Origin of the sequence: Sphingomonas sp. UNC305MFCol5.2 (assembly GCF_000712135.1) — a bacterium.
Lineage (GTDB): Bacteria > Pseudomonadota > Alphaproteobacteria > Sphingomonadales > Sphingomonadaceae > Sphingomonas.
Genome location: NZ_JOOE01000003.1, coordinates 777,314 through 832,333, shown reverse-complemented (window position 1 = coordinate 832,333; position 55,020 = coordinate 777,314). Strand labels below are relative to the sequence as shown.

At 66.2% G+C, this 55,020-nt stretch carries 55 protein-coding genes and 1 tRNA gene (2 of these 56 only partly in view); 22 read left to right on the top strand and 34 right to left on the bottom strand.

Going from position 1 to position 55,020, the window contains the following annotated elements:
- From BR78_RS0115870 to BR78_RS0115840, 7 genes are all read right to left on the bottom strand, one after another.
- Positions 1 to 423 carry the 5' portion of an MFS transporter gene (locus BR78_RS0115870; RefSeq protein ID WP_029728525.1) on the bottom strand. It extends 726 nt beyond the left edge of the window, so the window shows 423 of its 1,149 coding nt (coding positions 1-423); the start codon lies at positions 421 to 423; its stop codon lies off the left edge, out of view.
- A 38-nt stretch (positions 424 to 461) separates the two neighbouring features.
- Positions 462 to 1,241 carry a DeoR/GlpR family DNA-binding transcription regulator gene (locus BR78_RS0115865; RefSeq protein ID WP_025587356.1) on the bottom strand — a complete coding sequence of 260 codons (780 nt, stop codon included), beginning with the start codon at positions 1,239 to 1,241 and terminating at the stop codon, positions 462 to 464.
- Between the two features lie 178 nt (positions 1,242 to 1,419).
- Entirely contained in the window at positions 1,420 to 3,507 is a 2,088-nt protein-coding gene (locus BR78_RS0115860; RefSeq protein WP_029727469.1) for a beta-galactosidase, read from the bottom strand.
- A 42-nt stretch (positions 3,508 to 3,549) separates the two neighbouring features.
- The gene (locus tag BR78_RS0115855) at positions 3,550 to 5,103 is read right to left on the bottom strand and encodes an alpha-L-fucosidase (protein ID WP_025587360.1); all 1,554 of its coding nucleotides are present in this window, start codon (positions 5,101 to 5,103) and stop codon (positions 3,550 to 3,552) included.
- Between the two features lie 74 nt (positions 5,104 to 5,177).
- Entirely contained in the window at positions 5,178 to 6,830 is a 1,653-nt protein-coding gene (locus BR78_RS0115850) for an alpha-L-fucosidase (RefSeq protein ID WP_025587362.1), read from the bottom strand.
- A 572-nt stretch (positions 6,831 to 7,402) separates the two neighbouring features.
- Positions 7,403 to 7,990 carry a hypothetical protein gene (locus BR78_RS0115845; RefSeq protein ID WP_029937049.1) on the bottom strand — a complete coding sequence of 196 codons (588 nt, stop codon included), beginning with the start codon at positions 7,988 to 7,990 and terminating at the stop codon, positions 7,403 to 7,405.
- Positions 7,991 to 8,269: 279 nt separating this feature from the next.
- On the bottom strand, positions 8,270 to 8,527 hold the full coding sequence (locus BR78_RS0115840; protein WP_051683358.1) for a hypothetical protein: 258 nt from the start codon (positions 8,525 to 8,527) through the stop codon (positions 8,270 to 8,272).
- Positions 8,528 to 8,533: 6 nt separating this feature from the next.
- On the opposite strand from BR78_RS0115840, the gene BR78_RS21045 reads away from it, so the two are divergent.
- The gene (locus tag BR78_RS21045; protein ID WP_049811788.1) at positions 8,534 to 8,893 is read left to right on the top strand and encodes a hypothetical protein; all 360 of its coding nucleotides are present in this window, start codon (positions 8,534 to 8,536) and stop codon (positions 8,891 to 8,893) included.
- Entirely contained in the window at positions 8,800 to 9,057 is a 258-nt protein-coding gene (locus BR78_RS22355; protein ID WP_331280252.1) for a hypothetical protein, read from the top strand. Before BR78_RS21045 ends, BR78_RS22355 begins: the two co-directional genes overlap by 94 nt.
- Before the next feature lie 53 nt (positions 9,058 to 9,110).
- Here BR78_RS22355 and BR78_RS0115825 read toward each other — a convergent pair whose 3' ends face one another.
- Positions 9,111 to 10,085 (bottom strand): radical SAM protein, encoded by a 975-nt coding sequence (locus tag BR78_RS0115825; RefSeq protein WP_029937048.1) that lies wholly within the window; start codon positions 10,083 to 10,085, stop codon positions 9,111 to 9,113.
- On the bottom strand, positions 10,082 to 10,675 hold the full coding sequence (locus BR78_RS0115820; RefSeq protein ID WP_029728522.1) for a cysteine hydrolase family protein: 594 nt from the start codon (positions 10,673 to 10,675) through the stop codon (positions 10,082 to 10,084). The genes BR78_RS0115825 and BR78_RS0115820 overlap by 4 nt, the downstream gene beginning before the upstream one ends.
- Before the next feature lie 76 nt (positions 10,676 to 10,751).
- On the opposite strand from BR78_RS0115820, the gene BR78_RS0115815 reads away from it, so the two are divergent.
- Genes BR78_RS0115815 through pncB form a run of 4 tightly spaced genes read left to right on the top strand, consistent with a single transcriptional unit; the run spans position 10,752 to position 14,683 of the window.
- Positions 10,752 to 11,486 carry an NUDIX hydrolase gene (locus tag BR78_RS0115815; RefSeq protein ID WP_029728521.1) on the top strand — a complete coding sequence of 245 codons (735 nt, stop codon included), beginning with the start codon at positions 10,752 to 10,754 and terminating at the stop codon, positions 11,484 to 11,486.
- On the top strand, positions 11,486 to 12,469 hold the full coding sequence (locus BR78_RS0115810) for an SPFH domain-containing protein (protein ID WP_029724385.1): 984 nt from the start codon (positions 11,486 to 11,488) through the stop codon (positions 12,467 to 12,469). The genes BR78_RS0115815 and BR78_RS0115810 overlap by 1 nt, the downstream gene beginning before the upstream one ends.
- A 7-nt stretch (positions 12,470 to 12,476) precedes the next feature.
- Positions 12,477 to 13,370: an NAD(+)/NADH kinase gene (locus BR78_RS0115805; RefSeq protein WP_029728520.1), complete on the top strand. Its 894-nt coding sequence runs from the start codon at positions 12,477 to 12,479 to the stop codon at positions 13,368 to 13,370.
- An 8-nt stretch (positions 13,371 to 13,378) separates the two neighbouring features.
- The gene (gene pncB, locus BR78_RS0115800; RefSeq protein WP_029728519.1) at positions 13,379 to 14,683 is read left to right on the top strand and encodes a nicotinate phosphoribosyltransferase; all 1,305 of its coding nucleotides are present in this window, start codon (positions 13,379 to 13,381) and stop codon (positions 14,681 to 14,683) included.
- Between the two features lie 15 nt (positions 14,684 to 14,698).
- On the opposite strand, the gene BR78_RS0115795 is transcribed toward pncB, so the two are convergent.
- Positions 14,699 to 15,547, bottom strand: a complete 849-nt coding sequence (locus BR78_RS0115795) for a tyrosine-type recombinase/integrase (RefSeq protein WP_081855809.1) — start codon at positions 15,545 to 15,547, stop codon at positions 14,699 to 14,701.
- Positions 15,548 to 15,656: 109 nt separating this feature from the next.
- Positions 15,657 to 15,747, bottom strand: a tRNA-Ser gene (locus BR78_RS0115790).
- Positions 15,748 to 15,823: 76 nt separating this feature from the next.
- Between BR78_RS0115790 and BR78_RS0115785 the strand changes: the two genes are divergently transcribed.
- Positions 15,824 to 16,690 (top strand): peptidylprolyl isomerase, encoded by an 867-nt coding sequence (locus BR78_RS0115785; protein WP_029728517.1) that lies wholly within the window; start codon positions 15,824 to 15,826, stop codon positions 16,688 to 16,690.
- Between the two features lies 1 nt (position 16,691).
- Here BR78_RS0115785 and BR78_RS0115780 read toward each other — a convergent pair whose 3' ends face one another.
- Genes BR78_RS0115780 through BR78_RS0115765 form a run of 4 tightly spaced genes read right to left on the bottom strand, consistent with a single transcriptional unit; the run spans position 16,692 to position 20,185 of the window.
- Complete coding sequence (locus BR78_RS0115780) at positions 16,692 to 17,285, bottom strand: ABC-type transport auxiliary lipoprotein family protein (protein ID WP_029724370.1); 594 nt, start codon at positions 17,283 to 17,285, stop codon at positions 16,692 to 16,694.
- Positions 17,286 to 17,293: 8 nt separating this feature from the next.
- Positions 17,294 to 18,256, bottom strand: a complete 963-nt coding sequence (locus BR78_RS0115775; RefSeq protein WP_029724369.1) for an MlaD family protein — start codon at positions 18,254 to 18,256, stop codon at positions 17,294 to 17,296.
- A 7-nt stretch (positions 18,257 to 18,263) separates the two neighbouring features.
- Positions 18,264 to 19,076 (bottom strand): ABC transporter ATP-binding protein, encoded by an 813-nt coding sequence (locus tag BR78_RS0115770; protein ID WP_029724368.1) that lies wholly within the window; start codon positions 19,074 to 19,076, stop codon positions 18,264 to 18,266.
- Entirely contained in the window at positions 19,076 to 20,185 is a 1,110-nt protein-coding gene (locus tag BR78_RS0115765) for an ABC transporter permease (protein ID WP_029937047.1), read from the bottom strand. Before BR78_RS0115765 ends, BR78_RS0115770 begins: the two co-directional genes overlap by 1 nt.
- 76 nt (positions 20,186 to 20,261) lie before the next feature.
- On the opposite strand from BR78_RS0115765, the gene BR78_RS0115760 reads away from it, so the two are divergent.
- Positions 20,262 to 20,933 (top strand): HAD family hydrolase, encoded by a 672-nt coding sequence (locus BR78_RS0115760; RefSeq protein WP_029724366.1) that lies wholly within the window; start codon positions 20,262 to 20,264, stop codon positions 20,931 to 20,933.
- A 51-nt stretch (positions 20,934 to 20,984) separates the two neighbouring features.
- On the opposite strand, the gene BR78_RS0115755 is transcribed toward BR78_RS0115760, so the two are convergent.
- From BR78_RS0115755 to BR78_RS0115740, 4 genes are all read right to left on the bottom strand, one after another.
- The gene (locus BR78_RS0115755) at positions 20,985 to 21,395 is read right to left on the bottom strand and encodes a nuclear transport factor 2 family protein (protein ID WP_029937046.1); all 411 of its coding nucleotides are present in this window, start codon (positions 21,393 to 21,395) and stop codon (positions 20,985 to 20,987) included.
- Between the two features lie 85 nt (positions 21,396 to 21,480).
- The gene (locus tag BR78_RS0115750) at positions 21,481 to 22,689 is read right to left on the bottom strand and encodes a DUF445 domain-containing protein (protein ID WP_051683357.1); all 1,209 of its coding nucleotides are present in this window, start codon (positions 22,687 to 22,689) and stop codon (positions 21,481 to 21,483) included.
- Positions 22,690 to 22,777: 88 nt separating this feature from the next.
- Complete coding sequence (locus BR78_RS0115745) at positions 22,778 to 25,933, bottom strand: efflux RND transporter permease subunit (protein WP_029937044.1); 3,156 nt, start codon at positions 25,931 to 25,933, stop codon at positions 22,778 to 22,780.
- A 15-nt stretch (positions 25,934 to 25,948) separates the two neighbouring features.
- Complete coding sequence (locus BR78_RS0115740; protein ID WP_029937043.1) at positions 25,949 to 27,148, bottom strand: efflux RND transporter periplasmic adaptor subunit; 1,200 nt, start codon at positions 27,146 to 27,148, stop codon at positions 25,949 to 25,951.
- A gap of 230 nt (positions 27,149 to 27,378) precedes the next feature.
- Here BR78_RS0115740 and BR78_RS0115735 point away from each other — a divergent pair, with 230 nt between their 5' ends.
- Both BR78_RS0115735 and BR78_RS0115730 read left to right on the top strand, forming a co-directional pair.
- Entirely contained in the window at positions 27,379 to 27,639 is a 261-nt protein-coding gene (locus BR78_RS0115735) for a GlsB/YeaQ/YmgE family stress response membrane protein (protein ID WP_029937042.1), read from the top strand.
- An 85-nt stretch (positions 27,640 to 27,724) separates the two neighbouring features.
- Entirely contained in the window at positions 27,725 to 28,444 is a 720-nt protein-coding gene (locus BR78_RS0115730; protein ID WP_029937041.1) for an SIMPL domain-containing protein, read from the top strand.
- 59 nt (positions 28,445 to 28,503) lie between these two features.
- Here BR78_RS0115730 and BR78_RS0115725 read toward each other — a convergent pair whose 3' ends face one another.
- The 3 genes from BR78_RS0115725 to BR78_RS0115715 all read right to left on the bottom strand — a co-directional run bounded on the left by BR78_RS0115725 (position 28,504) and on the right by BR78_RS0115715 (position 29,580).
- On the bottom strand, positions 28,504 to 28,758 hold the full coding sequence (locus BR78_RS0115725; RefSeq protein ID WP_029937040.1) for a GlsB/YeaQ/YmgE family stress response membrane protein: 255 nt from the start codon (positions 28,756 to 28,758) through the stop codon (positions 28,504 to 28,506).
- A gap of 195 nt (positions 28,759 to 28,953) precedes the next feature.
- The gene (gene sciP, locus BR78_RS0115720; protein WP_029937039.1) at positions 28,954 to 29,253 is read right to left on the bottom strand and encodes a CtrA inhibitor SciP; all 300 of its coding nucleotides are present in this window, start codon (positions 29,251 to 29,253) and stop codon (positions 28,954 to 28,956) included.
- A gap of 99 nt (positions 29,254 to 29,352) precedes the next feature.
- Positions 29,353 to 29,580, bottom strand: coding sequence for a hypothetical protein (locus tag BR78_RS0115715; RefSeq protein WP_037566776.1), 228 nt, complete (start codon positions 29,578 to 29,580; stop codon positions 29,353 to 29,355).
- 146 nt (positions 29,581 to 29,726) lie between these two features.
- Between BR78_RS0115715 and mnmA the strand changes: the two genes are divergently transcribed.
- Positions 29,727 to 30,860, top strand: coding sequence for a tRNA 2-thiouridine(34) synthase MnmA (gene mnmA / locus BR78_RS0115710; protein ID WP_029937037.1), 1,134 nt, complete (start codon positions 29,727 to 29,729; stop codon positions 30,858 to 30,860).
- Positions 30,861 to 31,075: 215 nt separating this feature from the next.
- On the opposite strand, the gene BR78_RS0115705 is transcribed toward mnmA, so the two are convergent.
- From BR78_RS0115705 to pdxH, 3 genes are read right to left on the bottom strand one after another with little or no spacing between them, the layout of a single operon-like run.
- Positions 31,076 to 31,873 (bottom strand): PhzF family phenazine biosynthesis protein, encoded by a 798-nt coding sequence (locus BR78_RS0115705; protein WP_029937036.1) that lies wholly within the window; start codon positions 31,871 to 31,873, stop codon positions 31,076 to 31,078.
- Positions 31,870 to 32,781: a cation diffusion facilitator family transporter gene (locus BR78_RS0115700; protein WP_029937035.1), complete on the bottom strand. Its 912-nt coding sequence runs from the start codon at positions 32,779 to 32,781 to the stop codon at positions 31,870 to 31,872. Before BR78_RS0115700 ends, BR78_RS0115705 begins: the two co-directional genes overlap by 4 nt.
- Complete coding sequence (gene pdxH, locus BR78_RS0115695) at positions 32,778 to 33,356, bottom strand: pyridoxamine 5'-phosphate oxidase (protein ID WP_029937034.1); 579 nt, start codon at positions 33,354 to 33,356, stop codon at positions 32,778 to 32,780. The genes BR78_RS0115700 and pdxH overlap by 4 nt, the downstream gene beginning before the upstream one ends.
- A gap of 92 nt (positions 33,357 to 33,448) precedes the next feature.
- On the opposite strand from pdxH, the gene ku reads away from it, so the two are divergent.
- Positions 33,449 to 34,318 (top strand): non-homologous end joining protein Ku, encoded by an 870-nt coding sequence (gene ku / locus BR78_RS0115690; protein WP_029937033.1) that lies wholly within the window; start codon positions 33,449 to 33,451, stop codon positions 34,316 to 34,318.
- A 95-nt stretch (positions 34,319 to 34,413) separates the two neighbouring features.
- On the top strand, positions 34,414 to 36,876 hold the full coding sequence (ligD, locus tag BR78_RS0115685; protein WP_029937032.1) for a DNA ligase D: 2,463 nt from the start codon (positions 34,414 to 34,416) through the stop codon (positions 36,874 to 36,876).
- Positions 36,877 to 36,882: 6 nt separating this feature from the next.
- Here ligD and BR78_RS0115680 read toward each other — a convergent pair whose 3' ends face one another.
- Positions 36,883 to 37,563 (bottom strand): c-type cytochrome, encoded by a 681-nt coding sequence (locus BR78_RS0115680; protein WP_029937031.1) that lies wholly within the window; start codon positions 37,561 to 37,563, stop codon positions 36,883 to 36,885.
- 101 nt (positions 37,564 to 37,664) lie between these two features.
- Between BR78_RS0115680 and BR78_RS0115675 the strand changes: the two genes are divergently transcribed.
- The 3 genes from BR78_RS0115675 to BR78_RS0115665 all read left to right on the top strand — a co-directional run bounded on the left by BR78_RS0115675 (position 37,665) and on the right by BR78_RS0115665 (position 39,415).
- Positions 37,665 to 38,555: a prephenate dehydratase gene (locus BR78_RS0115675; protein WP_029937030.1), complete on the top strand. Its 891-nt coding sequence runs from the start codon at positions 37,665 to 37,667 to the stop codon at positions 38,553 to 38,555.
- Between the two features lie 97 nt (positions 38,556 to 38,652).
- Positions 38,653 to 38,895, top strand: a complete 243-nt coding sequence (locus BR78_RS0115670) for a helix-turn-helix transcriptional regulator (RefSeq protein ID WP_029937029.1) — start codon at positions 38,653 to 38,655, stop codon at positions 38,893 to 38,895.
- A gap of 10 nt (positions 38,896 to 38,905) precedes the next feature.
- Positions 38,906 to 39,415 (top strand): hypothetical protein, encoded by a 510-nt coding sequence (locus tag BR78_RS0115665; RefSeq protein ID WP_029937028.1) that lies wholly within the window; start codon positions 38,906 to 38,908, stop codon positions 39,413 to 39,415.
- Here the strand turns inward: BR78_RS0115665 and nudC are convergent.
- From nudC to BR78_RS0115650, 3 genes are read right to left on the bottom strand one after another with little or no spacing between them, the layout of a single operon-like run.
- Positions 39,412 to 40,278: an NAD(+) diphosphatase gene (nudC, locus tag BR78_RS0115660; protein WP_029937027.1), complete on the bottom strand. Its 867-nt coding sequence runs from the start codon at positions 40,276 to 40,278 to the stop codon at positions 39,412 to 39,414. The genes BR78_RS0115665 and nudC overlap by 4 nt on opposite strands.
- Positions 40,275 to 41,561, bottom strand: coding sequence for a serine hydrolase domain-containing protein (locus BR78_RS0115655; protein ID WP_081855808.1), 1,287 nt, complete (start codon positions 41,559 to 41,561; stop codon positions 40,275 to 40,277). Before BR78_RS0115655 ends, nudC begins: the two co-directional genes overlap by 4 nt.
- On the bottom strand, positions 41,554 to 42,600 hold the full coding sequence (locus tag BR78_RS0115650; protein WP_029937025.1) for an A/G-specific adenine glycosylase: 1,047 nt from the start codon (positions 42,598 to 42,600) through the stop codon (positions 41,554 to 41,556). Before BR78_RS0115650 ends, BR78_RS0115655 begins: the two co-directional genes overlap by 8 nt.
- 28 nt (positions 42,601 to 42,628) lie before the next feature.
- Here BR78_RS0115650 and BR78_RS0115645 point away from each other — a divergent pair, with 28 nt between their 5' ends.
- Genes BR78_RS0115645 through BR78_RS0115630 form a run of 4 tightly spaced genes read left to right on the top strand, consistent with a single transcriptional unit; the run spans position 42,629 to position 48,080 of the window.
- Positions 42,629 to 43,174 carry a DUF721 domain-containing protein gene (locus BR78_RS0115645; protein WP_029937024.1) on the top strand — a complete coding sequence of 182 codons (546 nt, stop codon included), beginning with the start codon at positions 42,629 to 42,631 and terminating at the stop codon, positions 43,172 to 43,174.
- Complete coding sequence (locus tag BR78_RS0115640) at positions 43,174 to 43,881, top strand: DsbA family protein (RefSeq protein WP_029937023.1); 708 nt, start codon at positions 43,174 to 43,176, stop codon at positions 43,879 to 43,881. Before BR78_RS0115645 ends, BR78_RS0115640 begins: the two co-directional genes overlap by 1 nt.
- A 25-nt stretch (positions 43,882 to 43,906) precedes the next feature.
- Complete coding sequence (locus BR78_RS0115635) at positions 43,907 to 44,647, top strand: DsbA family protein (RefSeq protein WP_029937022.1); 741 nt, start codon at positions 43,907 to 43,909, stop codon at positions 44,645 to 44,647.
- Positions 44,648 to 44,672: 25 nt separating this feature from the next.
- Positions 44,673 to 48,080: a chromosome segregation SMC family protein gene (locus tag BR78_RS0115630; protein ID WP_029937021.1), complete on the top strand. Its 3,408-nt coding sequence runs from the start codon at positions 44,673 to 44,675 to the stop codon at positions 48,078 to 48,080.
- Positions 48,081 to 48,437: 357 nt separating this feature from the next.
- Here the strand turns inward: BR78_RS0115630 and BR78_RS0115625 are convergent, their stop codons facing one another.
- The 4 genes from BR78_RS0115625 to BR78_RS0115610 form a co-directional block, all read right to left on the bottom strand.
- Entirely contained in the window at positions 48,438 to 49,442 is a 1,005-nt protein-coding gene (locus BR78_RS0115625) for a glycosyltransferase family 4 protein (RefSeq protein WP_029937020.1), read from the bottom strand.
- Positions 49,439 to 51,007 (bottom strand): alpha-amylase family glycosyl hydrolase, encoded by a 1,569-nt coding sequence (locus tag BR78_RS0115620; protein ID WP_029937019.1) that lies wholly within the window; start codon positions 51,005 to 51,007, stop codon positions 49,439 to 49,441. The genes BR78_RS0115625 and BR78_RS0115620 overlap by 4 nt, the downstream gene beginning before the upstream one ends.
- A 130-nt stretch (positions 51,008 to 51,137) precedes the next feature.
- Positions 51,138 to 52,253, bottom strand: a complete 1,116-nt coding sequence (locus BR78_RS0115615; RefSeq protein WP_029937018.1) for a glycosidase — start codon at positions 52,251 to 52,253, stop codon at positions 51,138 to 51,140.
- A 34-nt stretch (positions 52,254 to 52,287) separates the two neighbouring features.
- Positions 52,288 to 52,581, bottom strand: a complete 294-nt coding sequence (locus tag BR78_RS0115610) for a chorismate mutase (RefSeq protein ID WP_029937017.1) — start codon at positions 52,579 to 52,581, stop codon at positions 52,288 to 52,290.
- 73 nt (positions 52,582 to 52,654) lie between these two features.
- Between BR78_RS0115610 and BR78_RS0115605 the strand changes: the two genes are divergently transcribed.
- Entirely contained in the window at positions 52,655 to 53,668 is a 1,014-nt protein-coding gene (locus BR78_RS0115605) for a polyprenyl synthetase family protein (protein ID WP_029937016.1), read from the top strand.
- Positions 53,669 to 53,686: 18 nt separating this feature from the next.
- Here BR78_RS0115605 and BR78_RS0115600 read toward each other — a convergent pair whose 3' ends face one another.
- A complete protein-coding gene (locus BR78_RS0115600; protein ID WP_029937015.1) occupies positions 53,687 to 53,902 on the bottom strand; it encodes a hypothetical protein in 216 nt (71 codons plus the stop codon).
- 60 nt (positions 53,903 to 53,962) lie between these two features.
- Between BR78_RS0115600 and hrpB the strand changes: the two genes are divergently transcribed.
- Positions 53,963 to 55,020, top strand: the 5' end (the start) of a protein-coding gene (gene hrpB, locus BR78_RS0115595) for an ATP-dependent helicase HrpB (RefSeq protein ID WP_029937014.1). 1,465 nt of this gene lie beyond the right edge of the window; 1,058 of the gene's 2,523 nt are visible here — the first part of the coding sequence; its start codon is at positions 53,963 to 53,965; its stop codon lies off the right edge, out of view.

The following is a 55,020-nucleotide window of genomic DNA, read 5'->3' as shown; positions in this document are numbered from 1 at the left end:
GCCGATGCTGAACAGCGCGTGGAAGCCGGACATCAGCGGTGTGCCTGCCGCCCGTTCCACCTCGACCGCATGGATATTCATGGCAACGTCGATCGATCCCAGCGCTGCGCCGAACACCAGCAGCGCCGCAGCGAGGGTTGCCGTATCCGGCGCAAGCGCCAGGATCGGCAAAATGGCGGCAAGGCCAAACCCGCCCGCCAGGATGACGGGCTTGCTGCCGAACCGCGCACTGAGCGGCCCGGTGACGATCATCGCAGACACCGAACCGATACCGATGCACAGCAGCAACAGGCCGAGCGTCGCGTCGGTGACGCCAAGCCGTTCCCTGGCGAAGGGCACGAGCGGCGCCCAGCAGGCGACGCCGAAACCCGCGACCAGAAAGGACAGGCGCGTCGCCAGCCTGGCGGCCCGTTCGGTGGTCATGCTATTCTCTCTCTCTGAAGTGATCGGCCGTGCCCGCTTCATTCAGCGCGCGCAGGGGCGGTTATGATGTCTACTCCGAGCGCTCGGATTGCCTCCAGATCGATATGCTCCGCGGCATCATGCTCGACGACGAGCGTATCGATCGCCTCCAGCGGCGCGACCCGGTGGGATGCGCGCGTCGCGAGCTTCTCGCTGGTGGCCGGGAGCATGGCCCGCCGGCTACGGCCTAGCGCTGTCCGCTTGAAGGCGGCATCGACCGCGTCGAAGGCTGCCAGCCCCTCCTCGACCGACACCGCGCAAGCGCCGAGAATGCAAAGGTCGATGTTCATCTGCTGAAGCGCCAGCACGGCTTCGGCATCGACGCATCCGCCGATTCCCGGACGCACCCGCCCGCCGAGCATGTAGAGCTCAAGGTCGTCCCGGTCGGCGAGGACAGCGGCGATCGAAACCGAGTTGGTGGCAACCGTCAGGCCGATCCGGGGAAGACACTGTGCGAGCGCGAGATTGGTACTGCCATTGTCGAGGAACAGGAACTCACCCGGCCGTAGGAGGGCCACCGCCGTCGCCGCCAGGGCAGCCTTCCGGGCTGGGGCCTCCTGACTGCGGGTCCGCATCGGCGTGGAGGCCGGCGAAAGCGGAAGCGCACCGCCATAGACGCGGCGGCATCGTCCCTCTGCCGCGAGTGCGCGCAGATCCCGCCGGATCGCGTCCGGCGACACGCCAAACTCTTCGGCCAACGCCGTCGCGGAGAGGCTGGACCCTTCAGCCAGTCTGTAAGCGATCGTCTCGCGACGGTCTTCGGGAGGTTCTCGGTGCATATAAACGCGCAATACCGTGCATCATCGTGCATTGCAATCGTGCACAAACTGAAGCGAAGCTGGCGCAGCCCCTGACCTTTCTTGCCCAGACCCGGCCATGCGCGACCTCTCCGACGAAAACCTCTCATCAGCTTGTTGATCTCGCGGATCCGATCCCGCCCTCCGGCGCGCTTGCGCCCTATTGCAATAGCTCGGCATCATAAGGTTTCAGATCGATCTTCTGCGCGTAGCTCTTGCCTGACAGGATTCCGGTCTTGGTGCCTGCGAAGTGCACGGTCGCGGGCGCGTTCCTTGTATTGACGTAGAGCGTGCGGCCATCGACCTGGCGTGCGACCACGCCGTCAGGTGTCTCAGGCCCCCGTTCGATCCCCAGTTCGTCATACAGCGACCGGATCAGCGGCTCGATGAACGGCGCTTGCGCGGCTGTCGCCAGGTAGATCGCGCGCCCCTTGCCGAACCTGTTGATCGTGATCGCGGGGCTTTTGGCGGGGGTATTCTCGAACACCGCCAAGGTCTTCGCCGTGCTGGGTTCCAGCACCTCGTAATAATTGTCGGATCCGGTCAGTTGCCTGCCCTGGAACGAGATGCTGAGCGGATTCCAGGAGCGATAGAATTCGTTGGTCCGCAGCCCGAACACGTCGGTCAGGCCGCCCGGAAGCGGCGTGTCGAACCATTTTCCGGTCGCATCGACCTTGGCCGAATAGCCGGTCATGATCACCGTCCCGCCATTCGCGACATAGCGCCGGACCGCAGCCGCAATGGCTTCGTCCATCAAATATGCGCTCGACAGCACGACCAACTTGTACTTGTCGATCGGATCGTGGCCGATATCGATGACGGCAGCATCGATATTGTCGCGGAAGAAGGGAGCGAACGCCGCTTTCACCTGTTCGCCATAATTGCCCTTGAAATATTCCTTCATGGTGTTCGGTCCGTCCGGCGGACTGGTTAGCCAGTTGGTGTCGAAGGAATAATGGACCGCGACCTCGGGCGCCCGATAGCGCGGGAACCCCAAGGTCTTGAGCTTGCGGAACTCCGTCGCGATCCGTTTGAACTCATCGACCTTCCAGGACGGGCGATCGTCATGGTCGATCAGGCCGAACAAGCTCTGTTCCTCGCCACCCAAATGCGAGTTGAACGTCCAGGCCAGAAAGGTCTGCGAATAATATAGCAGGCCGAAATAGGCCCACATGCGCGAGCGGCCTGGCTCTCCATAGAATCCGCCGCCGCCGGCAGTGAACTCGTTGAACCAGACCGGCGTCGGGTGCGACGCCTTGTTCATCATCACTTCGAAACCCGCACCGAGCGGGTCGCCGGGATAGAAGCCCTGCGCGCCATAGGTCGAGATCTCGTCCCAGGAGCGCAGATAGTCGAACCCCTTGGTCCCGGCGGTGGGCCAGAAATTGGACGCGACCGGCAGGTTGGGTGCGTGCTCCTTGCGGATTGCCTCGAGATCCTTGAGCACGCCGATCGTATCGTCGGACCAATAGCGGCGCAGGTCCAGATAGCGCTCGTTCGGTCCCGGCCCCCGCACATAGGGCAGGTCGACCTCGTCCCAATTGTTGATGCGCCGCGACCAGCGCTGCGTCGCCCAAGCTTTGTTGAGCGCTTCGATCGAGCCGTATTTCTTCTTGAGCCATTCGACGAACCGACCCCGATCGGCCTCCGAATAGGACAGCTGGCCGTTGCCGATCTCGTTATTGTAGCCGAGCGCGATCACGGCCGGATTGCGCGCGTAGCGCTGCATCATCTTCTCGGCGAGCCGGCGCAACAGCCGGCGATAATCCGGGTCGCTGACATTATCCCAATAGCGGGTCGCCGCGTTGAGCCGCACGCCGTCCTGATTGACCAAGTTCACGCCGGGATAATGCTTGTGCATCCAGATCGGCGCGGGCTGGCCCGGGATATCCACGACCACGCGGATGCCGGCCTTGTGCATCTGCGCGATGACGTCGTCGAACCATTCGAATGTGAAACGGCCCTCCTCGGGCTCGAAGGAATCCCAGGACAGGTCACCCATGCGGACCATGTTGAAGCCCGCTGCCTTCATGACCGCGATGTCCTGCCTGATCTGTTCCGGCGAGCGATCGACGGGCTGGTAGCAGGTGCCGACGAAGATATCCCCTTTGCCGGGCCATTCGGGATGTCCCACCGCACTCTGCGCCTGCGCCCGCGGCGCAATTACCGCGGGCGCGAGAGCGGTGGAGACGCTTAGCGTGATGGCCAAGGCCGACAGGCGGGTTGCGCGGTGTGCGATTCGTAGCATGGTGTCCAATCCGGCTCCTGAAATCTGATTTGCCCTGCAGACTTAGGCCAGGCCGCGCCCGCGAATCCGCACCACCGGGATGGAGGCCCCGCTTTGCGGCGGCGGCAGCGTCAACCACAGCGCGTCGGCTTCACGCCGGAACCGCAGCTTCGGCCCGCCAAGCAAGTCGACGCGCTCGATCCGTGCATCGGGCAGCGCCTCGCCGCCAAGCGACCGGATCGCGCTTTCCCCTTGCGGCCAACCGAGCAGGATCGCGTAGAGCGCGCCGCCTTTCGTCGTGAAGCGGATATCCTGCGCGGTATAGTCGCCGGATTCGGTGAAGGCGCCGGCTTTGGCGTTGGTCGGCCCCTCACCGAAGATTTTCCATGGACGGGTCCCGTGGATCGCTTCGGAGTTGACCTTCATCCACGCGGTGAGTCCGGCCAGTAGCTCCTCCGATTGCGGCGGCAGGCTGCCGTCGGGATATTGCACGACGTTCAGCAGGAGGTTGCCGTTCTTGGAGACGATGTCCGCGAGCATACCGATCACTTGCTTCGCCGTCTTGAAGCGATCGTTCTGGTTGAAGAACCAGTCGCCGTTCGACGTGTCGGTCTGCCAGGGCAGCGGGTTGATTCCCTCCAGCGCGCCGCGCTCGACATCCTGCACGCCGGCCTTCGGAAGGAATTCTCCGGGCCCTTGCTTGTGCGCATAAACCGCTTCGAGCTTTCCGGAGCGGGCGATGCTGCTGTTGTAGAGATGCGCGACCATCGTCCGGCCAACGTCGCCGAACGGAATGCCGCCGTCCGAATAGAGCAGGTCAGGCTGATAATTGTCGATCAGGTCGCGGATGCGATCGAACCAGCGGCGATGGAACTTCGGGTTCTTCGTGTACCAGGTATCGGCGTGGCCCCGGTACGGCTCGTCCCGATTGTCGTGGTACAGGTCGGCATAACGCGGATCGGCGCCGTCATAGTCCGCGTCCATCTTTCCCCAGAACTGGTCGAAGAGATGGTTGGGATACCACCAGCAATAGCTGGCACCCAGATGTTCGGACACGCCGAAGCGCAGGCCCTGCCGCGTCGCAGCTGCCTTCCAGGCACCGACGATGTCGCGCTTCGGGCCCATCACCGCCGCGTTCCAGCGATGATGTCTGGAATTCCACAGGTCGAAATTGTCGTGATGAACGCCCATCGACACGAAATATTTGGCGCCGGCGCCCGCATATTTGGCCATCAGCGCTTCCGGGTCGAAGCGCTCTGCCTTCCACAGAGGAATGATATCCTTATACCCGAACTTCGACGGGTGGCCGTAAGTCTTGACGTGATGATCATAATGCGGGTGCCCGGGCGCGTAGAGATAGCGCGCGTACCAGTCGCCCTGCCCGGGCACCGCCTGTGGGCCCCAATGCGACCAGATGCCGAACTTCGCGTCCCGAAACCAGTCGGGCGTCCGATAAGCCTCGAGTGATGCAACGCTCGAATTGAACGGGCCTGGAACGGCATCGAGCCGGATGTCCCCGAAGCCCCCGCCGCTCCCTTTTGCCCGCGCTACCGCCGGCAGTCCCAGGGCCGCCGCCAGTGGCGCAAACAGAACCTCTCGCTTGCTGAAAGCAGCCATTTTCCACCTCTACCGATATTGTCGTTGGATTCCGGACACGGACGCGAGCCCTTCATCATTGCGCGCCGCTGCAGCTACAGAACCCCCTCGATCCTGAGCGCGACGCCGAAGGGATGCATCGCTCCCGCGGGCAAGGTCACGCGGAGGCCCGCGCCGTCCTGGCGGAAAGACAGGGAAGCCTTGTCGCCGACCAGAGTCACCCGCCGCACCGGTCCCTTGGCGTGGTGGCCGCCCTTGGCGAGGGTGGTGACGATGACCTCCCCCCGCTCCGGGCGGCCCAAGGTGATCGCGTAGAGCGCGTCGCCCTTCGTGGTGAAGCGGATGTCCCGCGGCGTGAACGGCTTCTGCTTGCCCTCGCTGAACATGCCGGCGGCCACGACCGTCGGCCCTTCGCCGAAGGTCGTCCAGGGCCGCGTGCCATGGATCGCGTCGGAGAACCGGCCCATCCAGCCGCCGATTTCCTCGACGATCCGCCGCTCCTCGGAGTCGATAGTGCCGTCTCCGCGAACCGGAATGCTGAGCAGCAGATTGCCGTTCTTGGAGACGATGTCGCAGAGCCGATGGATCACCTCGGCGGCGGGCAGGTAGCGCTTTTCCTCGAAGACGCGGCGATTATAGTGCCAGTCACCGATGCAGGTGTCGGTCTGCCATGGCTCGGGGCTGATCTCGCTGCGCAGGCCCCGCTCGACGTCGGCGACGATCCCCGGGCGGCGAGTGTCGTGGGGCTTGATGTTGATCACCGCATCCAGCTTGCCGTGCCACTGCAGCGACGCGTTGTAATAGTGAGCGGCGATGTCCAGGCCCGCCTGTTCGAGCGGCAGATCGAAATTGTCGAAATAGACGAGATCCGGCCGGTAGCTGTCGATCAGGTCCTTGCACCGCAGATACCATTGGCGGGTGAAGGCCGGATTGTTCAGCGGGGCCTTCTCGGTCCACACCCGGTCGTTGGCTTCGTGCCACGCGGCGGCGGCGGCGTTCGTCTCGATGCCCTCCGGCAGGGGCATGACCGAGCCGGCGTAAAGCTGCTGCGGATCCAGGCCCTCCCACCATTTTCCTTTTCCATCCACCGCGAAGCGCTTGAAGGCGTCGTAGCGCTCGCCCTTGCGCGGCCCTTCGGCGTCATAGCCGTAGGCGGTCTGGAACCAATGCCAGGCATGAGCCGAATGATTGGAGACGCCGAAGCGCAGGCCCTGCTTGCGAGCAGCCTTCGCCCATAAGCCGATGATGTCCTTCCTGGGTCCTACACGGACTGAGTTCCAGTCGTGGAACCTCGATTGGTAGGCGTCGAAATTGTCGTGGTGATTGGCCATGGCCACAAAGTATTTCGCGCCGGCCTTGGCGTAGAGATCCAGCAGGTTGTCGGGGTTCCAGTTCTCCGCCCGCCATTGGGGATAGATGTCCATGAAGCCGGTGTCGGCCGGATGGCCATAGGTCCTCAGATGGTGGGCGTAGGCGGGCTGGCCAGGCATGTACATGCTGCGGGCGTACCAGTCGCCCGCCTCCGGCACGCATTGGGCGCCCCAATGAGCCCACAGCCCGAATTTGGCGTCGCGGAACCAGTCGGGCGTCCGATAGCCGGCGTCGAGAGAATCCCAGGTCGGCTCGAACGGCCCTTTGGCGATCTGGTCGAACCCGGCAGGAACCAGATCGGCCGCCGAGATCTTGGAGGCGCCGATCAAGCCCACCGCTGCGGCGGCATTGAAAAGGTTCCGCCTCGTGATCGTCATTGCATCGCTTCCTCTCCCAAGCGCGGATTATTTCCATATATGAAATAGTGTTTGCAAATAATATTTGTCCGACTATTCCCGGACTGTCAAGATGCGCGGCGCTGGCGGAGGCGGTCGAAGGTGCGGATCTTGACGGCCAATGAAAGTGGCGGCCTGACTCAAGCGCACCCTGAGAAGCGATGGCTGTCTGCTGGTCGAAAGCTACTGAGGGCGGAGGAACGTCCGTGCGTCGGAGTTGCTTCGTCCGTGCTAAACGGATGCCCGCTTTCAAGCTTTCACCGGGCCGAACTGAACGGCAACAATTAGGGCGCTTTGCCGCCGTCGCACGTCCGTGTCCGGAATTGGGCCGGGAGCGGCCAGTCTGCCTTTGGGAAGCAGGATTGCGAGACCGGACGTTCCCGCGTCGCTTACTGAGTTGCCTCGGCGTAGCTTGCCCGTGGCAAACACACTGGCGCGGCGGTCGGAATCCGGCTGTGGCTAACCTTCCTTCCATGGAGGGCGCACAGACGTCTTTGCAGTCTCTCGGTGCAGCTTCCCCAGTACATCTCGGCCACTGCGCCAGCCTACCTTTATCACTTTACACCCTTCGTCCTCGCCGCCACTTCCGCCGCCTGCTCGGTCATCTTCTTCAGGATCTCGGCGAATTGCACGCGGAACATGTCTTCATATTTCCCCGCGTCACCCTGGGGGTGTCCGGCGAAGTAGTTCTTCCCGATGAACGGCTCCGCCGCCGCGCGCTTGCAGGCGTCGATCGCCGTCCGGATCGGCCCCATCGCATTGTCGACGAAGCGCTGCCGCGCCGGCTCGAACCCCGCCGGGTCCCTCTGGGCGGCGGATAGCGCCTCCAGCCCGCGGTCGAGCCGGCCCGGATCGTCGGCCCCAATCCGAAGCCGTTTCGCCGCCATCACCACCTCGACCCAGCGATTGAGCTCGTCCACAGGCGCGGCGGAGCCCAGCAGATGCCCGGAGATCCTGTCGCGCATGACAGCGTCCGGCTGCGGCTTCATGCGCGTAAAGCCGAACGAGGCGCACATGTCGCTCGCCGTGGCGAGGCCCGCCTGGATGGCGATCTGCGCCTCCTCCGTTCGCCAGTCCATGTCTTCAGCCCGGGCCCCCGACGAAGCGCCCAGCAATGCAACGGCAAAAACGATCTTGTGCATCCTGCACTCCGCTATGACCCTCGCTTTGTCGCCGAACAGCCTTTCCGCAAGCCTAACGGCCGCAATTTCGGCCGTAAGCAGTCCGGCAGCATTTAGGCTCGTTAGGTCTGATAGCTGCGGTATCGGCACGGGCCGGCGCAACGACCGAAAAACGCCACACAGCCCGCGAGGCTGGTTCGAGCTATGCTCGAAGGCGGACGCTCGTCCGCAATGGGTGCTTCAAGAACTTACGCCAGCCGGGTCGTGCCGAATTGCCTAAGGCGGCTTGGTGGCCAAGGATTAAGCCGATATGGCGTCGACAGGTCGGACTGTTCGCAACAGCAGCGCCTGCAGGCGCTTCACCAGCGCCGACCTTCCCATGGGCTTTTGCCTGGAGGTCTCATAGTCGATGCTTCCGTGAAAACCGCTGAACAGGAACGCCGCCGTAAACGCGCAATCTTCGAGCGCCCAGGCGTTCGCCGCGTTACCCAGCTCGAGCAATTTCGCGAGCTGCCGGGTGGTTTCGCCTAGCGGAATCGCCTTTGGCGAGGCGGACACGGGCTCATGGAATGCGAGGCGAACTGGGTCAACGGCACGACCTGCATCGACACCGGTTGCGTGTTCGGCGGAAAGCTGACTGCGCTGCGCTATCCCGAGCTCGACCTGGCCGAGGTACCTGCGCAGCGCACCTATTACGAGCCGATCCGGCCGTTGGCATCGCCGGCGACGGATACCGGCATGGCGCCGAACCAGCTCAACCTCTCCGACGTGCTCGGCAAGCAGGTCATCGAGACGCGACACTATCATCATGTCACGGTGCGCGAGGAGAACTGCTCCAGCCCGCCATCAAATGCCGCGGCCGGGAGTATCTGCGGATCATCTACGGCCCGCATTATGATCGCCCTGAGAAATTCGAACGGCTGAAGAAGCGCGGCTTGGGGCACAAGCGCTCCATGGCGCTTCGCGAATTCGCGCTGGGGCTGGAAGCGCTGCATCGCTTCGTGGCGCATGCACCGCTGACGCGGGTGCATCAATGCGTGTTCGGCGTGCTGGCGATGGAGAGCGAGCCGGTCGATCCGCGGTTGTAATGGCGCTGGCCCTCCGGAGCCGGGCCAGCGATTGCGGACTATTGCCAGCCAGATCATGCCGCCAGTGGTTCGAACTTGGCAAATTGCTGGGTGCTCGGACAGTCGGCGCAGTCGCGGGCCGGATGCATGCGCTGATGCAACCGCAGTTGCCGCGGCAAGGCTTGGATATCCGCTGGACTATGCAGATCGTCGACTGAAACTCCGAAATGCTCGGGCGCGAAGCTGCACGGGGCGATGCGGCCGGCCTCATCGATAAACAAAAAGGTTTCCGCCACTCGGCAGTCCGTGATGGGCAGTGGTCGCCCCGCGACCGTGTCAGCGAACCGCTCCAGATAGGAGGCCCCGCCGACCAACGTCGTTCCCATCTGGCCGAGTTCGGCGCGCAGCCGTGGCACCTCAGCCGCAAGCTGCGCGACATCGTCGAGGCGCAGGCGATGATCGGGATAGAATTCGGGGCGGTCGCGCCCGCCCAACTGATTGAAGCTGATTTCGTCGACTCCCCAGCCGGCGAGTGTGCGGCACAAGGTGGCGAAACCGTCGATGTTGTCGCGCATCAGCACGATGTTGGCGCGCACCTTGAGCCCCGCGCCCACGGCGTCCCGCTCGCCTGTCAGCGCCGGCACGCTCTGCGCAAGCTTCCCGAACGCGCCGCGCCAGCCGCGCATGGCGTCATGGAAGTTGCCCATGCCGTCGATACTGATCGTGACCTCGCTATAGCGCTGCACAAGCTCCGCTCGCACGCGCGGCGCACCCAGGCGGGTCCCGTTGGTGGTCAGACTAAGTCCAATGCCTTGGCCGGCTGCGCGCTCGTCCAGCTCGGCACGCGGCGCCCACAACAACGGCTCGCCGCCGAGCCAGCTCAACAGCACAGGACGGCCGGTTTCGCTCCGCCACGCGCCGAGCAGGTCGATGAGCCGCGCGACCTGCGTCGGATCCGCCTCTTCCCGCGGCAAGCTCAGGCGCTTGTCATATGCGCAGAAGGGGCACGCCAGATTGCAGTGATTCGAGACGCGCCACAGGACAATCATGCCGCTGCCTCCATCCGGACCGGCGCATCCGCAAACTCATCGGCGATGACTTGCTCGATCGGTCGCGCGATACCGCGGGTAAGTCGCGTCGGCACTTCGACCGCGAATCCACGCGCGACGAGGCCCTCGATGGCCCAGCGTACGCAATAGTCGGCAGCGACGCCGATCACCGTCACTTCGGTGACGCCCCGCGCCTTCAGCTCTGCAAAGAAGGCCTCCCGCGCAACCTGCTCATCTGTGGCGACCGCCGCAACCGCGAGATCGGGCTCGGCCCACATGTCGAACACGCCCTTTTCGAGTCGATAGACCGGGATGGCAGGATCGATCGCATCTGGATCGAGCACATTCTCCCACCCCGGCGTGCCCTTCTCGCAATGTGGTGGAAACTGTTCGGCCTCCGCCGAGGTCGCATAGATCGCAGGCACGTGCGTGTCTGCAGTGAAGAGCACGCCGGCCACGTCTTCGGAGCGCAGGCCCGCGAGCCAAGCTTTCATCGGCGATACGATCGCCTCCGCTTCAGCCACCGGCAGTGCCCCGTCGGCCGCCACGAAATCCCGCTGCATGTCCACCACGATCACGAAACGCTTCATGGGTCATCTCCTTGGCATTTGACATATACGCATATCGCACATAAGTAAAGCGCATAACGCGTATAAGGTCGAGCCGATGGACGAAGCTGCCTTTCTCGAAAACTATGATCCCGCCGCGTACGAACGCCCGTCGGTCGCCGTGGATTTGATCCTGATGAGCGTGGTCGATGGCGCGCCTGCCGTGCTGCTGACGCGACGCGACCAACACCCGTTTGCGGGGGCATGGGCGCTGCCCGGCGGCTTTGTCGGGATCGGCGAAGGCCTCGACGAAGCGGCGCACCGTATCCTTGTCGAGAAGGCGCGGATGTCGGATGCCTATGTCGAGCAGCTCTACACGTTCGGGGCAGTCGATCGTGACCCGCGGACGCGGATCATCAGCGTGGCCTATTTCGCGCTCCTTCCGGCCGACCGCTTTACCGCTGCGCTGAAATCCGCCCCCGAACTCGCCCTCGCGGAACTCACCGTGCCGTGGCCCGGCGAGACAGGAGGCCCTGTCGAAGCGCGCATCGGCGACGGCGATCCGCTGGAGCTTGCGTTCGACCACGGCGCGATGCTCAGCCTCGCGATGCGTCGCCTGCGCGGCAAGCTCGACTATTCCGGAATCGCCTTCGCTCTCCTGCCCCAGCGCTTCACGCTGCGCGCGCTGCAGGACATCTACGAAGCGATCCTCGACACCAAGCTCAACAAGCCCGCCTTCCGCCGCCGCATGCTCGATCGCGGCTGGCTGGAAGCGACAGGCGAGCGCGAGACCGGCGCGTCGTTCCGTCCGGCCGAACTCTATCACTACCGAAAAGCAGAAGGGGAACAATGATGGCACATGTCCGCAATTTCGGCTTCGCCGCCCAGCTTCGCGCCGACGCGAGCAGCCATGTCATTCGCTATCGCAACGGCCGCGCGCGGCAGAGCGGACGCGGCCTCGTCTTCTGGTTCCGCCCGGAGACCGCCAGCATCGCCGAGCTGCCGATGGATGACCGAGAGATGGCGCTGTTCGTCAAGGGCCGCAGCCAGGACTTCCAGACAGTGGCGGTGCAGGGCACGCTGACGTGGCGCGTTGCCGATCCCGAGCTGCTCGCGGCGCGCGTCGACTTCACGATCGGCCTGCGTAGCGGCAGCTGGACCGCTGAGCCGATCCAGCGCATCGAGACGCGCCTTGCCGGCCTGGTCAACCAAGCCGTGTTGCAATATCTCGCGCAGGCACCCGTGCAAGCGCTGCTCGATGCGGGGCCGGATCCCCTACGCGGCGCGTTGCAGGCGGCGCTGGCGCACGATCCCGCGCTAGGCGAGATCGGTCTCGAAGTCGTCGCGATCCGGCTCACCAACCTCGCACCCAGCGCCGAACTGGAACGCGCGCTCCAGACGCCGACCTTCGAGGCGCTCCAGCAAAAGGCGGATCAGGCGACGTTCGAGCGCCGGGCCCTCGCCGTGGAGAAGGAGCGCGCCATCGCCGAGAACGAGCTCGCCAACCGGACCGAGCTCGCCCGCCGCGAGCAGCAGCTGATCGCGGAGGAAGCCGCGAACGCCCGCACGCGCGCAGCGGGCCTCGCCGAAGCGCAGCAGGTCGAGGCAGCGGCCGAGGCGGAGCGCATCCGCACCGTCGAGGGCGCGAGGGCAGAGGCCGAGCAGGCGCACATCGCGATCTACCGCGACCTGCCGCCCGCCGTCCTGCTCGGCCTCGCGGCGCGCGATCTGGCGGGCAAGCTTGATACGATCGAGCATCTGAACGTCACGCCCGATCTGCTGGCCAGTCTCGTCGGCGAGTTCCGCCGCGAAGCGCCCGCGTTGCCGGCGCGGTGAGGGCGCGATGCCGACCAACAGCCCTCGCGCGGTCTTCGTCACTCGGGAAAGCGACTATGAACTGCTGCTCGCGCGCCATGCGACGCGCGAGCAGGCACGGTTCTTCCTCGAGACGCGGGGCCAGCGGATCGAGACGCTCGAGGATCGCGACCGCCAGCTGCACGACGCCTTGAAACAGGCGCGGCTGGCGGTGCCGGACGATTGGCGGCAGGCGCATGTGCGCCGTCCCGATCTCGACCGCTTCCTGTTCGGCCCGGAGGATCTGATCGTGCCCGTCGGCCAGGACGGGCTGGTCGCCAATGTCGCCAAATATCTCGCCGGCCAACCCGTGCTCGGGGTGAATCCATCGCCTGACCTCTATGACGGCATCCTGGTCCGGGTGTCGGTGCGGCACCTCTCAGATCTGCTTCGCGCCAGCACCGCGGGGCGAGCGCCGACCGAGCGCCGCACGATGGTCGAGGCCCGGCTCGACACGGGGGAGCGGCTGCTCGCGCTCAATGAAGTGTTCGTGGGCCATCGCAGCCACCAGTCCGCGCGCTACAGCATCACGGTCGGCGAGGGCCACGAGGACCATAGCTCGAGCGGTCTGATCGTCGCATCGGGAACCGGCGCCACGGGCTGGGCCCGTTCGATCATGGAATCGATTGGGACGCACCTGCCGTTGACGCCCGAGGAGCGCGCCGTCGCCTATTTCGTCCGCGAGCCGTTTCCGAGCATCGCCACCGGCACAAGCCTGCGTTCAGGCAAGCTAGCCGGCGAGCCGATAGAGGTCACGTCACGGATGAACGATGGCGGCGTGATCTTTGCGGACGGGATGGAGCAGGACTTTCTGGTATTCGACTGGGGCCGCCGCGTATCCGTGGCTCCCGCTGCCCACGCCCTTCACCTCGTCACCGGCTGAGGATCGACATGCCCGTCACCGATATCGCGACTCGCGTCTACAATCATGGCTGGCGGCTCGATCCGGTCGTCCGAAGCCTGCTCGACACCGACTTCTACAAGCTGCTGATGCTGCAGATGATCCGGCATCTGCATCCGGACGTGCAGGCGACCTTCTCGCTGATCAATCGCAGCAAGTCGGTACGACTGGCGGACGTGATCGACGAAACCGAGCTGCGCGAGCAGCTCGATCACGCCCGCACCGTGCGTTTCTCGAAGAAGGAGTTGATCTGGCTGGCCGGCAACAGCTTCTACGGCAAACAGCGCATGTTCGCGCCCGACTTCATCGCGTGGCTCGCCGATTTCCGGCTGCCGGACTATGAGCTGCGCAAGGTCGACGGCCAGTTCGAGTTGCACTTCGACGGGCCGTGGACGCACACGACGATGTGGGAAATCCCGGCGCTCGCCATCGTCAACGAGCTACGTTCGCGTGCCGCGCTCAAAGGCAAGGGCCGCTTCGAGCTCGACGTGCTCTATGCCCGCGCCAAGGCCAAGCTCTGGGAAAAGGTCGAACGGCTGCGCCAGCTCCCCGACATCATCATTTCAGACTTCGGCACCCGCCGCCGCCACGGCTTCCTCTGGCAACGCTGGTGTGTCGAGGCGCTCAAGGAGGGGTTGGGCACGCGCTTCATCGGCAGCTCGAACGTACTGCTCGCGATGGACAACGACCTCGAGGCGATCGGCACCAACGCGCATGAGCTGCCGATGGTGCTGGCCGCGCTCGCCGCCGACGATGCCGGAGTCGCGGCCGCGCCCTATCGGGTGCTGGAGGAATGGCAGGCGCATTATGACGGCAACCTGCTGATCGCGCTTCCGGACGCCTTTGGCACCACCGCCTTCCTGCGCCACGCCCCCGACTGGCTCGCCGACTGGACCGGCTTCCGTCCCGACTCCATGCCCCCGATTGAGGGCGGCGAGCAGATCATTGCGTGGTGGGAGGCGCATGGCCGAGATCCTCGCACCAAGCTGCTGATCTTCTCCGACGGGATGGATGTCGACAGCATCGAGGCGACCTATCGTCACTTCCATGGCCGGGTGCGGATGAGCTTCGGCTGGGGCACCAACCTCACCAACGACTTTCGCGGCTGCGATCCCGATGGCGGGCACGAGCTGGAGCCGATCTCGCTCGTTGCCAAGGTGACCAGCGCCAACGGCCGTCCCGCCGTGAAGCTCTCCGACAATCCTTCCAAGGCGACCGGCAATCCTGCCGAAATCGAGCGCTACCTGAGGATCTTCGGGCAAGATGGTCGAGTGCAACAGGCCGTTGCAGTTTGATCGACCGAAAGGGATTCAGATCACAGGCTCGCAGTGGGTGTTCGAACAGTAATCGAACGGCTGCCACCTAATGCGGCGAAAGCGCGACGGAAGGACCTTGAGCAGGGTCATGTCGGAAAGGGGCTTTTTCACGTCCTGGCCGGGAAACACGAGGTCGCTGATTCCGGCTCTATACCTCTGGGCGCGTTCGAACACGGCTACGGCCGGCTGCGACAGTGGCACGACATGGACCTTCCCCATTTTCATGCGGGCAGCCGGGATGGTCCATAGGGCGGCTTTCAGATCAAGCTCCGCCCAGGTCGCGCCGCGAATCTCTCCCGATCGGGTGGCGGTCAAAATGAGCGCTTCCAACGCAAGCCGACCGACGGATTCACGTTCTCCAAGCTTTTCGACGAAAGCCGGAACGTCCGCATAGGGCATAGCGGCAAAATGGCCGTCCTTCTTGGGCTGGCGAGGCAACCCTTTGGAAAGCGACCGCATCGGCGCTTCGGTGGCCCGAAACCCTTTGGCGCAAGCCCAATCGAGAACCGTGCCAATACGTTGTCGTACCCGCCTCGCAGTCTCTGGCTTTGACAGCCAGATCGGGATCAGCACGTCTCGAATCGCTGGCCCCTCGATCTTATCGACGGTCAGATCGCCAATCTTGGGGAAGGCATAGGTCGTTAGGGTCGCAATCCACTGGTTCTGACGCTTGCCGTTCTTCCATGCCCTTTCATGCTCTTCATGAACCAATTTGGCCGCTTCGCGGAACGTCGGGATAGCCTGGCGTTTTTGTTTGCGCTCTGCGACCGGATCGATCCCCTGCGCGATTTTCTGCCGCGTGGCGAAGGCCGCATCGCGCACGTCCTTTTTCCCACACTTCATGTGAGATTGTGTCGGATTGAGTGAAACGCAGCGGAACGAAAAAACCACCGATTTCTGCGGTTTTCTAGCAGATTTTAGGGAGTTTGGCGAGCCCTGCGGAGGGCGCTAGTGGCGGAGCGGGAGGGATTCGAACCCTCGATACGCTTTTGGCGTATACTCACTTTCCAGGCGAGCGCCTTCGACCACTCGGCCACCGCTCCGCATTCCCCGGAAGGCGCGGCCCTAGCCCGTGCAGGCAGGCTAGGCAAGCGCAGCGGCGCGTGTCAGTCTCTCTTCATGCTCAAGTCCTTGCTCGCGCTTTCCGCGCTCGCCGCTGCCATTCCGGCTCTTGCCCAGACCGCTCCTTCCGCCGCCGACGCCGCGGCCACCGACTGGCGGCCGATTCCCGACAACGAGATTCTCGTCATGACGCTGCAGGGTGGGCGTCAGGTCTATATCCGACTCGCGCCGCGTTATGCGCCGGCGCACGTCAGCAATATCCGGAAGCTGGCCGAGGCGCATTGGTGGGACGGCACCAGCGTCTATCGCGTCCAGGACAATTACGTCACGCAATGGGGCGACGCGACCGAGAAGAAACCGCTGCCGCCCAGTGTGATCGCGAACCCGCCGGCGGAATATGAATGGATGCGCTTCGACGGCGTGACCAGCCTGGCGCGGACCGATCCCTATGCGACCAGGACGAGCCACAGTGCCGATGGATGGCCGCTCGCGACCGACGGCAAGGCAAGCTGGCTCACCCATTGCTACGGCATGGTCGGCGTCGCACGCGACCTCGCGCCGAGCACCGGCAGCGGTGCTGAGCTCTACACCGTAATCGGTCACGCGCCGCGTCATCTCGATCGCAACATCGCACTGATCGGCCGCGTCGTCGACGGGATGCAGTGGCTCTCCAGCCTGCCGCGCGGAGGCGGTGGGCTTGGGGTCTATGAGAACGAGGCCGATCGACTGCCGATCCTCTCGGTACGGCTCGCCAGCCAGCTGCCAGAGGACGAGCGCCCGCGCTTCCAGTATCGCGCGACCGACAACCCTCGCTTCGCCGCATGGCTCAATGAGCGCGAGAACCGCAAGCCGCCCTTCTTCACCGTGCCCGCAGGCGGCGCCGACATCTGCAACGCCCAGGCGCCGATCCGCCGCGCGCCCTGAGTTACTTGCCCACCCATTCCGCGACTTGCGCCGCGACCTGGTTGGCCGCGTCGTTGAGCGCGGCACCGGCCCGCGCGGCTTCGATCTCGGTCACGGGCACGCGCGCTTCGAAGCGACGCTTTTCGACAACGCTCTCCGGGCCGCGAATCAGCGCGGCGTCATAGGTGACGACTGCCTCCCTGGCCTCTTCCTCGATGCCGAAGCGACGCAGCTCGCCCATCAGATAGGCGCCGGGATCGAGCATCGACTGGCGCGAGCTGAGCACGAGCCGACCGGTTTTGGCCGTGATCGTGTCGCCAAGCAGCCGTTGGAACAGCTGCGACGGGCGCTCGATCCATTGCGCGTCCTTGACGAAGGCGATCGCCGTCCCGCCCGAATGCACCGGGATCCGCGAGGAGGCGAGCTCCTGCGGCAGCGACGGCACCGCGATCGTGATCGTCGCCGCCACGTTCGACCGTTGCGATTCACCGACCGGCAAGGTGGCGGCGGGCGTCAGCGTCAGCAGCGACTTGGGCGGCTTGCCGCCGAACGAGATGCAGCCGCTCAGCGAGGCCGCGAGCAGCGGCAGGGCGAGGAGCAGAGCGCGCTTGTTCATCATGGGCCTCATTTGGGTTTGTAGTCGGGCAGTTTGGGCGAGCCGACCAGGCTCGACGCGCCGCCCTGATCGAGTTTCTCCGCAACCGACGCGAGGCTGGTCGACATCACCCGCAGATCCTGGACGAGCTGGCCGATCTCAGGGATCGTCTTCTTCGACAGTGCCTGTAGCCCTGGGCGCGCGTCGCCGATCGTGGCGTCGAGCGTCTCCATCGATTTGCGTGCGGAGGCGATGGTGCGGTTGAGGTTGGCGATCGTCGGGCGGACGTCGTCGGCGAGCACGCCATTGGTGGTGGTGGCGAGCTTACCGAGTTCCTCGGTCGCCAGCCCGAACTTCTGGATCGCGAGCCGCGTCTCGGCGAGAGTCGCCGCGATCTCGGGCCCACGATCGGCGAGCGCATCGGTCAGCCGGTTGGTGTTGGCCAGGATGCCCGCGATCGAGTTCTGGTTCTTGTCGCCGAGCAGCTCGGAAAGCCGCTCGGTCAGCGTCGAGATGCGTTCGAGCAGCTGCGGCGCCGAGTTGAGCAGCGCCCCCAGCCCGCCCTGCTTGGTCGGGATCACCGGCACGCCCAGCGGGCAGGCTGCGCGTGGATTCTGTTCCGGGCAGACGATCGGCGGCGCGCCTTTGACCGCACCGTCGAGTTGCACGGTGCTAGGCCCGGTGAAGCTGCCCTGGATCGAGGCCGTGGTACCCTCGAGAATGGGCACGTCGTCGTTCACGCTGATGCGCACACGCACCAGGCTCGGATCGGGCTTCCAGAAGCTGATCTCCTTGACTTGCCCCGAAGGCACGCCCGAGAAGCTGACCGCCGAGCCGGGATTGAGGCCGTCGACAGCCTGCTTGAAGAAGATGTCGTATTGGCGCTCATTGCCGCCGCCCAGTCGCGCCAGCCAGACGATGAACAGTGCCAGCACCGCGAGCAGGATCAGCACCACCGCGCCGACGAGTACATGGTTCGATCGCGTTTCCATCAGAGCCTCATGTCCTCGCTTGCGCCCGTTCGGCGCTGGCAACTGCGGCGCGCCCGCGCGGCCCTTTGAAATATTCCTCGATCCACGGATGATCCAGCGCGAGCAGTTCGTCGATGGTTCCGACTGCGATCACGCGCTTGTCGGCGAGCACTGCGACGCGGTCGCAGATCGCATAGAGCGTATCGAGATCGTGCGTGATCAGGAATACGGTCAGCCCCAGCGTCTTCTGGAGCGACTCGGTCAGCTCGTCGAACGCGGCGGCGCCGATCGGATCGAGCCCTGCGGTAGGCTCGTCGAGGAACAGCAATTCGGGATCGAGCGCCAGCGCGCGGGCGAGACCCGCGCGCTTCTTCATGCCCCCTGAGAGCTCGGCGGGGAATTTGGGGCCTGCGTCGGGCGGGAGGCCAGTCATCACCACCTTGTACGCCGCGATCTCCTCGAGCAGCGCCTGATCAAGCCCGGGGTAGAACTCCTTGATCGGAACCTGGACGTTCTCCGACACGGTCAGCGTCGAGAACAACGCACCGCCCTGGAACAGCACGCCCCAGCGCTTGCGGATATCGACCGCTTCGGTCTCCTCGCGGCCAATCGTGTTCTCGCCAAAGACTTCGATGCTGCCTTCGATCGGCGTCTGCAGCCCGATGATCGAACGCATCAGTACCGATTTGCCAGTCCCCGATCCACCGACCACGCCAAGGATCTCGCCGCGGCGCACCTCGAGATCGAGCCCGTCATGGACGACATGCTCGCCCTGATCGCCAAAGCCGTTCTTGAGGCCCTGGACGCGGATGATCACATCTTCCTGTTCGCGGCGCGCCATCATATCCAGCCCACTTCGCTGAAGAACACCGCGAAGAACGCATCGAGCACGATCACCAGAAAGATCGCCTGCACCACGGCAATGGTAGTCCGGCGACCGACCTGCTCGGCATCGGCCTCGACCTGCATGCCCTGGAAGCAACCGGCGATCGCGATGATCGCGCCGAACACAGGCGCCTTGACGAGGCCGACCCATAGATCGCTGAGCGGCACGACCTCACGGATGCGCTGGATGAAGGTCACCGGCGGAATGTCGAGGCTGACCCAGCAGAGCAGCCCGCCGCCCAGAATCGCGATCAGCGAAGCGTAGAAGCCGAGCAGCGGCATCATAAGCACCACCGCGAGCGTCCGCGGCACCACCAGCGCCTCCATCGGCGAGACGCCGATCGTGCGCATCGCGTCGATTTCTTCGGTGAGCTTCATCGTGCCGATCTGCGCGGCGAAGGCCGATCCCGAGCGGCCCGCGACCATGATCGCCGTCATCAGCACGCCGAGTTCGCGCAGCGTGATGCGGCCGACCAGGTTGATCGTATAAACCTCGGCGCCGAACTGGCGGAGCTGCACTGCGCCCTGCTGCGCGATGACGATCCCGATCAGGAAACTCATCAGCCCGATGATGCCGAGCGCCGAGACGCCGACGACTTCGAAGCGGTGGACGGTGGCGTTGAACCGGAATCGTCGAGGGTGCGTGAAGACGTTCCAGAAGGCGAGCGTCGTCGCGCCCATGAAACCCAGCAACCCATACAAGGTGTGGCCGGCGGTATAGATCGCTTCGCCGACTTCGCCGAGCATCCGCGTGAACGGATCGGCGGGCTTGCGGGGCAGCTCGATTGGATGCTCGGCGGCGGCGACCTGGTCGAACAGATGCTGCTCGTCGGCTTCCAGACCTTCCACCGCCGAGCCATGGTCGCGCGCGAAACGGTGGATCAGCCAGGCGCCGACGGTGTCGATCCGATCGACTTCGCTCAGGTCGAGCCTGGCAACCGCGCCTTCGATCGCATTGAGCCGCTCGGGCAAGTCGCGCAGACATGCCAAGGACAAATTGCCGGTAAAGCGCAGCGTCGTGACGCCGCCCGTATAGACTTGCTCGAAATCCGCGCTTCCCCTCATCACCGCCACCTTTCGGCGATTCGCAGTGGAACGGCAAGGATTTGCTCTGGCGTGCCGGCACGGCCTAGATGCGACAATGCAGCACCTGGCAATCTACGACATGGACAAGACGATCACGGCCGCGCCCACCTGGACGCGCTTCCTGATGCACGCCGCGCGCGTCCGGGCGCCTTGGCGGCTTGCGCTGATGCCGCTCGCGGGCGTCGCGGGGCTGGGCTATCTCCTCAAACTGATCGATCGCACGAAGCTCAAGCAGCTCTCGCAGCGCCTGCTGCTCGGTCGCGCGGTCGTGGCCGCCGATCTGGAGAGCGTCGCCGAGACCTTTGCCGCGGCGGAGATTGCCAACGGCGTGCTCCACGGCGCGCGGGAGCGGATCGAAGCGGACCGCGCCGCGGGTTACCGACTGGTGATGGCGACGGCATCGCACGGCTATTACGCCGCGGCGATCGCGCGGCTTCTGGGTTTCGACGATGTGGTTGCCACGCAGGCAAGGCGCGATGGGCAAGGCCGTATTCTCTCCGTGATCGAGGGGGACAACTGTTACGGGCCCGCAAAGCTCCGCATGATCGAAAGCTGGATGCAACGCGCGGGGATCGCGCGGGGCGATATGCACGTCCGCGCTTATTCGGACCATGTTTCGGATGCGCCGCTGCTCGAATGGGCCGACGAAGGCTTTGCGGTGAATGCCCATGGTCCGCTCCAGGCGCTGGCGGCGGCGCGAGGCTGGCCACTGCTCGACTGGAGATAATCGGCGCGGGCGGTGCACCTGTCTTCGCAATATTCGGAGTCCTCGCGGCCGCTACCGGATGGGCGTCACCTGAATGTGCACCGCGCGCCATTTTCCGCCGACGCGACGGAACGTGTCCGCGAAACGGATGCGACTCGCGAAGCGCTGCCCGCCTGAGGTGCCGGCAAGCGTGGTTTCGGCACTGACGATCGCCGCATCGCTGCCGAGCGGGATCACCTTGCGGTCGATCAGCACCACCGGATCGAACCGATCGCCCTGCGCGGTCCAGCCGGCGATGAAGTCCTTCTTGCCTCGCCGCTTGCCCGACCCGTCGATGAACACCAGCTCGTCGGCGATCATCTCGTTCAGCCCCGCGGCGTCCTGCGTGAGCTGCGCGCGATCGAAAGCATCGGCGAAGGCGAGGATGCCGTCGTCGGCGGATGGCGTGGCGATCGCGAGGGTGAAAAGGGCTGTCAGGATCATCGCGACGGTCTCTCTTCAATTTGCGGCAATTCGATCGAAGGTGACAGGCTTGCCAATCCGCGTCGACTCCGATCGCCCGGCCACGCTAGCGCAGCACTGCATCCACGGCATGGATGGCGACGCCGACCAGCCCGCCGACCAGGGTCCCATTGATCCGGATATATTGGAGATCGCGTCCCACGGCGTTTTCCAGCCGGCCAGTCACGGTGCGCGCGTCCCAGCCGCGGATCGTGTCCGAGACCAGCCGGACGATCCCGTCGCCATAATCCGACGCCGCGCCGACCGCGGTGCGCCGCACGAAGCGGTTGATCGTATCGGCGAGCCGCGCGTCGCCCTGCAGCGTCTCGCCGAGCTGGCGCAGCGCGCCGCCGAGATCGCCCGCCAGCACGCGATCGGGGTCGCGCGCCAGCCGCAGCAGCGCCGCCCGGCCCGATTCCCACACGCCCATCCACCAATCGCCCAGTGCCGGATTGTCGAGCAGCTCGTTCTTGAACGCCTCGACCTGCGCGCGCCTGTCGGCATCGTGCTGGAGATCCTGCGCCAGCTTCGCCAACCCCTCCTCGGCCTTGGCGCGCAGCGGGTGCCCGGGATCCTCGGCCATGTCGTTGATCAGCTTGGCGAGCCCCGCGATGATCTTGTTGGCCAGCGTCTCGTCGAGCCCGGTCCAGCGCATTACCGAGCCCGAGCGCTCGTGCACCATCTGGCGGATCATGTGCTCGTTGGCGTCGAGCACCTTGGCGGCCCAATGGACGATGCCGTCGAGCAGCGGCCGGTGGCGATCCTCCTGCATCGCCGTCGCCAGCGCGCGGCCGAGCAGCGGGGCGACCTCGAGCCCGCGCAGCCGATCGGCCAGCGCACGCCTGGCCATGCCGCCCAGCCGCTCCTGATCCAGCGCCTCGAGCATGTCGGCGGCAAGCCGGCCGATGCCCGCGCGCAATCGTCCGCGCCCCGCGCCCGGATCCGCCAGCCAACGGCCCGCCGCCCGCGCGACATCGACGCGCTGCATCCGCCGAGCGACCACGCTGGGGATCAGGAAATTGTCGCGCAGGAACGCCGCCAGCGTGCCTGCGATGCGATCCTTGTTGCGCGGGATGATCGCAGTGTGCGGGATCGGCAGATGGAGCGGATGGCGGAACAACGCCGTCACTGCGAACCAGTCCGCCAGCCCGCCGACCATCGCCGCTTCGGAAAAGGCGCGGACATAGCCGATCGCGGGATGCAGGTGCTGCAGTTGCCGCGCGGCGAGGAAGACCGCGGCCATCAGCACGAGCAGCCCGGTCGCGACCAGCCGCATGCGGCGCAGCCCCGGCGGCGTTGCCTCGAGCGAAAGGGGAGCGGGCGACCTGGTCACACGCTCCCCAATACCCGAACCGCGCCGAAGTTCACTCCGCAGGTTGCGGCGTATCGTCCCCGGGCTTGTGCTCGATCGTGCCGGCGCCATGCGCCTGGCCGAGCACGCGAGCGCCATCGTCGCCCGGCTTGAAGGTGAGCAGGCGCCGCGAGAGCCGCGGCCCGAGCCATCCTTCGAGCCCGACCGCGAGGCTGAACAGTGCCGGCACCATCACGAGCGTGAGGACGGTCGAAAGGATCAGGCCGCCGATGACGACCATCCCCATCGGCGCACGCCACGACGAGTCGCCGCTCAGCGACATCGCCGTCGGGATCATGCCTGCCACCATCGCGATCGTGGTCATCACGATCGGCTGGGCACGCTTGTGGCCTGCGTCGACGATCGCAGTGAATTTGTCGATGCCCTTCGCCATCTCCTCGAGCGCGAAGTCGACCAGCAGGATCGAGTTCTTCGCGACGATGCCGAACAGCATCAGGATGCCGATGAACACCGGCAGCGACAGCGGCATGCCGAACAGCTTGAGCGCGATCAGGCCGCCGAGGGGCGCATTGAGGAGCGACCCCATGTTGACCAGCGGCGAGACGAAGCGGCGATAGAGCAGCACCAGCACCGCGAAGACGAGGAAGATGCCCGAAGCCAGCGCGATGAAGAAGTTGTTGAGCATCTCCGCCTGCCATTTGGCCTGGCCGACGGTCATCTGGCCGACGCCCTGGGGCAGGCTCTTCATGATCGGGAGCTCGTTGATCTTCTTCATCACTTCGTTGTTGACGAAGGGCTTGCCGGTCGCCGGATCCATTGCGAGATCGGCGCCGACGACGAGGCGGCGCTGGAGGTTGAGCCGCTGGATGCGCGTCGGGCCCGCACCGAAGCCGATATCGGCGACTACCGACAGCGGCACCGATCCGCCCATCTGGGTCTGCACCGGCATGTTCTGGATCGTCGACAGCTTGGCGCGAGCATCCTCGTCGAGCGCCACCCGGATCGGGATCTGACGGTCCGAGAGCGAGAATTTCGCACTGTTCTGATCGATGTCGCCCAAGGTCGCGATGCGGATCGCACTCGACAACGCGGCCGTGGTCACGCCCAGATTGGCAGCGAGATCGAGCCGCGGACGGATGACGATCTCGGGACGGTTGAGATCGCCCGCGACGCGCGGCGCCACGACTTCCTTCATCCCTTCCATCTGCTTGACGAGCTTGTTCGCCGTCTCGTTGAGCAGCGCCGGATCCTCACCGCCCAGCGTGACGGTCAGGTCGCGGCCCGACGAGCCCCAGCCGAACTGCGAACGGAAGTTCACGCGCGCATCGGGGATCGCGATCAGCTTGGGCGCGAGCCGCTTCTCGAACGCCGTACTCGTCTCGTCCCGCTTTTCCTTGAGCTGCGCAGTCACGCGGCCATTGCCGACGAAGCTGCGGCTGTAGATGTCGGTGACGATCCCTTCCTGACGCAGGATGCCGGCGACCTGCGAAACGACGCGCTCGGTATCGGCGAGCGGCGTGCCGGGGACCATCTCGATCGTCGCGGTGACGCTATCCTGGTCCTGTGCCGGCTGGAAGGTCATCGGCGAGGTGGCGAACATGAAAACCGTCGCCGCGAGCGAGAGCACATAGCCGAGCACCGCCGACCAGCGATGCCGCAGCGTCCAGCGCAGCAGCGCGGTATAGGCGTCCATGATCCGGCCCTCGCCATGATTGGCATGGCCCTTGGCCTTGAGGAAATAGGCCGCGATCATCGGCGTCAGCAGGCGTGCAACCGCAAGGCTCATCAGCACCGCCGCGACGACGGTCAGGCCGAAATTCTTGAAGAACTGGCCCGAAATGCCCGGCATCAGGCCGACGGGGAGGAATACCGCGACGATCGCCATCGTCGTGGCGAGCACTGCGACGCCGATCTCGTCGGCCGCGTCGATCGATGCCTGATAGGCCGATTTGCCCATGCGCATGTGCCGGACGATATTCTCGATCTCGACGATCGCGTCGTCCACCAGCACGCCCGCGACCAGCGAGAGCGCCAGCAGGGTCATCTGGTTGAGCGTGAAGCCCAGCATGTCCATGAACCAGAAGCTGGGAATCGCCGAGAGCGGGATCGCCAGCGCCGAGATCGCAGTCGCCCGCAAGTCGCGCAGGAAGATCAACACGACGACCACTGCGAGGGCTGCGCCCTCCAGCATCGCCTCCATTGCGGTCTCATATTGCTGCTCGGCATATTTCGAATTGTTGTTGAGCAGCTGGAACTTGACCTTCGGGTTGTGCTCCTCGAGCTTCTTGAGCGCCTTTTCGGCGTCGTGGAACACTTCGACGTCCGACGCGCCCTTGGCGCGCTTGATGTCGAACGAGATCACTTGCTGGCCGTTATACTTCGCCAGGCTGCGCTGCTCGGCATAGGCGTCTTTGACATCGGCGATGTCGGCGAGCCGCACCGTCCGTCCGCCGCCGGTCGAGATCTGGGTCTGGCCGAGGCGATAGGCATTGTCGGCATTGCCGATCACGCGCACCGACTGCTCGAAACCCGAGATTTCGGCGCGGCCGCCCGCAGCGTTCAAATTGACCTGGCGCAGCTGCTGGTTGACCTGGCTCGCAGTGAGCCCGATCGACTGGAGCTTGGCGGGATCGAGAACCACGCGGATCTCGCGATCGACGCCGCCGTTGCGCTCGACTGCCGACATGCCCGAGACCGCCAGCAGTTCCTTGGCGACGCTGTTGTCGATGTACCAGCTGAGGTCCGCCACGGTCATGTCGGTGGCGACTGCGGTGAAGCTCGCAATGTCGTTGTCGCTTGCCGTGTCGACGCGGCCGATCTGCGGCTCGAGGATGCCGTCGGGCAAGTCGCTGCGGATCTGCTGGATCGCGCTGCGCACGTCTTCGACCGCGCGATCGATCGGCATGCCGATGTCGAGCTGGACGACGGTCTGGCTGTTGCCTTCGGAAACTGTCGAGTTGATCTCGTCGATGCCCTGCAGGCTGCGGACCGCCGATTCGACCTTCTGGGTGATCTGGTTCTCGAGCTCGCTCGGCGCGGCGCCGGGCTGGCTGATCGAGATCCACACGATCGGGAAGTCGATGTCCGGATCGTTGTTGACGTCCATCCGGGCGAAACTGACCAGCCCGGCGATCGTCAGCGCGATGAAGAGGACGATCGGCGGGACCGGATTGCGGATCGCCCAGGCCGAGATGTTCCGGAAGCTCATGGCAGCTCGCCTCGCTTACTTCGACTTCTGAAGGTTGGGGATAACCTTCTGGCCGGGGTTGAGGAAGGCGCCCGCAGTGAGCACCACGCGCTCGGTACCGTTCAGACCGCTGGTGATCGCCACGCCCGCTTCCGTCACATCGCCGGTGGTCACGCCGCGGCGCACCGCCTGGTTCTTGTTGTCGATGATGTAGACGAAATTGCCTTCATTGTCGCTCTGCACCGCCGATTGCGGCAGCATCACTGCGGTGATCCCGCCGGAGACGATGCGCGCGCTGGCGAAGCCGCCGGGGCGGAGCGCCGGATCATAATTGAGCGAGACGCGGGCGATGCCCTGGCGCGTCTGCGGATCGATCACCGGCGAGACCTGCCAGACTTCGCCCCTGAAAACCTGGGTGGTGCCCGTGGGGGTCACTTCGGCGACCGCGCCGGGATGAAGCTTCTGGAGGTCGACTTCGGAAAGCTGGGTACGCAGCTCCACCTGTCCACCCATCGCCATGCGGAACAGCACGCCCGACCCGGCGCTGACGATCTGGCCCGGCTCGACCTGACGCGTCAGCACCAGCCCGGCCTCGGGCGCGCGGATATCGAGCCGGTGATTGCGCGCCTGCGTCTCCGAAAGCTGCGCCTGGGCGACGCGGACGCGCGCCTGCGCCTGGTCGCGCGTCGCGGTCTTGCGGTCGATATCGGCCTTGGAGATGAAGCCGTTCGCGACGAGCCGCTGCGCGCGGTCGAGCTCGGCCTGGGCCAGCCGCGCATCGGCCTGCGCCACGCGCACCGACGCGGCGAGCGATTCAGCGGTCTGCACCTGCACGCTGCGATCGACAGTCGCGAGCACCTGGCCTTTGCCCACCCAACTGCCCGGCTCGACTAGCACGCGCGTCACCACGCCGCCTTCGCCGGCCACGCCGACAGGCATTTCACGCCGTGCGGCGAGGCTGCCGGTGCCCGTGATGATCGTCTGCACGGTCTGGCGTCCGGGCGTCGCGACGGTAACGGTGGGGATCTGCGACTGGCCCGCCTCCGCTGGGCCGCCTTTGCCCGCCGCGCCCTTGGGTGCGGGCTTCGAGCCGCTCATCATGAAGAAGGCGATAGCCCCCACGACGAGAATCGCCACACCGACGATCCACATCCATCGCCTGCTTTTGCGCGTGACTTCCTCGCCGGTGAACTCCAGCCGCTCCTGCCGTCCGAACATCCCTGCCTCATAGTTCATGTGCGACATCCGATCCGGCCGGTTGGCCGATGCCCCTCTTGATCGCACTGTATTAGATGAATAAAGCACTGGCTACAAGAGCCGTTTCGCTTCGTGCGGCGCGCAATGCCCGTTTTGCACCTTTCTAGCAAGATCGGGATCGTTTGTTCCAAGAAACGGTTGCATTGACTGTGGCTTGGCGCGACGCTGACTGTCAGCGCCCAGGATCGGGCGGCAACAGGAGGGATCGCATGCCCCACGGTATCCTCGGATGGCTTCTCATCGGCCTCGTGGCAGGGGCGCTCGGCAAGCTGATCATGCCCGGCCGTGACCCCGGCGGCATCATTGTCACGATCGTCATCGGTATCGCCGGCGCACTGCTCGCTTTCTATCTCACGCCGGTGCTTGGACTGGAGGTGCGCGACAGTACCTGGCAGGCTTATGCAGCGGCCACCGCCGGCGCCGTTATCCTGCTCGCGCTCTATCGGATGGTGATCGCCCGGCGGATCTGAACGCAGGCCTTCGTCTTCGTTCAGCTTGGGTGCGCCTTGCTTGCGGCAAGGCGTGGCGCAACACGCTCATTTCGGGAGAGTATCGATGATTCGTCTGGCTCTGTATGCAACCGCCGCCGGTCTCACGCTGGCCACCATTTCCGCCTCCGCCCAGGAAGCGCGGCCGATGATGGCGCCGATCGACGGCACCGTTCTCGAGATTTCCGCCGACGGCACGAGCGCACGCACGCCCGATCTCGCAATGATACAGGCGGGCGTGGTCACGCAGGCGGCGACCGCAGGCGATGCGATGCGGCAGAACAGCACGCGCATGGCGGCCGTGCTCGCAGCGCTCAAGCGCGCGGGCGTCGCCGAACGCGACATCCAGACCTCGAGCATCGCGCTCAGCCCGCAATATCGCTATGCGCAGAACGAGCCGCCGGTGATCACCGGCTATCAGGCGTCGAACCAGGTCACGGTGCGCTTCCGGGATATCGCCAAGAGCGGCGCGATCCTCGATGCACTGGTCAAGGAGGGCGCAAACAACATCTCGGGGCCCAATCTGACGATCGACAAGCCCGAGGCCGCGCTCGACGAGGCCCGGACCGCCGCCGTGGCCACGGCGCGCGTGCGCGCCGAGCTATATGCCAAGGCGGCAGGACTGCGCGTCGATCGTATCCTGTCGATTTCGGAAAGCGGTGCGATGCCGGCACCGCCACGGCCGATGATGATGATGCGTGCCGAAGCCGCAGCCGACGCGACTCAGGTCGTCGCCGGGGAAAGCGAGCTGCGCGTGTCGCTTTCGGTGCGTTTCCTGCTCAAATAACGGGGCATGAAAAAGGGGCCGCCCCTGCGGACGGCCCCTTTTTGTTACTTGCCTCTGTCCTAGCGGACGGCGCCGCGACGGACGAGGTTGACGATCGCCAACAGGATGATCGCACCCAGCAGCGATACCAGGAACGTCATCGGCGTGATGGCGCCGTTATTGATCGATCCGCCGAAAAGCAGACCGCCGATAAACGCGCCGACGATGCCGACGATGACGTTGAGGAAGATGCCCTGCTGGGCATCCGTACGCATTACGATGCTCGCCAGCCAGCCGACGACGCCGCCGATGACGAGCCAAACCAGAAGACCCACCATTGATAGTCCCTCCGTTGTTAAGCCCGGCGGGCCGGGCGACAAAGAGAAAATCCGCAAGCACTCATGTTGGTTCCGTATCGATTTTTCGGTGCACGGCTGGAACTTTCCAGCTTTCGGACAGTGCGGGAAAAGAAAACGGCCCGCTCCCGGCATCCCGGGAGCGAGCCGCCTTGGCCCGATGGGAGGGCTGACTCAGTATTTCTGCTGGCGTTCGTATAGCGAGCGATAATGCTGGATGCGTGTGACGCGCAGGCCCGGCATGCCCGAACGATCGATCGCCCGCTGCCAGCCGGCGAATTCCTCGACGGTAAGGCCGTAGCGCTCGCAAACCTCGTCGACGCTCAGCAGCCCGCCATTGACCGCGGCGACGACCTCGGCCTTGCGGCGCACGACCCAGCGCGTGGTGCTCGGTGGCGGCAGCGTATCGAGCGTCAGCGGCTCGCCGAGCGGCCCGATCACTTTCGCAGGACGGATCTTCTGGTTTTCAATCATCTACTAGCCTCATCGGGGCGGGGCCCCCGTTACTCAACTTCAACCACCTTTATGCCCGGCGCTTGAACAACGACTAAAACGCCACGGTAAACGCCGGCTTCATTCCTCTTGCCACCGCGTTAGCGCCAGCGCCGCAGCGCGGTGGAAGGCGCCGTGGGAGGGTGCGAGCAGAGCATCGGCGGGTGCCGCCAGCGCCAATCGCGTTTGGACGCATGCCGTGGGACTTGCCGCCTGGCGGGCTGCGACGCCCACCAGCAAAACCGCCAGTTCGGTCGGCATGGCGGTGACCGCCACGTCGCGATCCAGTCTGGCAAAGCTCAAGTCCACGATTACAATCCAGCCTCAACTCTCTTGGTCGGCCAGCTTTAGCCAATCAGGATGAAGGGGCCGTAAAGCCGATGGGAACCCCTGCTTAACCTGCGTTGCTGATCCGTTTCCGGACCCCGGACTGGATCGAGGCGACACATGCGCCTATGTGCGCCCTCGTGATTCCCGTGGATTTCCAGCTCTCAGGGCCGCTTTCGAAGCGGCGGATCGTCGTCGCCATGTCAGGCGGGGTCGATTCCTCGGTCGTGGCCGCGCTCGCGGCGCGCAGCGGCGCCGAGACGATCGGCGTGACGCTCCAGCTCTACGATCACGGCGAAGCGGTGGGACGCGCAGGGAGCTGCTGCGCCGGCCGCGACATCCGCGACGCGCGGGCCGTCTGCGACAAACTCGGCATCGCGCATTATGTCTTCGATCACGCCTCTAGCTTCCGCGAGACGGTGATCGACGATTTCGCCGACGAATATCTCGCCGGCCGCACGCCGATCCCGTGCGTGAAGTGCAACATGGGTCCCAAATTCACCGATCTTTTCGCACTCGCGCGCGATCTCGGCGCCGATTGCCTCGCCACCGGCCATTATGTTCGCCGCGTCGAAGGCGCTGAGGGCGCCGAGCTTCACCGTGCCGCCGATCCCGCGCGCGACCAGAGCTATTTCCTGTTCGCCACCACGCAGGCGCAGCTCGACTATCTCCGCTTCCCGCTGGGCGGCATGCCCAAGCCGCAGGTCCGCGAACTCGCCGCCGAACTGGGTCTCGGCGTCGCCGGCAAGCCCGACAGCCAGGACATCTGCTTCGTCCCCGACGGCGATTACGCCTCGCTGGTCAAGAAACTGCGCCCCGAAGCCGATACGAGCGGCGACATCGTCGATGAGAGCGGCCGCAAGCTCGGCACCCACAAGGGCCTCATTCACTTCACCGTCGGCCAGCGCCGCGGGCTCGAGATCGGCGGCGCGCCCGAACCCTATTATGTCCTTCGCCTCGACCCGGCGACGCGCGAGGTGGTGGTCGGCCCCAAGAGCGCCCTCGCGGTGCGCGCCGCGCGGATCGAGAACGTCAACTGGCTGGGCGGCGACCATGCCGGCCCCATGACGGTCAAGGTCCGCTCGCTGGCGAAGCCGGTCCCCGCGCATCGGGAGGGCGATCGCGTGGTGTTCGAAACCCCCGAATATGGCGTCGCCCCCGGCCAGGCCGCCGTCCTCTATGCCGGCGACCGCGTGCTCGGCGGCGGCTGGATCGCCGAGACCGAGCGGGCGGAACTGCTGCCGGCCCGAATCAGCGCATAAAGTCACAAAAGTCGGGACATCCGCGTGTGTGAAGCTTGCGCTGCCCCTGGCGCGCAGCGCGCATAGGCGCGCGCGGGGGGGATGGCGATATCGGAGGAGGCATGCGGGCCTTGCATCCGACAGTATAGATCAGATGAGATCCTACATTGCTGCCCCGAGCTTGTGACCGGCCTGAAGGCAGCCGGATTCCGACTCAAGGCCGGGATGACGGAGAATCAACCCCGGAGCGTGAATTCTCCCGCGATCACCGTCACGCACTTTCCGGCCAATATCACCCGATCACCATCGAGCTCGCAGCCGATGTGTCCGCCACGACGGCTCGCCTGAAATGCCGTGAAGTGATTGCGCCCCAGCCGTGCGGCCCACCAGGGCACCAGCACCGAATGCGCCGATCCGGTCACCGGGTCCTCGTCGATCCCGGCGGCCGGAGCGAAGACGCGGCTGATCACGTCGGTGTCGATGCCGGGCGCGGTGACGATGTTGAGCGTGTCGCCGATCGCGGCAAGTGCGCGGAAATCGGGGGTAAGCGCCAGCACCGCTTCGGCGGTGTCCAGCACGATCAAATCATAGCCACGCGGATGGCGCAACGTTTCGGCCTGCGCGACGCCGAGCGCCTCCAGCAAGCCCGGCACTTCCTGCGTCACGGGCGGATAAGCAGGTAGCGCCATCAGATAGCTGTCGCCGTGCCGTGCGACTTCCAGCACGCCGGACTTGCGCGTGCGAAAGCGGACGAGGTCGCGGTCCTGCTCGCAGGTCAGCACATGATGCCCGCTCGCCAGCGTCGCGTGGCCACACAAGGCGACCTCGACCGCGGGCGTGAACCAGCGCAGTTCGTAATCCGCTTCGTCAGTCGCATCGGGAACGATGAACGCGGTCTCGGAGAGGTTGTTCTCTTCGGCGATCGCCTGCAGCACGCCGTCGTCGAGCCATGCGTCGAGCGGGATTACCGCCGCGGGATTGCCGGTGAACGGCCGGTCGGCGAACGCGTCGATCTGGGCGAAGGGCAGTTTCATCTGGTGTCCTTGAGCAAATCGGTTTCGGCCAGCGGATTGCCGGGTTCATCGACCTGACCTTCTGGATCGACATGGATCAGGATCTCGGTGCCGGGGAATTCCGCGCCCAGCTCCGTCTCGAGTTTCTCGACCACATCGTGCGATTCGAGCACGGTCATGTGCGGATCCATCCAGATATGGAACTGGACGAAATCCTTCACGCCGCTGGTCCGGGTGCGCAGATCGTGCAGCCCGATCAGCTCGGGATGCCGCGCGGCGACTTCGACGAAGCGCTGGCGCTTCTCCTCGGGCCATTCCTTGTCCATCAATTGGTCGATCGCGTCGACCGAGGCGCGCCATGCGCCGAACAACAGCCATAGCCCGATCGCGATGCCGAACACCGCGTCGGCGCCGGCGATCCCGGCATAATTCTCCAGCGCCAGCGCGACGATCACTGCGCTGTTGAGGAACAGGTCGGATTCGTAGTGGATCCGGTCGGTCCCGATCGCGATCGAGCCGGTGCGCCGCACCACCGAGCGCTGGTAGCGCGTCAGCCCCAGAGTCACGACGATCGCGACGAGCGAGACCGCGATGCCATATTCGGCCTCGACGCTGGTCCGGCTTTCCATCAGCCGCTGCGACGCGCGCAGCAGGATCGCGAAGGCGGAGACGGCAATCACGCCGACTTGGAACAATGCGGCCAGCGCCTCGGCCTTGCCATGGCCGAAACGGTGGTCATGGTCCGCGGGCTGCGACGCCCAATGGACTCCGGCCAAAGTCACCAGCGAGGCGACGAGATCGAGCACGCTGTCGGCGAGGCTGGCGAGCACCGCCACCGAACCGGTCCGCCATGCCGCCCACGCCTTGAGCGCGCCGAGCAGCACCGCGCACGCGACGCTCGCCAGCGCGGCCCGCCGTGCGAGATTCATGGGTAGAGCAGCCCTTCGTCCCAGCCGTGGGACGTGCGCGAGAACAGGCGGCGTTCGTGCAACCGGTGCGCGCGGTCTTGCCAGAACTCGATCCGCGCCGGAGTCACGCGATATCCGCCCCAGTGTGGCGGCCGCGGCACGTCGCCGCCCTCGAAGCGCGCGCGCATTTCCTCGTAGCGCACTTCGAAGGTCGCCCGCGCATCGAGCGGCCGTGACTGGTCCGAGGCCCAGGCGCCGAGCTGCGAATCGCGGCTGCGGCTAGCGAAGTAGGCGTCACTCTCGGCGTCGCTCGCCCAGGACACTGTGCCTTCGATCCGGATCTGCCGCCGCAGCGACTTCCAGTGGAACAGCAAGGCCGCTTTCGGTACCGCCGCGAGATCGCCCGCCTTGCGGCTCTCGCGGTTGGTGTAGAACACGAAACCGTCGGGCCCGTGCCCCTTGAGCAGCACCATCCGCACCGAAGGTTGCCCCGTCGCGTCGACGGTCGCCAATGCCATTGCATTGGAATCGTTGGGCTCGCTCGCCCGTGCTTCGGCGAACCATGCGTCGAAGAGCTGGAAAGGGTCGGTGGTCATCGTGTCTGCCCTCTACGCCGACACCATTTTGGTGTCGAGGAACGGACTCCGGTCTGGCGAATTGAATCGGTTTCGCAACGAGGGAGTTCGACATGGCCGCGCGCGCCTATTGGCAGGGACAGATACGGCTCGCGCTGGTCTCGATCCCCGTCGAAATCTACTCCGCGACCAAATCGGGCGCGCAGATCAGCTTTCACCAGATCCACGAACCCTCGGGCAAGCGGATCAAATACGAGAAGGTCGCCCCAGGCGTCGGCCCGGTCGATGTCGACGAGATCGTCAAGGGCTTCGAGTATGAGAAGGGCGAGTATGTCCTGCTCGAACAGGACGAGATCGACGCAGTGAAGCTCGAATCGAAGAAGACGCTCGAGCTCACTCAGTTCGTCGATGCCGACGAGATCGATGTGCTCTATTATGAGAAGCCCTATTTCGTCGTCCCGGCCGACGACCTGGCGGAAGAAGCGTTCATCGTGCTGCGCGAGGCGTTGAAGCGCACGCGCAAGGTCGGTCTCGGCCAGCTCGCGCTACGCGGCCGTGAATATGTCGTGAGCCTGAAGCCCTGCGGACGCGGCATGGTGCTCGAGACGTTGCGCTATGCTGACGAAGTCAACAAGGCGCAGGGCTATTTCCGCGACATCCCCGACAGCGCGCCCGATCCCGAGCTGCTCGGCCTCGCCGAGACCCTGATCGACAAGAAGGTCGCCAAGTTCGATCCCAGGGAGTTCCACGACCGGTACGTCGATGCGCTAAAGGACCTGATCGAGCGCAAGAAGAAGGCCAAGGGCAGGAAGATCATCGAGGAGAAGGACGAAGGCGCCCCCAGCCGGGGATCGAACGTCGTCGATCTGATGGCCGCGCTCAAGAAGTCGCTCGAAAAGCCGGAGGCCAAGTCCAGCACCGCTGTGAAGACCAAGCCTGCCAAGGCTCCCGCCAGGAAGGGGCCGGCGAGGAAGCGAGCATGATTCCCTATCCGTTCGTTTCGAGCGTAGTCGAGAAACGGCTTGCGTCAGGATTCCAACTGCTTCTCGACTACGCTCGAAGCGAACGGTGAGGGGCAATGGCCAAGTCCGACCCCCTCGCCAAGTACAACGCCAAGCGCGATTTCACCCGGACCGCCGAACCCGCGGGCAAGATCGCGCGCACCGGCGGCAATCGCTTCATGGTCCAGAAGCACGACGCGACACGCCTCCATTGGGACTTCCGCCTCGAAGTCGACGGGGTGCTCAAGAGCTGGGCGGTCACGCGCGGCCCCAGCCTGGACCCGAACGAGAAGCGCCTTGCCGTCCGCACCGAGGATCACCCGCTCTCTTATGCCGATTTCGAGGGCACGATTCCCAAGGGCCAATATGGCGGCGGCACGGTGATGCTGTGGGATGACGGCGTCTGGGAGCCGATCGAAGGCAAGAGCGCAAAGGACCTGGAGAAGGGCCATCTCCACTTCCGCCTCGAAGGCGAGCGGATGAAGGGCGAGTGGCTGCTCATCCGCCTCAAGCCGCGCGGCAAGGAGAAGAACGAGAACTGGCTGCTCCGGAAAATCGACGACGCCTATGCCGGCGCGACCGACACTCTGGTCGAAACGGGCCTCACCAGCATCAAGACCGGCCGCACGATGCAGGAGATCGCGGAGGGGAGGAAGCCGGACAAGCGCCCGGCCAAGGCCTTACAAGCTACCGCGCGCGTCGCCAAACATGCGCCGGCACCGAGGAACACCAGGGTCCCGGCCTTCCAGTCTCCCCAGCTCGCGACGCTGGTCGATGCCGTGCCCACCGGCAATCAATGGCTCCACGAGGTCAAATATGACGGCTATCGCGCACTCATCGCCACCGGGACCGGGGGCCCGAAGATCTACACCCGCACGGGGCTCGACTGGACCGGGAAGTTCCCCGGCATCGCCGAGGCCGCGAAGAGCCTCCCCGCGCCCGCGCTGATCGATGGCGAGATCGTCGCCTACAAGAACGGCAAGCCCGATTTCTCGACGTTGCAGGAGGCGATATCCGCCGGAGGCGAAAGCCTGACCTTCTTCGCCTTCGACCTGCTGGCGGACCGCGAGGACACCACCGGGCTTCCGCAGCTGGCCCGCAAGGAGCGGCTGCGCGACCTTCTTGAAGGCGCCGATGAACGCATCCTCTTCTCCGAGCATATCATCGGCGCGGGCGAGAAGCTGTTCGAGACGATGTGTCGCGAAGGCTATGAAGGCATCGTCTCGAAGCGGGCCGACGCGCCGTATCGCGGCACGCGCACCAAGGCCTGGCTCAAGGTCAAATGCATCCACCGCCAGGAGTTCGTCATCATCGGCTGGACCCCGAGCAGCGCCAAGGGCCGCGGCTTCCGTTCGCTGCTGCTCGCGGTCAACGGCCCCGACGGTCTCGTTTATGCCGGCAAGGTGGGCACCGGCTTCAACCAGACGACACTCCACGATCTGCGCGAACGTTTCGACAAGATCGCCGCCAAGGAAGCACCGGTGAAGGTCCCCCGCGCCGAAGCGCGCGGCGCGCAGTGGCTACGCCCGAAGCTCGTCGCCGAAGTCGCGTTCACCGAATTCACCGCTGAGAATGTCGTGCGCCACGGCAGCTTCCTCGGCCTGCGCGAGGACAAGAAGGCGAAGGACGTCGTCGTGGAGAAGCCCGTCGCGCTTCCTGAAACGCCGGCCGCGGCGGAGTCGAACATCAAGATCAGCAGCCGGGACCGGGTGATCTACCCGGAGGTGGGGCTCACCAAGGGCCAGCTCGCCGATTATTACGCCGCGATCGCCCCGGTGGCGCTGCGTTGGCTGGCGAACCGTCCGATCAGCCTCGTCCGCTGTCCGCAGGGGCGCGCGAAGCACTGTTTCTTCCAGAAGCACGATGCCGGCAGCTTCGGCGAACATGTCCATCATGTCGACGTCCGCGAGAAAGACGGCTCGATCGAGCCCTATCTCTATGTCGAGGATCTCGACGGGATCATGGCCTGCGTCCAGATGGGCACGATCGAATTCCACGGCTGGGGCAGCCTCGTCGCCGATATCGAGAAGCCCGATCGCCTCGTCTTCGATCTCGATCCCGACGAGGGGCTCGATTTTGGGAATGTCCGCAAGGCGGCCGAGGATCTCAAAGGCCGTCTCGCCGATATCGGCCTGACCAGCTGGCCCCTGCTATCCGGCGGCAAGGGCGTGCACGTCGTCGTGCCGCTGATCCCTGAAGCCGATTGGCCCGAAGTGCGCAGCTTCGCCGAACGCTTCGCCCGTGCGCTCGCGCAGGCCGAGCCGGAACGCTTCACCGCCAACCTCAAGAAGGTCACCCGCAAGGGCAAGATCTTCATCGACTATCTGCGTAACCAGCGCGGCGCGACGGCCGTCCTGCCCTATATCGCCCGCGCCCGCGAGAATGCGCCGGTCGCGGCGCCGATCAGCTGGAGCGAGCTGCGCGATCTCGAATCGGCCAAGCTCTACACGATCCGGGATGCCGCAACGTTACTCGAACGCGCCACCAGCCGCGCGCTGCAGGGCTGGGGCGAGGCCGAACAGGCGTTGCCCGACCTCTAGCCCGGCTCAGTGGCCCTTCTTCTCGGCCTGGATCGCAGCCTGCGGGTCCTTGGCCGGCGTGCCTTCGGCCGGGGTCGCCTCGTTGGAGATGTCGGCAGTGCCGGCACCTTCGGTCACGTTGGCCTCGGCGGCGTTGCCCGCTGCCGGTTCCTCGCCAGCGGCCGGAGCGGCCGGGAGCGGCAGGTTCGAGCCCTGCGAATTCAGATAGGCGATCACGTTCGCGCGGTCCTGCGGGTTCGAAAGACCCGCGAAGGTCATCTTGGTGCCCGGCGCGTATTTGCGCGGGGAGGTCAGCCACGAATCGAGCGCTTCGAAAGTCCAGGTGCCGGGAACCGCCTTGAGCGCGTCCGAATAAGCGAAGCCCGGGACATGGCCGTGCGGCTTGCCGACCGCGGCATAGAGGTTGGGGCCGATGCCCGATGCGCCGCCCTGGTTGATCGTGTGGCAGGCAGTGCACTGCTTGAAGATGTCGGCGCCCTTGGCGACATCGGCGGCGGCGAGACGGGTCGCGATCGGCGCGACGGCGGCACCGCCGCCCTCGCCCGTATCCTCGACGCCTTCGATCGCGTAGCCCATCTTCTCGGGGCGCTCGGAGTGGAAGACCATGCCGCTCACGATCGAAAGGCCGAGCGCCGCAATGCCGCCCGCCAACGCCCAGCCCGCAATCGTATTGAACCGATCGTCCATCACATGCCCCTAAAGGAAAGTCGTCCGCCCTTTAGGCTGCGGTTTTTGCTATCGCAAGCCGGGCTTGCCGCGGGAAACGCGCACCGCTAGCGCGCGATCCCATGGAGAATTTCGCAGCGCCTGCGCGACCGATCGTCGCCGACATGATCGCCAGGGCCTCGGCCGAGCCGGGCCGCACCGTGGCGTTCCAGGGGGCGCCGGGCGCCAATTCGCACATCGCCGTGCACGAGGCCTTTCCCGACGGGCTGCCCTTGCCCTGCTTTTCGTTCGAGGACGCGATCGATGCCGTGAAGGAAGGCCGCGCCGACCGCGCGATGATCCCGATCGAGAATTCGCTCCACGGCCGCGTCGCCGACATCCACTTCCTGCTGCCCGAATCCGGCCTCGCGATCACCGGCGAGCATTTTCTGCCGATCCGCTACGGCCTGATGGGCACGGGCAGCCTCGACCAGGTCCGCCAGGCGATGAGCCATCCGCAGGCGCTCGGCCAGTGCCGCCACTGGCTCAAGGCGCGCGGGATCGCGCCCGTCGCCTATCCCGATACCGCCGGCGCAGCCGCGGTGATCGCCGAAATGGCCGACCCCGCGATCGCCGCGCTCGCACCGCCCGGGGCGGCCGAGCTTTACGGGCTCAATCTGCTCGAATCGGACCTGGCGGATGCCGAGCACAACATGACGCGCTTCGTCGTGCTTGCGCGCGAGCCCTTGGCGCTGCCGATCGCGGGCCCGATGATGACGACCTTCATCTTCGAAGTGAAGAACGTCTCGGCGGCGCTCTACAAGGCGCTGGGGGGCTTCGCGACCAACGGCGTCAACATGACCAAGCTGGAAAGCTATCAGCGCGGCGGCAGCTTCGCGGCGACTGAATTCTATGCCGATATCGTCGGCGGCCCGGGCGATCCCGCGGTCGACCGCGCGCTCGAGGAGCTCAAATTCCATTCGAAGTGGATGCGCGTGCTCGGCACCTATCCGCAGGCGCGCGAGCGACCCTGAAATTAGCGATGGTTATGCAGAGCGGCTGACCCCGCTCACTTGACTCATGAGACGATTTGTTGCCTATACACAACAAATCGTCTCATGAGTCCTTGCAATGTCGCAAATTCACAATCGCATTGCCCTGTTCCGCGCCGAGCGCGGGATGAGCCGGCGCGCACTGGCGGATGCGGCGGGCGTCAACCCGCAGACGATCGGCTATCTCGAGCGCGGCGACTACAGCCCCAGCCTGGAGCTGGCGATGAAGATCGCGCGGGTGTTCGACGTGCCGGTCGAATTGCTCTTCTCCTTCGATCCCTTCGAATCCGTGGCGACGGCGCTGCGGCGCGCCGCCGAATAGGAGCCGGTCCATGGCCAAGTTCAATCAACGCTTTTTCGCCAGGCTCGACGCCGCCGCCGAGCGTACCGGCGTTCCCGCCATCGCCAGAGGCCAGGCGCGCCGCCGGCATCTGCGCTGGGTACCGATCATTGCGCTGGCAATGGCATCGGCAGGCATGCTGACGGGGCTGATCCGCATCGATCTGGTCAATGCCGGCTATGCGCTGATCATGCTGGGCTTCGCGATCGCCGTGATGCTGCCGATCTTCGGGCCGCTGAAGCCCTGGGGGGCGCCCGAACGGGTCGACGAGTTCGATCGCGCATTGCGGAGCCGCGCCATGCTCGCCGGGTTCGCCGCTGTCAGCATGGCGGCATTCGCCGGCATCTGGCTGGTCGTCGGGCTGGCGCTGATCGGCGAGTGGCCGCGCTTCGCCATCCTCGATCAGCTGCGCTCGCTCGGCTTCTACCTGATCACGCTCCATTCGGCGGTGCCGACGCTGCATGCGAGCTGGGCGACCCGGCCGGTCGCCGACGACGACTAGCCCTCGAACCAGGCGGTCAGCAGCGTATGGGCGATCGCATAAGGCGGCGGGGCGCCGAACGGAGCGCCGGGATCGCGGGCCAGCGCGCGGCGGACATCGTCACGGCTGAACCAGCGGGCGTCCTCGAGTTCGTGGACATCGATGGTGATCGCGTCGTCCTCGGCCTCGCCGATACAGGCGATCATCAGCGACGAGGGGAAAGGCCAGGGCTGGCTGGCGACATAGCGCACCGCACCGACGCGGACGCCCGCTTCCTCGAATATCTCGCGGCGGACCGCTTCCTCGATCGATTCGCCGACTTCGAGGAAGCCGGCCAGCGCCGAGTATCGCCCCTGCGGCCATGGTGGTTGCCGGCCGAGCAGCACCTTGTCGCCCAGCTCGGCGAGCATGATGACCACCGGATCGACCCGCGGAAAATGCTCGGCATGGCAATTGGGGCAGGACCGCGCCCAGCCGGCGCGGAAGATCGCAGTGGGGGTGGCGCAGACCGCGCAATAGCCGTGGCGGCCGTGCCAGTCGACGAGGCTCCGCGCGGCGGCATAGAGCGCGGCATCCTGCGCATGGAAACGATCGAGCATCGCGAACAAGGCGGGCGAGCGACCCCCGGGCAGCCGCTGCCCGTGTGGCGGCGCGGCGGCGAAGAGCGGAACGCCTTCGTCGAAGCCGAGGAACAGGCGCTCGCCCGGCGCCGCGTCGAGCGGGGCCCAGACGAGGCGATCGGCATCGTCGAGCTCGGGGTCCAGCCCGTGGAGCACGAGCAGGCGCGCGAGCGGATCGGCTTCGGCCGCCGCGAGCAGCGCCGGTTCGTGGCGAACCCGGTCGGCACGGTCGAGCGTGCCGCCGGTAAAGCCGGGCGCCGTCACCGGGCGAGATCGGCGTAGATCGCCTTCGATGTTTCGCGCTTGAGCGTCTGTTCGCTGAACGAATTGATCATCATCGTCGCGCGGAGCCGGTGCGCCGGATCGACCCAGCCGATCGATCCCGCCGCACCCGCCCAGCCAAAGGTGCCCTTGCCCGCGCCGCCGGGCGCATCGGCGAGATAGACCGAGCCGCCCGCGCCGAAGCCCATCGGCGCACCGGTATCGGCGGTCATCTGTGCGAGCGTCGAGCGATCGACGGTGGGCGGGAGCAGGTCCGACATCGCCAGTTTCACGGTCTCCGGCTTGAGGATGCGGGCGCCTTCGAGTTCGCCGCCGTTCAGCAGCATGTGGAGAAACCGGTCATAATCGCGCGCCGACATGACGAGGCCGGCGCCGCCATAAGGGAAGCTGGGCGACTGGAGCCATACCGACGTGGCGCCCTGATCGATCGCGACTCCCGGCGCCATGTAATTGGTGGAAAGGATCCCGGCCTTTGCCTGCGGCACGGTCCAGAAGCTCGACTGCATCTTGAGCGGCGCGAAGATGCGCGTGTTGACGAACTGATCGAACGGCATGCCGCCGGCGACTTCGATCACGCGGCCGAGCACGTCGAGCCCGATCGAATAGCTCCATTTGGCGCCCGGATCGGCGATCAGCGGCAATGTCGCGACGCGATTGGCGAATTCCTCGAGGCTCGCCGGCCGTGCGCCGCGCATACCCGGCTCGAGCAGCGCGTTGACCTGCGCCGGATTGATCCCGCGCCGGTTATATTCGTCGAGCAGCGGCCCCTTGGTGATGATGGTATAGCCGAGACCCGCAGTATGGGTGAGCAGGTTGCGTACCGTGATCGGACGCACGGCGGGGCGGCTGGTCAGGTCCTTGGCCGGATCGACGAGGACCTTCATGTCCTTGAACGCGGGGATGAAGTCGCTGATCGGCTGGTCGAGCCCGAGCTTGCCTTCCTCTATCAGGATCATCGCGGCGATGCCGGTGATCGGCTTGGTCATCGAATAGACGCGCCACAGGCTGTCGGCATTCGCGGCCGGCGCATCCGGCTCGACCGCGATCCGCCCCTCGGCGACGAGATGCGGCACGCCGTTGCCCACCGCGGTGAGGATGACGATGCCCGGCACCTTGCCGTCGGCGACGACACGCCGGGCCAGTTCGCCCTGTGTGGTGAGGCTGCGCGAATCGGGAGAGGGCAAAGGTGCGGTAGCGGTTTGGGGCCAGGCCGGGCCGGCCATGGCCAGCGCCGCGATCGATCCGAATATCCGCCAACTACGCATGCATCCTCCCGAACATCCTTGCCGCTTTGGCGAAAACAGTCGGCAGCCCCGCCGTTTCGATCTCGGCGATCGGCCACCATTCGCCCTCCGGCGCGTCTGTGTGCGCCGGGATTGTTGCAGCCGCAAGCGCCACGTCGAGGTTGAAATGCGTGAAGCCGTGACGGACTTGCGCATCGAACAATTGCCATTCCGCGGCAATGGGCGCTTCCGTCAGTCCGGGCGGTGAATCGGCCCAGGGCCCGGTGGGGAGCGCGCGCATGCCGCCGAGCAGCCCCTTGGCCGGACGCCGGACGAGCAGCACCCGATCGTCGCGCTCGAGCCAGAACATCGTACCGTAGCGCTGCGGCTTGGGCACCTTGGCGGCCTTGACCGGGAAAAGCTCGGGCGCGCCGGTGGCGAAGCCGTCGCATTGCGCGCGCAACGGGCAGAGGAGGCAGCGCGGCGCGCGGGCGGTGCAGATGCCCGAGCCGAGATCCATCATCGCCTGCGCGAAATCGCCGGCGCGGGCGTCCGGCGTGATCCTATCGGTGAGCGCGCGGATGCGGGGTCGGGCGCCGGGGAGCGGATCGGCCAGCGCGAACAGCCGAGTCACCACCCGTTCGACATTGGCGTCGACCACCACCGCGCGCCGGCCGAACGCGATCGCTGCGATCGCGGCGGCGGTGTAGCCGCCGATCCCGGGCAGGCCGAGCAATTCGGCTTCGGTTTCGGGAAGCGCGCCACGACGTGCGACTTCGCGAGCACAGGCGAGCAGGTTGCGCGCCCGGGCATAATAACCGAGCCCCGCCCACGCGGCCATCAACTCGGCATCCTCCGCCGCCGCCAGTGCCTCGAAGCTCGGCCAGCGCGCAGTGAATTTCTCGAAATAGGGGATGACGCTGGCGACCTGGGTTTGCTGGAGCATGACCTCGCTCAGCCACACTCGGTACGGATCGGGGGCGTTGGCGCCGGGCCGCGCGCGCCATGGCAGGTCGCGGGCATAAGCGTCGTACCAGGTGAGCAGCGGAGCGGCGATTGCGCGAGGGACGTTGTCGGGCACGCCTCGCCTATGGCATGGGTAGGCCGAAATGACGAAGGCCCCCGATAAACCGAAGCGCGCCACCACGCGACAACCCAGGCTCGAACCGCAGCGATCGAACCGTGCGCGGCCCGTTTCGGAGCTGCTGCCCGATGTCGGCCGCGCCGCGTTCCGCAAGTTCGGCTTCGTCCAGCACGCCATCGTCAGCCGATGGGGCGAGATCGTCGGCGAGCGCTATGCGCGGGTCTCGGCGCCCGAATCGATCCGCTTCCCGCAGGGCAAGCGCGCCGAGGGCGTGTTGAGCCTCGTCGTCGCGGGAGCGCATGCCCCGATGATGCAGCACATCGCGCCGGAGATCGTCGACCGGGTCAATCGCTTCTTCGGCTATCCCGCGGTCGTCCGCGTCGCGATCCGCCAGGGCGAGATCAAACGCGTGGCCAAGACCGCGCCGCCGCCCAGCCTCAAGCCGTTGTCCGAAGCGATGGGAGACAGTTTGCGGGGCATCGCCGATCCCGAATTGAAGGCAGTGCTCGAATCGCTTGCGGCCGGAGTCGCGGCGGCGGACGAAACGCTCAAGCTCGGCAGGATCGACTGATGCCTTTGCGCTTGCTTGCCGCCACGCTGCTGCTGACGCTCGGTGCCGCCACCGCCCCCGCGCAGCAGGCGCGCCGCGCGCCCGCGGCGAACTGGGTGAACGTGGTTGCGAAGACTCCCGAAGGCGGCTTTCGCCAGGGCAACCCAAATGCGCCGATCAAGCTGGTAGAATATGGGTCGCGCACCTGCCCGACGTGCGGCCATTTCGCCGCCGAAGGAGTCGAGCCGCTCCGCCGCGAGTGGATCGCCAGCGGAAAGCTCAGCTACGAGTTCCGCGACTATCTGATCCACGGCGTGCCCGATTTGTCGCTGGCCTTGCTCAACCAGTGCGTGCCTGCCCCGGCTTTCTTCCGGACGCTCGACGCGATGTTCGCCAACCAGCGGGGCTTCGATGCGCCGCTGCACAAATTGATCGACAGCCAGCCCAAGCAGATCGAGGCATGGCAGGCACTTCCGCCGCCGCAAGCGGCGACCAAGTTCGCCGAAGCGCTGGGCATGATCGCTTTCATGAAGGCGCGCGGGCTGCCCGAGGCGCAGGCGCGGCGCTGCCTGTCCAACCCCGCGCTGATCAAGGGCATCGCCGATACCTTTGCCGCCGGCGCCAAGGCCGGCGTCCAGGGCACCCCGAGCTTCTTCGTCAACGGGCGCCGCGTGGGCGCCTTTACCTGGGATCAACTTCAGCCCGAGCTCCGCGCCGCGGACAGCTGACCGACATTTCTTCGGAGACACGAATATGCGTTTTGCCTTCGCCTTGCTCCCCCTTCTCGCGCTCGCGGCCTGCGGCGGCGGTACCGAGAACGCGTCCACCCCGGTGACGTCGAGCACCCCGGTCGCGCAGGCCGCCCCGCCCGCCGGCAAGCAATGGGTCGATATCGTCAGCAAGACGCCCGAGGGCGGCTTCCGCCAGGGCAATCCCAATGCGCCGATCCAGCTCGTCGAATATGGCTCGCGCCCCTGCCCGACCTGCGGCCGCTTCGCCGCCGAGGGCGTCGAGCCGCTCCGCCAGAAATACGTCTCGACCGGCAAGGTGAGCTACGAGTTCCGCGATTTCCCGCTCCACGGCCCGCCCGATCTCGCGCTCGCCTTGCTCAACCAGTGCGTCGGCACCGAAGCCTTCTTCCCGATGCTCGACCAGATGTTCGCCAACCAGGCGAATTTCGGCGAGAAGATGACTGCGCTGCCCGAAACGTTCATGCAGCAGTTCCAGACGATGGCGCCGCCCCAGGCTGCTGCGGCGATGGCCGAAGGAATGGGCGCGATCGAGTTCGTCAAGCAGCGCGGCATTCCCGAAGCCAAAGCGCGCCAGTGCCTCGCCGACCAGGCAGTGATCAAGAGCATCGCCGACGTGATGGCCGATGCTTCGAACAACCGTGGCGTGCAGGGCACGCCGAGCTTCTTCATCAACGGCAAGGCTGTCGACGCGGCGATGTGGTCGCAGGTCGAGACCGCGCTGCAGGCGGCCGGGGCCCGCTGACGACAAACCGCGGGGGGCGGCGCCGATGCAGATCAAAAGGCTGCGACTGACGGGCTTCAAGAGCTTCGTCGATCCGGCCGATCTGCGCATCGAGCCCGGCCTCACGGGGATCGTCGGCCCCAACGGGTGCGGCAAGTCCAACCTGCTCGAAGCCTTGCGCTGGGCGATGGGCGAGAACAGCGCCAAATCGATGCGCGGCGCGGGCATGGAAGACGTGATCTTCGCCGGCACTGCCACCCGGCCCGCGCGCGACTTCGCCGAAGTCTCGATCCTCGCCGAGCAGGTCGGCGAAGATGACGAGCTCGAAGTTGTCCGCCGGATCGAGCGGGGCGCGGGATCGGCCTACCGGATCAACGGCCGCGACGTCCGCGCCAAGGATGTCGCCTTGGTCTTCGCCGATTCGGCGACCGGCGCACATTCGCCGGCGCTGGTGAGCCAGGGGCGGATCGGGGCGATCATCTCGGCCAAGCCGGGCGAGCGCCGGGCGATGCTGGAAGAGGCGGCGGGGATCGCGGGTCTCCACGTCCGCCGCCGCGATGCCGAGCAGAAGCTCCGCGCGACCGAAGCCAACCTGACCCGGCTCGACGAGGTGATCGGCGATCAGGAGACTCGGGCTGCCGCGCTCAAGCGGCAGGCGCGGCAGGCCGAGCGCTATCGCGAGCTGTCCGACCGCATCCGCGTCGCCGAGGCGCGGATGATCTTCGCGCGCTGGCGCGACGCTGCCGAGGCTGCCGATGCCGCCAAGAAGGAAGCGGTCGCGGCCGAGGCTCTCGTCGCCGAACGGGCGAAGGCACATGATGCCGCAGCGGCTCGGCAACAGGCGGCGGCGGAGACGCTCGCCGGAGTCCGCGCCGATGCGCTCACCGTTCGCGACCGCGCGACCGAGGCGATGCACCGGCTGGCGACGCTCCGCAGCGAGCGCGCGGGGGTCGAGCGCCGGATCGTGGAGCTGCGCGACGCCACGATCCGACTAGCCGAGGACCGCAGCCGCGAAGGCGCGCTCGCGCACGACGCCGCCGAGGCACTGGCACGACTGGCCGAAGAGGCGCGCACGCTGGAAGCGCGGATCGACGAGGCCGGCGCGCGGATGCCGACGCTCGACTCGGCATTGGCCGAGGCTGAGCGCGCCGCGCGCGATGTCGAGGTGGCACTTGCCCAGGCGCTCGCGGCGCAAGCGAGCGAGGCGGCAGACGCGCGCGTCGCGGAAGCCGCATTGATCGCCGCGCGTACCCGCGCCGAGCGCTCGGCACGCGACCAGGCACGTATCGATGCCGAGATACGCGCGCTCGGCGATGCCGAACCGCTCAAGGCGGAGAAAGCGCGCGCCGCCGAAGCGCGCGCGCAGGCGCTGCGTCAGGCGGAGACGGCGCGTGGGGGCCTGACCCGCGCGGATGCCAGCGAGCGCAGCGCGATCGATTCGCGCGACCGGGCCCAATCCGCGCGCGCCGCCGCGCATGCCGAGCTGGCGCAGCTCGACAGCGAATCCACCGCGCTCGCCAAAGCGACGCGACCTTCTGGCAAGGACCGGCTGCTCGACAGGCTCAAGGTCGACGCGGGATATGAACGCGCGCTCGCCGCGGCGCTGGGGGACGATCTCGAGGCGGGGCTCGATGCCGGAGCCGAGCGCTATTGGGCGGGCGCGGAACCGCGACCGGGCGATCCGAGCGCGCCCAATGATACCGCACCGCTCTCGCGCCATGTCGAGGCGCCGCCTGCGCTCGCCCGGCGGCTTGCGCAGGTGCTGGTGGCGGAGACCGACGCCGGGCAGCCGCTCGCGGTGGGGCAGCGGCTGGTGACGCTGGCCGGCGTGCTGCGCCGTTGGGACGGCTATGTCGCGAAATCGGGCGGAGCGGCCGCAGCCGAACGGCTCGAGCGCGTCAACCGGCTCGCGGCGCTGGAGAAAGCGCGCCCCGCTGCGGTGCGCGCGGTCGACGCCGCCGATATCGAGCTCGCGCGGATCGACGAGACGATCGCCGAAGCGCGCCGCGCCGCCATGGATTGCCGCCGCGTGCTCGACCATGCCGAGAATGCCGGGCGCGAGGCGGGCCGTGCCGAGGATCGCGCCACAGCGCAGCTGGAGCGACTCGAATCGCAGCGTGCCGACCTCGAATCGCGGCGTGCCCGCATTGCCGCCGAGCAGGACGAGGCAGCGGGCGAACTCGCCCGCGCCGAGGCCGCCAAGGCTGCGCTTCCCGACGGATCGGACACACGCGCGCGGGTCGCGGCGCTGTCATCCGAAGCCGAGATACGCCGCGCCGGCGCCGCCAATGCCCGCAGCGAGCGGGGGACGCTGGATCGCGAGATCGGTCAGGCGCGCGAGCGGCTCGCCGCCGCGGGAGCCGAGAGCCGCAGCTGGAAATCGCGTGCGGGCGAGGCGGCGCGGCGCTCGACCGAGATGGACAAGCGCGCCGCCGAACTGGCCGAGGAAAGCGAAGCGATCGCGGCTCGCCCCGCCGCGCTCGACGCCGCGGTTACCGAAGCCGAGGCGGCGACCGAGACCGCGCGCGCCGAATCGGCCACGGCGCAAGCTGCCGAGCGCGAGGCCGAAGCCGCGCTGCGCGCCACCGAAGGCGACGTCCGCACGGCCAATGAGGCACTCGCCGAGGCACGCGAGGCGCGCGCCGGGGCGACTGCGCGGGCGGAGAACCAGGAAGCGCGGCGGATCGAGATGGGGCGGCTCTCGGGTGAGCGCTTCGAATGCCCGCCGCCCTTGCTGCCGCAAAAGGCGGGGTTCGAGGCGGAGAGCGTGCGCAGTCCGCAGGACGAATCCACGGCGCACGAGAAATTGAGCGCCGAGCGCGAGCGGATCGGACCGGTCAACCTCGTCGCCGAGACCGAGCTGGCCGAGCTGGAAGCGGCTTTCATCAGCAACGCCGCCGAGCGCGACGAGCTGGCGCAAGCGGTCAATCGCCTGCGCGGATCGATCGGGACGCTCAACCGCGAGGGACGGCAGCGGCTGCTCGCTGCATTCGAGGCAGTCGATGTGCATTTCCGGCGGCTGTTCAGCACCTTGTTCAACGGCGGGCAGGCGCATCTCGAGCTGGTCGATTCGGACGATCCGCTCGAGGCGGGGCTCGAGATCATGGCGCAGCCGCCGGGCAAGAAGCTCCAGTCGCTCACTCTGCTCTCGGGCGGCGAGCAGGCACTGACCGCGGTGGCGCTGATCTTTGCGCTGTTCCTGACCAATCCGGCGCCGATCTGCGTGCTCGACGAAGTCGATGCGCCGCTGGACGACGCCAATATCGAGCGCTTCTGCGACCTGCTCGAAGCGATGACGCGCGAGACCGCGACGCGCTATCTGATCGTCACGCACAACGCCGCGACGATGAGCCGGATGCACCGGCTGTTCGGCGTGACGATGGTCGAGCGCGGGGTGAGCCGGCTGGTGTCGGTGGATCTGGGCGGGGCGGAGACTTTGCTGGCGGCGGAATAGGATTTCGCCGGCTTAACTTCGCACTTTTCCCGCGAATCGTGAAAGAAAATTTCCGCGCGAAGAAAGATCGTTACGCGGAGGCGGTGCCTATCAACGGGTTCAAAGAGCGAGGCCGCGATGCGTCACCGCATCTTGGCGGCGCGATTGCAGCAGGCGAAATCCTACATTGCAAGTAAGGCCATGTTTCTTCCCTTCGTCACCCCGGACTTGTTGCGGGTCCACCGTGAGGCCCGCGATGGACTTGAGGCTCGAGCCTTTCCGGTGCGGCTTCGTGGACCCCGGCACAAGGCCGGGGTGACGGAGAAGGGCGTATCGCGCCTCCGCCTGAGATCCCGGCTTTCGCCGGGATGACGGGAGTCAGGCGAGGATTTGTTCGTACAGAGCGATGTATTTGTCGGCCATCGCTTCGACCGAGAAATGCGCCTCGACGTGGCGGCGGCAGGCGGCGCGATCGATACCGTCGATCTCTCCCAGCGCAGTGATCGCCTCGCCGGCCGATTTCACGAGGATGCCGGTCTCAGGGGTGATCAGCTCGGGCATGCTGCCGCGATCGATCGCGATCACCGGGGTCCCACACGCCATCGCCTCGATCACCGACAGGCCGAAGGGTTCGTCGAAATTGATCAAATGGAGCAGTGCCCGTGCCTTGCCGAGCGCACGCAGCCGCGCCTCGCCACCGACCGGGCCGAGATAGCGGATCCGTTCGCCATCGACATGCGGCAACACTTCGCGGTCGAAATAGCCCTGATCCTGGACGATGCCGTAGAGATCGAGGCGGCGGCCGGTCGCCCGCGCGACATGGATCGCCTCGGCGGCGCCCTTGTCGGGGTGCATGCGGCCGAAGAAGAGCAGGTCGTCGCTGCCTTGCGGGTCGAACGGGAATTCGTCGAGGCGGATGCCGTGATGGATCGTCGCGGCGTACCTGAGCGACGGGTGCCGATCGGCGTCGCTGATCGCGACAAAATGCACGCGATCCTCGAACGGCTTGTACATCGGCAGGATGCGATCCGAGGAGAAGCCGTGGATCGTCGTGACCATCGGCGTGTCGATCAGCGGGGCATAAGCATGCGCGGGGAAATCGGCCTGGTTGTGGATCAGATCGAATTCGCCGGCGCGGGCGAACAGATGCGACTGGTGGGCATATTCCCAGACCTTGGCGTCGATCGCCGGGTCTTCCTCATAGCCGCGCGGCACGACTCCGGCGAGCGTGCCGGCAGTGATCGAATCCTGCGTGGCGAACAGGGTCACGTCGATCCCACGCGCGACGAGAGCCTCGGTGAGCAGGCTCGTCACCAATTCCCATGGGCCGTAATGCCGGGGCGGCGTGCGCCACGCGATCGGCGCCAGCATCGCGATCTTCATCCGAGCACATATCCCTCGTTCGGCCCGAGCACCGCGGGATCGCCGCCGGTGCCGGTGGTGAGGAGGACCTGCAGACCTTCCGCCCATTCGGGGATCGCGAAACTTTCGGCCCGGTCGCCGAGGTTGAGCACGATGAGCAGCCGTTCGTCGCGATGGCGACGCTCATAAGCGAGCAGGCTGCCCGTGCATTCGATCGGCAGCCAGTCGCCGATCGACAGCGCCGGATGCGCCCGCCGCAGCGCCAGCAGATCGTGATAGAGCCGCCACATCGAGCGCGGGTCCTCGCGCTGGGCGGCGACGTTGCGCGCATGCCAGTCCTGATGGAGCGGCAGCCACGGCGCGGCGGTCGAGAAGCCGGCATTGGCGCTTGCATCCCACGCCATCGGTGTGCGCACCGGATCGCGGCCGAGTCCGATGCCGGGCTCGCGCAGCTCACGCGGATCCTGCACTTGCGCAGAGGGAATCGCGACATCCTGCATGCCGATCTCGTCGCCATAATAGATCGTCGGCGTGCCTCTGAGCGTGAGCAGCAACATCGCCGCGACGCGGGCCTGCGCCGCGCCGAAGCGCGTGGCGGCGCGCGGGCGATCGTGATTGCCGAGCACCCAGTTCGGCCAGCCGCCCGCGGGCAGCGCGCCCTCGTAATCGGCGATCAGCGCGGCAAGGCTGCGCGCCTCCCACGGCGCCTCGATCAATTGGAAGTTGAAGGGCAAATGCACGCCCGGTTCGCCTTCGCCATAATAACGCATCAGCCGATCGACCGGCAGGTAGATCTCGCCGACCAGCACGCGCTCGGGATAGGCGTCGGCGACGCGGCGCATGTCGGCGGCGATGCCGTGCACTTCGGGCTGATCGGTCGAGTGGAGCTGGAGCACGCGGTGCATCTCGCCCATCGCGGGCGTGTACGCCGGATTGGCCGGATTGTCGGGGAAATCCTGGTGCTTGATCATGTGCCACAGCACATCGATCCGGAACCCGTCGACGCCGCGATCGAACCAGAAACGCAGCACGTCGAGCATCGCCCGGCGGAGCCCGGGGTTGCGCCAGTTGAGGTCGGGCTGCTCCTTGAGGAAGGCGTGGTAATAATATTGACCGGTGCGTTCGTCATATTGCCAGGCCGGGCCGCCGAAATCGCTGATCCAGTTGTTGGGCGGGCCTCCGTCCGGAGCGGGATCGCGCCAGATGTACCAGCCGCGCTTCGGGTTATCGCGCGACGATCGGCTCTCGACGAACCAGGGATGTTCGCTGGAGCTGTGATTGGGGACGAAATCGAGCAGCAATTTGAGCCCGCGAGCGTGCGCGGCCTTCAATAGCGAATCGAAATCGTCGAGCGTGCCGAAGCGCGGATCCACGCCGGTATAATCGGCGACGTCGTAACCGAAATCGGCCATCGGCGAGGGATAGATCGGCGAAATCCAGATCGCGTCGATACCGAGCGCGACCAAATCGTCGAGACGGGACTCGATGCCGCGGAGGTCGCCGATGCCGTCGCCGTTCGAATCCTGGAACGAGCGCGGGTAGATCTGGTAGATCGTGCCACTTTGCCACCAAATGGGTTCGATCATCTGCCCCTCCATTCGTCACCCCGGACTTGTTCCGGGGTCCACCGCGAGGCGAGCGGTGGCCTGGAGACTCCTGCTTTTCCGGTGTGGCCTAGTGGACCCCGGCACAAGGCCGGGGTGACGGCTGGATGCATCACCGGAAGCGCTCCTTCGGGAGGTGCGTGATCCGGCAGGCCAAATCAGCCTCACCGTTCGCGACGATATAATGGTCGCCCGCATCGGCCACGCCGGTAGTGAACACCACCGGCGTGGGCAGGTACATCTGGTGCGCGATATCGGCGGTGAGCGTGGGGTTGGCCTCGAGCAAGGGGACCTGATCTTCCTGCCGCAGGATCTTCGAGGGATCGTCCTTGTCGAGCAGCGCCCAGAAGCTGCGATAGATCCCCACCGCGCCCTGCTTCTCGACGCCGTGATAGATCAGCATCCAGCCCTCGGGCGTCAGCACCGGCTGGCTGCCGCCCCCGATCCGCTGGGTGGAGGTCGTGCCCTTGCGCGCGCGGATGCCGGGTGTGTCGAGCGGCTTCCAGTGGAGGCCGTCGGGCGATTGCGCCATGTTGATCGCGGGGCCGCCGAGCCACTCGCCGTCTTCCGGATAGGTGAAATAGACTTCGCCGAGCGGCCGGGTGAGCGCCATGTACTTGCCGCCGACCTTGCCTTCGAACAGCAGCATGTCCTTGTTCTGATGATCGAGCACTACGCCGAGCAACTTGTAGTCGAGCCCGTTCACCGAATGGTACATCGCGGTGCAGTGACGCTCGGCCGAGACGCCGCACACCGTCATCCACCAGCTGCCGCCGACCAGGCTGATCCGGGCATCCTCGACGCCATATTCGAGGAAGCTCGCCGACGGCTCGATCGCCTTGTCGTAATGCACAGCGACGATGCACCGCGCGTCGCCGCTCAATTCGACCGGGAGCAGCCATGAGAGCGAGGTCAGGCCGAGCAGCCGCGGATTGCGATCCCGGAGCGCGAACTGGCGCGGATCGTCCATGTGGATGCCGTGGAGCGCGTGGCGATCGAGCACATAGCCGCCAGGCGTCCAGCGGATCGCCCGCGCGCAATCGCCCTGCACCGGATCGCGCAACGCCTCGGCGACGCGCACCATCAGCAGGAGATTGCCGTTGGGCAGCCGCGTGAGGCCGGGATTGAACGCGCCGAGCACGAAAGTCGGCGCGTCGATCGATTTTCGCAGCGGCGAGCGCGCGAGATCGACATCGTCGGGGCGGAAGATCAGATAATCGTCGGACACAGTCGCTCCCCTCGATTGCCTGACCCGAACGGGATTAGGGCGATCCTGTTCCGCCCTGCAGCCGTTCGTGGTGGCGGATCACTTCGTCGATGATGAAGCGCAGGAACTTCTCCGAAAATTCGGGATCGAGATCGGCCTGCTTGGCGAGCCCGCGGAGCCGCGCGATCTGGGCTTCCTCACGCGAAGGGTCGGCCGGGGGCAGCCCGTGCGTGGCTTTGTAGGCGCCGACCGCCTGGGTGACCTTGAAGCGCTCGGCGAGCATGTGGATCAACGCGGCATCGATATTGTCGATGCTCTGGCGATAGCGATTGAGCGTCTCGTCGGGCATGTGTCCCCTTTTGCCCGCGCGCGAACGCTACGCAAGCCTTGCCTTTGCCGTCGCGTCGCGCCAGAGCCCGGCCATGAGCGCTACCATCCATCGCTTGGGGCAAAAGCCCGAGCCTTCGCTGGAACCGATGCTGCAGCTGGTGGCGCACGACCTCAACCTGGTGAACGCGGTCATCCTCGACCGGATGCAGTCGAACATCCCGCTGATCCCCGAGCTCGCCGGACACCTGATCGCCGGCGGCGGCAAAAGGATGCGGCCGATGCTGACGCTCGCGAGCGCGCAGTTGCTCGGCTATTCGGGCGCGCGGCATCACAAGCTCGCCGCCGCGGTCGAGTTCATCCACACCGCGACCCTGCTCCACGACGACGTGGTCGATTCGTCGGACCTGCGCCGCGGACGCCGTACCGCCAACATCATCTGGGGCAATCCGGCCAGCGTGCTGGTCGGCGACTTCCTGTTCAGCCGCAGCTTCGAGCTGATGGTCGAGGACGGCAGCCTCAAGGTGCTCAAGATCCTGTCCAACGCCAGCGCCGTGATCGCCGAGGGCGAAGTCAACCAGCTCACCGCGGTGCGCCGGCTCGACATTTCCGAGGAACGCTATCTCGACATCATCGGCGCGAAGACCGCGGCCTTGTTCGCCGCGGCCTGCAGGATCTCGGCGGTGGTCGCCGAGCGGAGCGAAGCCGAGGAAGCCGCGCTCGACACCTATGGCCGCAATCTCGGCGTGGCTTTCCAGCTCGTCGACGACGCGATCGACTATATCTCCGACGCCTCGACCATGGGCAAGGACGCCGGGGACGATTTCCGCGAGGGCAAGATGACGCTTCCGGTCATCCTGGCCTATGCCCGCGGCGACGAGGTCGCGCGCGCCTTCTGGAAGGACGCGATCGGCGGCCGCCGCACTTCGGACGAGGATTTCGCCGAGGCGATCGCATTGGTCCGCGCCAGCCGATCGGTCGACGACACGCTCGCCCGTGCCCGCCATTACGGCCAGCGCGCGATCGACGCGCTCGGCGGCTTCGCGCCGGGTGCCGCGAAGGATGCGATGGTCGAGGCAGTCGAGTTCGCGGTGGCCCGGGCTTACTGAAGCCCCTCCCGACGAACCTTATTCCTCGATTTCGGCCTCGTCCTCATCGTCGTCGACGCCGAGGACGTCCTCCTCGTCGCTGTCGAGCTGCTCCTCGATCGCCTCGACGATCAGGTCGAGCTGCTCGTAGCCGGCAGTGAATTCCAGCGTTTCGCCGTCCTCGTCCTCGAGATGCAGCGTATAGTCCCCGTCGCCGACGGGAGTGATCGTGAACTGTGCCAGGGTCCTTGCCATGTCTGCGTGCTCCTTGCCTCGATTGCGCCAAACCCGGCTTTGGGGAAATGGTTGCGCGCGATGAGCGAGACAATGCCGATCCACGCCATATTGCCCCGATTGCTCGCCGCGCTGCGGGACGCGAGCAACGCCGTGCTGGTGGCGCCGCCGGGCGCGGGCAAGACCACCGCGGTCGCGCCCGCCTTGCTCGCCGAGCCCTGGTGCGTCGGCGAAGTGCTGCTGCTCTCGCCTCGCCGCCTCGCCGCGCGCGCGGCGGGCGAGCGGATGGCGGCGCTCGCCGGCGAACCGGTTGGCAAGACCTTCGGCTATGCCACGCGGATGGACAGCAAGCGCTCGGCGGCGACGCGCGTGACCGTCGTCACCGAGGGTATCTTCGTCAATCGCATCCAGTCCGATCCCGAACTGTCGGGCGTCTCGGCGGTCTTGTTCGACGAAGTGCACGAGCGCAGCCTCGACAGCGACTTCGGACTGGCGCTGGCACTGGATGCACAGGCGGCGCTGCGGCCCGACCTGCGGCTGGTGGCGATGTCGGCGACGCTCGACGGCGCGCGGTTCTCCACGCTGATGGGCGACGCGCCGGTGATAGAGAGCGAAGGCCGCAACTATCCGCTCGAGCTTCGCCATATCGGGCGTGCGGCCGAGGCGCGGATCGAGGATTCGGTGGCGGCGGCGGTCCGCACCGCGCTGCGCGAGGAGACCGGCGGGGTGCTCGCCTTCCTTCCCGGCGTCGCCGAGATCGAGCGCACCGCCGAGCGGCTCGGCGAGATCGGCGGGGTGGTGCTGCATCGCCTCCACGGCAGCATGGATCCCAGCGCCCAACGCGCGGCGATCGCCCCTGATCCGGAGGGGCGGCGAAAAGTAGTGCTGGCGACGTCGATCGCCGAAACCTCGCTGACGCTCGACGGCATCCGGATCGTGGTTGACTCGGGGCTTGCGCGCCGCCCGCGCTACGATCGGGCGGCGGGAATGACGCGGCTCGTCACCGAGCGCGCGAGCCAGGCATCGGTCACCCAGCGCGCGGGTCGCGCGGCGCGGCAGGGGCCGGGCGCGGCATATCGGTTGTGGGAAGAGGCGGCGACTGCGGGACTGCCGCGTTTCGACCCGCCCGAGATACTCGA

What these genes read in the sequence shown, in the direction of transcription:
- BR78_RS0115865 (WP_025587356.1), bottom strand. Translation starts at nt 1,241, where the DNA reads ATGCACCGAGAACCTCCCGAAGACCGTCGCGAGACGATCGCTTACAGA.
- BR78_RS0115860 (WP_029727469.1), bottom strand. Translation starts at nt 3,507, where the DNA reads ATGCTACGAATCGCACACCGCGCAACCCGCCTGTCGGCCTTGGCCATC.
- BR78_RS0115855 (WP_025587360.1), bottom strand. Translation starts at nt 5,103, where the DNA reads ATGGCTGCTTTCAGCAAGCGAGAGGTTCTGTTTGCGCCACTGGCGGCG.
- BR78_RS0115850 (WP_025587362.1), bottom strand. Translation starts at nt 6,830, where the DNA reads ATGACGATCACGAGGCGGAACCTTTTCAATGCCGCCGCAGCGGTGGGC.
- BR78_RS0115845 (WP_029937049.1), bottom strand. Translation starts at nt 7,990, where the DNA reads ATGCACAAGATCGTTTTTGCCGTTGCATTGCTGGGCGCTTCGTCGGGG.
- BR78_RS21045 (WP_049811788.1), top strand. Translation starts at nt 8,534, where the DNA reads ATGGAATGCGAGGCGAACTGGGTCAACGGCACGACCTGCATCGACACC.
- BR78_RS0115825 (WP_029937048.1), bottom strand. Translation starts at nt 10,085, where the DNA reads ATGATTGTCCTGTGGCGCGTCTCGAATCACTGCAATCTGGCGTGCCCC.
- BR78_RS0115820 (WP_029728522.1), bottom strand. Translation starts at nt 10,675, where the DNA reads ATGAAGCGTTTCGTGATCGTGGTGGACATGCAGCGGGATTTCGTGGCG.
- BR78_RS0115815 (WP_029728521.1), top strand. Translation starts at nt 10,752, where the DNA reads ATGGACGAAGCTGCCTTTCTCGAAAACTATGATCCCGCCGCGTACGAA.
- BR78_RS0115810 (WP_029724385.1), top strand. Translation starts at nt 11,486, where the DNA reads ATGGCACATGTCCGCAATTTCGGCTTCGCCGCCCAGCTTCGCGCCGAC.
- BR78_RS0115805 (WP_029728520.1), top strand. Translation starts at nt 12,477, where the DNA reads ATGCCGACCAACAGCCCTCGCGCGGTCTTCGTCACTCGGGAAAGCGAC.
- pncB (WP_029728519.1), top strand. Translation starts at nt 13,379, where the DNA reads ATGCCCGTCACCGATATCGCGACTCGCGTCTACAATCATGGCTGGCGG.
- BR78_RS0115795 (WP_081855809.1), bottom strand. Translation starts at nt 15,547, where the DNA reads ATGAAGTGTGGGAAAAAGGACGTGCGCGATGCGGCCTTCGCCACGCGG.
- BR78_RS0115785 (WP_029728517.1), top strand. Translation starts at nt 15,824, where the DNA reads ATGCTCAAGTCCTTGCTCGCGCTTTCCGCGCTCGCCGCTGCCATTCCG.
- BR78_RS0115780 (WP_029724370.1), bottom strand. Translation starts at nt 17,285, where the DNA reads ATGAACAAGCGCGCTCTGCTCCTCGCCCTGCCGCTGCTCGCGGCCTCG.
- BR78_RS0115775 (WP_029724369.1), bottom strand. Translation starts at nt 18,256, where the DNA reads ATGGAAACGCGATCGAACCATGTACTCGTCGGCGCGGTGGTGCTGATC.
- BR78_RS0115770 (WP_029724368.1), bottom strand. Translation starts at nt 19,076, where the DNA reads ATGGCGCGCCGCGAACAGGAAGATGTGATCATCCGCGTCCAGGGCCTC.
- BR78_RS0115765 (WP_029937047.1), bottom strand. Translation starts at nt 20,185, where the DNA reads ATGAGGGGAAGCGCGGATTTCGAGCAAGTCTATACGGGCGGCGTCACG.
- BR78_RS0115760 (WP_029724366.1), top strand. Translation starts at nt 20,262, where the DNA reads ATGCAGCACCTGGCAATCTACGACATGGACAAGACGATCACGGCCGCG.
- BR78_RS0115755 (WP_029937046.1), bottom strand. Translation starts at nt 21,395, where the DNA reads ATGATCCTGACAGCCCTTTTCACCCTCGCGATCGCCACGCCATCCGCC.
- BR78_RS0115750 (WP_051683357.1), bottom strand. Translation starts at nt 22,689, where the DNA reads ATGCGGCTGGTCGCGACCGGGCTGCTCGTGCTGATGGCCGCGGTCTTC.
- BR78_RS0115745 (WP_029937044.1), bottom strand. Translation starts at nt 25,933, where the DNA reads ATGAGCTTCCGGAACATCTCGGCCTGGGCGATCCGCAATCCGGTCCCG.
- BR78_RS0115740 (WP_029937043.1), bottom strand. Translation starts at nt 27,148, where the DNA reads ATGAACTATGAGGCAGGGATGTTCGGACGGCAGGAGCGGCTGGAGTTC.
- BR78_RS0115735 (WP_029937042.1), top strand. Translation starts at nt 27,379, where the DNA reads ATGCCCCACGGTATCCTCGGATGGCTTCTCATCGGCCTCGTGGCAGGG.
- BR78_RS0115730 (WP_029937041.1), top strand. Translation starts at nt 27,725, where the DNA reads ATGATTCGTCTGGCTCTGTATGCAACCGCCGCCGGTCTCACGCTGGCC.
- sciP (WP_029937039.1), bottom strand. Translation starts at nt 29,253, where the DNA reads ATGATTGAAAACCAGAAGATCCGTCCTGCGAAAGTGATCGGGCCGCTC.
- mnmA (WP_029937037.1), top strand. Translation starts at nt 29,727, where the DNA reads ATGTGCGCCCTCGTGATTCCCGTGGATTTCCAGCTCTCAGGGCCGCTT.
- BR78_RS0115705 (WP_029937036.1), bottom strand. Translation starts at nt 31,873, where the DNA reads ATGAAACTGCCCTTCGCCCAGATCGACGCGTTCGCCGACCGGCCGTTC.
- BR78_RS0115700 (WP_029937035.1), bottom strand. Translation starts at nt 32,781, where the DNA reads ATGAATCTCGCACGGCGGGCCGCGCTGGCGAGCGTCGCGTGCGCGGTG.
- pdxH (WP_029937034.1), bottom strand. Translation starts at nt 33,356, where the DNA reads ATGACCACCGACCCTTTCCAGCTCTTCGACGCATGGTTCGCCGAAGCA.
- ku (WP_029937033.1), top strand. Translation starts at nt 33,449, where the DNA reads ATGGCCGCGCGCGCCTATTGGCAGGGACAGATACGGCTCGCGCTGGTC.
- ligD (WP_029937032.1), top strand. Translation starts at nt 34,414, where the DNA reads ATGGCCAAGTCCGACCCCCTCGCCAAGTACAACGCCAAGCGCGATTTC.
- BR78_RS0115680 (WP_029937031.1), bottom strand. Translation starts at nt 37,563, where the DNA reads ATGGACGATCGGTTCAATACGATTGCGGGCTGGGCGTTGGCGGGCGGC.
- BR78_RS0115675 (WP_029937030.1), top strand. Translation starts at nt 37,665, where the DNA reads ATGGAGAATTTCGCAGCGCCTGCGCGACCGATCGTCGCCGACATGATC.
- BR78_RS0115670 (WP_029937029.1), top strand. Translation starts at nt 38,653, where the DNA reads ATGTCGCAAATTCACAATCGCATTGCCCTGTTCCGCGCCGAGCGCGGG.
- BR78_RS0115665 (WP_029937028.1), top strand. Translation starts at nt 38,906, where the DNA reads ATGGCCAAGTTCAATCAACGCTTTTTCGCCAGGCTCGACGCCGCCGCC.
- BR78_RS0115655 (WP_081855808.1), bottom strand. Translation starts at nt 41,561, where the DNA reads ATGCGTAGTTGGCGGATATTCGGATCGATCGCGGCGCTGGCCATGGCC.
- BR78_RS0115645 (WP_029937024.1), top strand. Translation starts at nt 42,629, where the DNA reads ATGACGAAGGCCCCCGATAAACCGAAGCGCGCCACCACGCGACAACCC.
- BR78_RS0115640 (WP_029937023.1), top strand. Translation starts at nt 43,174, where the DNA reads ATGCCTTTGCGCTTGCTTGCCGCCACGCTGCTGCTGACGCTCGGTGCC.
- BR78_RS0115635 (WP_029937022.1), top strand. Translation starts at nt 43,907, where the DNA reads ATGCGTTTTGCCTTCGCCTTGCTCCCCCTTCTCGCGCTCGCGGCCTGC.
- BR78_RS0115630 (WP_029937021.1), top strand. Translation starts at nt 44,673, where the DNA reads ATGCAGATCAAAAGGCTGCGACTGACGGGCTTCAAGAGCTTCGTCGAT.
- BR78_RS0115625 (WP_029937020.1), bottom strand. Translation starts at nt 49,442, where the DNA reads ATGAAGATCGCGATGCTGGCGCCGATCGCGTGGCGCACGCCGCCCCGG.
- BR78_RS0115620 (WP_029937019.1), bottom strand. Translation starts at nt 51,007, where the DNA reads ATGATCGAACCCATTTGGTGGCAAAGTGGCACGATCTACCAGATCTAC.
- BR78_RS0115610 (WP_029937017.1), bottom strand. Translation starts at nt 52,581, where the DNA reads ATGCCCGACGAGACGCTCAATCGCTATCGCCAGAGCATCGACAATATC.
- BR78_RS0115605 (WP_029937016.1), top strand. Translation starts at nt 52,655, where the DNA reads ATGAGCGCTACCATCCATCGCTTGGGGCAAAAGCCCGAGCCTTCGCTG.
- BR78_RS0115600 (WP_029937015.1), bottom strand. Translation starts at nt 53,902, where the DNA reads ATGGCAAGGACCCTGGCACAGTTCACGATCACTCCCGTCGGCGACGGG.